We start from the raw sequence: 51,673 nt of genomic DNA, 5'->3' as shown, positions 1-51,673 counted from the left end.
TTTGCTGTCAAGTGGTTATTTTCAGAAGTTTTCGAAGATTTCTTCAACAACTTCAACCACTTGCGCTTGCGATCTCTCGTAAGCGGGAGGCGAATTCTACAGCGTTACACGCTGCTGTCAACACCTCCTTTTCAACTTCCTTTCGGCTTCGATGAACTGAAGCAACTTGCTGCCGAAAACTGCATAACTCATTGTTTACCAAGGAGTTTTCCGTTTCGACTGCGCCGGAAGTGGGGCGAATTATAGGCCTCCAGAATCTGCCGTCAAGGCTTAATTACGCTTTTGTTGCAGAAGGCGCTTTTTTAGCAATAAGGCGAGGGATTCGACGCATTACCGGCGGCACGCGGATCAACAGAAGTAGCGCACCTATAGAAGCGTAGATAGCCCACTCCTTCAGATCCGCCCGCACTATCCACAGCATGTGCAGCAAACCGAGCCCAAGAATCACATAGACCAGACGGTGCAGCTTCTTCCATCGACTCCCCAACCGACGCTGGCTATAGCGGTTCGACGTAACGGCCAACATAAGGAGAGCAACAAACCCCAGCGCCCCCACAATGATGTAGGGCCGCTTGCTCAACTCTACGCCGAGCTGCGACCAATCCAGCCCCAGGACAAACACACAATAGGCCGCCAGGTGCAGCACAACATAAGCAAAGCACCACAGCCCCAACTGTCGTCGCACTGCTATCCACCCCGCCCAACCGCTCAACTTCTGCACCGGCGTCATAGCAAGCGTGATCAGCAATAAAATGAGCGTCCCCAAACCCAGGCGATCAACGAGCACCTTGCCTGGATCAGGCCCCAGCGCAGAACTCCACGCTTCATACAACCAGAGCAATGGCCACACTGCTGCGGCTACAAACACGCCGATGCGCCAGATGGGATAGCGCATCAGTAGTTCTTCCGCAGATCGAGGCCTGTATATAAAGAAGCGACCTCATCCGAATAGCCATTGAACATCTGCGTCTCGCGCACATTCGGACTAAACAGGCCGCTCGGCAGACGGCGCTCCCGCGCCTGGGTCCAGCGCGGGTGATCGACCGTAGGATTCACATTCGCATAAAACCCATACTCATCAGCTGCAATACTCTGCCACGTCGTTTTCGGCTGCTCACTGACCAGACTGATACGCACGATGGACTTCACACTCTTGAAGCCATACTTCCACGGCACCACCAAGCGCAACGGTGCACCGTTCTGGTTAGGCAACTCCCGCCCGTACATGCCCACAGCGAGGATCGCCAACGGATTCATCGCCTCATCCAGGCGCAGCCCTTCCACATAAGGCCAATCGATCAAGCCGAAACTTGAGCGTTGCCCAGGCATGCTCTTGGGATCCTGAAGGGTTTCAAAACGGATGTACTTGGCTTTGGAGGTTGGCTCGACCTGCTTGAGCAACGCCGAGATGGGAAAGCCTATCCACGGAATCACCATGGACCATGCCTCGACGCAACGCAGGCGGTAGATGCGCTCTTCCAGCGCATAGGGTTTCATGAAGTCTTCCAGGGCATAGCGCCCAGGTTTTGCGACTTCACCATCAATCACCACACTCCAGGGCTGCGTCTTGAGCGAGCCCGCATTCGTTGCCGGGTCGCCCTTGCCTGTCCCGAACTCATAGAAGTTGTTGTAGTGAGTTGCATCCTTGAATGGCGTGATGGCCTCATCTTTGACCGTCACCGACTGCCACTTCGCATTCGGAAGTTTTTCCGTAAACCAGTTGGGCGCACTGCCCGGCTCGACGTCGGCATACCGCGAAGCATCGCCGGCACTGGCCCAACGCGGCAAGCTGCTGGCGGCAACACCGGCAAGCGCACCACCGAGCAGGCTGCGGCGAGAGAGATAGAAAGATTCAGGCGTGACATCCGATTCGTGACAATCGGACGCTTTGGGTAATTTGATTAACATGGTAACTCCGCAGCGTTGGAGAACTGATGCACCAATAGACTGCGGAGTATGGGGGAAATTACATTAAGACAATGTTTTGTCCCGACGCAGACGCAACAAGTACTGAATCGGGCCAGAAGCCGCATAGGCCAGGAACGCCAGCAGCAGGATACGCGGTGGATCACTGAACACGACCGCGAACACCAGCACCACCACAAGGATGGCCACGAAAGGCACGCGCCCCTTGAGGTCAAATTCCTTGAAGCTGTTGTACTTGATGTTGCTGACCATCAGCATGCCGGCCGCTGCCACCATCAGGGCAACCAGGAACGACATCTTCGATCCCTGAATCCCGTAGTCACTGAACGCCCATACAATCCCCGCGACAACACCCGCCGCTGCCGGGCTGGCAAGGCCGATGAAGTAGCGCTTGTCGGCAGTCCCTACCTGGGTGTTGAAGCGCGCCAGGCGCAAAGCGGCACCCGCGACATAGATGAAGGCAACCATCCAGCCGACCTTGCCCATGTCACCCAATGCCCAGGCAAACGCCAGCAGTGCGGGGGCAACACCAAAGGCAACCATGTCCGACAACGAGTCGTACTCGGCGCCAAAAGCACTTTGAGTATTGGTCATACGCGCCACGCGACCATCCAGGCCGTCGAGCACCATGGCCACGAAAATTGCGATAGCAGCAAAGCCAAAGTATTTGCTGGCACTCGCCGCATCACCCGCCGCCAGCGCGCTCTGGGCACTCATGGAGTTGATGATGGAGTAGAAGCCGGCGAACAGATTCGCCGTGGTGAACAGGTTGGGCAGCAGATAGATGCCACGATGCCGGACCTTGCGGCCTTCGGCGTCATGCCCTTCTTCGACATGTTCATCAATCGGCAGCATGCTTTCGGCGTCGGAAGCCTGGTTTGGCTCTTCGGGACGTTCGCTCATGGACTTTACCTTGCAACGGTGTGAAAAAATTCGACAGATACTTGCAGCGAGTGTTCGCCTGCAAACGATGCAGCTTTATACCAGAACCAACCCCTCAAACGAAAAAACGCGGCCTAAGCCGCGTTTTCCCTTGATGCGTACGACTTAGTTCTTGGCTTTGTCGACGATCTTGTTGGCACCGATCCACGGCATCATGGAGCGCAGTTGCTCGCCGATGACTTCGATACCGTGAGCGGCGTTATTACGACGCTTGGCGGTCATCGAAGGGTAGCCGGTAGCGCCTTCGCTGATGAACATTTTGGCGTATTCGCCGTCCTGAATACGTTTCAGGGCGTTGCGCATGGCCTGGCGGGACTCGGCGTTGATCACTTCAGGGCCGGTCACGTACTCGCCGTATTCGGCGTTGTTGGAGATCGAGTAGTTCATGTTGGCGATGCCGCCTTCGTACATGAGGTCAACGATCAGCTTCAGTTCGTGCAGGCATTCGAAGTAGGCCATTTCCGGCGCGTAGCCAGCTTCAACCAGGGTTTCGAAACCGGCTTTTACCAGCTCAACGGTACCGCCGCACAGAACGGCTTGTTCGCCGAACAGGTCGGTTTCGGTCTCGTCCTTGAACGTGGTTTCGATGATGCCGGTACGACCGCCACCCACGCCAGCAGCGTAGGACAGTGCAACGTTCTTGGCGTTGCCCGACGCATCCTGGTAGATCGCGATCAGGTCAGGGATACCGCCGCCTTTGATGAACTCGGAACGCACGGTGTGGCCCGGTGCTTTCGGCGCGATCATGATCACGTCGAGGTCAGCGCGCGGCACGACCTGGTTGTAGTGAATCGCGAAGCCGTGGGAGAAGGCCAGGGTAGCGCCCTTCTTGATGTTCGGCTCGATTTCGTTCTTGTACAGCGAGGACTGGAACTCGTCCGGGGTCAGGATCATGACCAGGTCGGCAGCCGCCACAGCAGAAGCAACGTCGGTCACTTTCAGGCCATGGGCTTCAGCCTTGGCTACGGTGGCCGAACCTTTGCGCAGGCCAACGGTGACGTCAACGCCGGAGTCTTTCAGGTTGCACGCTTGAGCGTGGCCCTGGGAACCGTAGCCGATGATGGCGACTTTCTTGCCCTGGATGATCGACAGGTCACAATCTTTATCGTAATAAACTTTCATGAGGTTCCTCTATATATCCAGGCCGTGAGGCCATTCGCTAATTTGGGTTAGATGCTGAGTACTTTGTCGCCACGGGCAATCCCGGTGACACCACTGCGTACGGTTTCCAGAATCGAGGCCGTCCCGATCGACTGGATGAAGCTGTCCAGCTTGTCGCTTGTACCGGTCAGTTGAACGGTATAAACGCTGGCACTCACATCGACGATCTGCCCGCGATAAATATCGGTAGTGCGCTTGATCTCGGCACGTTGGGCACCCGTGGCCTTGACCTTGACCAGCATCAGTTCGCGCTCGATGTGGGCGCTTTCCGACAGGTCGACCAGCTTGACCACTTCGATCAGCTTGTTGAGGTTCTTGGTGATCTGCTCGATCACCTCATCGTGGCCCACAGTAGTCAACGTCAGGCGCGACAGGGTCGGGTCTTCGGTCGGCGCCACGGTCAGGCTTTCAATGTTGTAGTTGCGTTGCGAAAACAGGCCGACAACACGGGACAAGGCGCCGGGTTCGTTCTCCAGAAGCAGGGAGATAATATGCCGCATGATTAAGTACGCTCCGTCTTGTTCAGCCACATGTCGCGCATAGAGCCGTCTTTGATCTGCATCGGGTAGACGTGCTCGCTGGTATCCACCTGAATATCGATGAACACCAGGCGGTCCTTCATGGCGAACGCTTCTTCCATCTTCGGCTTCAGATCTTTCAAATCAGTGATGCGAATGCCGACGTGGCCATAGGCTTCAACCAACTTGATGAAATCCGGCAACGATTCCATGTAGGAATGGGAGTGACGGCTACCGTAGCTCATGTCCTGCCATTGACGAACCATGCCGAGCACGCCGTTGTTCAAGCAGACGATCTTCACGGGAAGACCGTATTGCAGGCACGTCGACAGCTCCTGGATGTTCATCTGGATGCTGCCTTCGCCGGTGACGCAGGCAACGTCGGCATCCGGGAAGCTCAGTTTCACCCCCATGGCCGCAGGGAAACCAAAGCCCATCGTGCCGAGGCCACCGGAGTTGATCCAGCGGTTAGGCTTGTCGAACTTGTAGTACTGCGCCGCGAACATCTGGTGCTGGCCCACGTCGGAGGTCACAAAGGCGTCGCCCTTGGTCACTTCGCACAGGGTTTCGATCACGGTTTGTGGCTTGATGATGCTGCCGTCGCCCTTGTCATAAGGGAACAGGCCACGATCACCGCGCCATTCGTCGATCTGCTTCCACCAGCTGGCAACGGACTCCTTGTTCGGCGTTTCGCCGATGTCCTTGAGTGCAGCGACCATTTCGGTCAGTACACTTTCTACAGGCCCCACGATTGGCACATCGGCCTTGATGGTCTTGGAGATGGACGCCGGGTCGATGTCGATGTGGATGATCTTGGCATTCGGGCAGAATTTGCTCGCGCCGTTGATCACTCGGTCATCGAACCGCGCGCCCACGGCGAGGATCACATCGGCGTGGTGCATGGTGAGGTTGGCGGTGTAGCTGCCGTGCATGCCGAGCATGCCGACAAACTGACGGTCCGAACCCGGGAATGCGCCGAGGCCCATCAGGGTGTTGGTCACCGGCAGGTTGAGCAGCTTGGCCAGCTCGGTGAGTGGCGCGGAACCGCCGCCCAGAATCACGCCACCGCCGGAGTACAACACGGGGCGCTTGGCCGCCAGGAGCATTTCTGCCGCCTTGCGGATCTGCCCCGAGTGCCCACGGACGGCCGGACTGTAGGAACGCAGCTTGGCTTTCTTGGGAAAAACGTATTCGAATTTTTCGGCCGGGTTGGTCATGTCTTTCGGGATATCGACCACCACAGGGCCCGGGCGACCGGACTGTGCGAGGTAGAACGCCTTTTTCATGACTTCCGGGATTTCCGACGCGTGCTTGATCATGAAGCTGTGTTTCACGATCGGCCGGGAGATACCGATCATGTCGGTTTCCTGGAAAGCGTCGGTGCCGACCATGGTGCTAGGCACCTGGCCAGAGATGATCACCATCGGGATGGAGTCCATATACGCAGTCGCGATGCCGGTGATGGCATTGGTTGCGCCTGGGCCGGAGGTTACCAGTACCACGCCGGCTTTACCGGTGGCACGGGCGTAGCCGTCAGCCATATGGGTCGCGGCCTGTTCGTGGCGAACCAGGATGTGGGTAACAGCCGGTTCCTTGAACAGTGCGTCGTAGACATGCAGCAGAGCACCACCTGGGTACCCGTAGATATAGTCGACGCCTTCGTCACGCAAAAAGCGGACGAGCATCTCACCGCCAGATAAAAGCTCCACGTTGTTCACCTCTAAAACGCCAGAATACCGTCCGTTAAAAAACCGACGGGTCTTAATAGGTTTACTTCTCAACAGAGCATGAGCGACGGTGGTCGCCGACTACGTCAGCACTGACTGAGCAAGTATTGGGATCGTCCCAAGTGTTGCGGGCTTTTCCCACCCAGCGCGAGGTAACGCGTTGCGGGTGTTACAGGTCGGCGCGGATGTGCGCCTCATGATCTGCTGAGCGGGCCTGCTTCTGGCAGTCCCGATACAGCGGACTTTGGATTCTTCTGTTTCACGTCCTTCAAGTCAAGCAATAATTGCGCTTTTTTCCAACTAAGCGCATGAGAACGCAGAAGAAAGGGCTTTGAGGAGGGATAAAACTCGCCTGAATGTCGTCAAGCGGTAGAAATGTGCGCAAGACTGCCGGAAAAACCGGCAGTCAGGCAATTAACGAGCGTCGGCGATCAATTGATCGAACTTTTTCAGCGCGTTACGCAAGCCGAGGCTCTCCCGCGGCCGGTCGGCGTAGACCATCTCGGCCATTTCCAGGATCCCCGACGCATTCGGCAAGGGCAGGTCCTGTTCCAGGATCTGCTTCATACGCGCGAGGAAGATCCACTGCAGCCACTGGTGGAAGTCCAGAGTATCGACAGAAAAAGGTTCGACACTGCTGAGGGCTTCAACACTGGGGGATACTTCATCCCACCAGCCCTGAACGCGCAGTTCGCGCTCGATCAACAATAACTGCTCGGCAATCGCGGGAAAACGCGCATCCATCAGAGGCTGACCTTGGCTTTTTGCCGCGCCTGGGCGGCACCCGCTGCATCGCCCTGGGCGGCACGCGCATCCCCGATCAAGGCCCACAGGCTGGCTTGCAGGTCTGGGCGCCCATTGGCCAGGCTCAGGCCACGGCGAGCGAATTGCTCCGCCTGGGGCGCATCGCCCTGAGCCATGCGCACCTGGGCCAGGCGATAGAGCACTTGTGGCTCACGCGGCGCCACGCGCTGGGCACGTTCAAGGCTCGACGAGGCGCCATTCAAATCGCCACCCGCCTGCTGCTGCTGAGCGGTGGTGAGCAACGCCAGCACCGGGCCATCAAGTTGTTCGTCCGCCGACAACCCGCCCGCACTGGACGATGACGGAATACCGCTCGGCGTCGAAGGCATGTTGTAGGTGCCCTGATTGACCGGCGCGGTTTGAATCGGCGTGGAGTTCACCGGCCCGGAAGTGCTTGGGCCTGGGGTCCATGGCTCGGCACTGATAGGCGCCGAGGTTGCAGCCCCACTGCCGGGCACCATCACTACGACGCCGGAATCCTGGGGAATTGCCTGGGTTGCAGCTTGGGCAGGCCGTTTGACCACGGTCTGACGGAAGCCGCCATTGGCCGAAATGCGGTCGTTATTGGAAACGGACGTGCTTGAGTCCACCACAGGGATAGAGCCGCGCTGCACGCTGGAGCAACCGCCGAGCAAAGCCAGAGCCGTAATTGCTGGAATCCACAACTTGTTCACTTGAAACCCTCTTTGCTTAATTCATCCAGCCCTTGACCCAATCCATCACCGATTCCGCGTCAGCAGGTGTACTGCCACCGCACGCGGCGCCGGGTGGTGGTTCGCTGCCGCGAATATACGGCATCTGCACCGCGCCCGGACAGTTGGCGTCGGAGCCTTGACCCGTATGTGGATCAATCCAGGCCTGCACAATATTGTCCGGCTGCGGCATGTTGAGCGGTAACGGATCAGCCTTGCGCATGAAACTGGTCCATACCTGCAGCGCGCCGGTGGCACCGGTGAACGGCGTCTTGCCATTGTCGTCGCGCCCCAGCCATACCACGGCCAGTACATCTTGGCCGAAACCTGCGAACCAGCTGTCGCGGGAGTCGTTGCTGGTACCGGTCTTGCCCGCCAGGGTCAGGTTCGACGGCAGCACGCTGTAGACCGAACGCCCCGTACCCTCGCGCATCACGCGCTGCATGGCGTTCTGGATGAGGTAGATGGAGCCCGCGTCGAAGCGCTGCTGAATCTGGAACGGGTAACGCTTGAGCGGTTCGCCATCGGCGGTCAGCACACTGCGAATACCGCGCATCGGCGTATTGAAGCCACCATTGGCCAGGGTCTGGTACATGGTGGTCACTTCCATCGGCGTCATGGCCGCAGCGCCCAGGAGCATGGACGGGAACGCCGGGAATTCACGTTCGACTCCCAGTCGCGCCAGAGTCTTCAGCACGTTCGGCACACCCACTTCAAGCCCCAGACGCGAGGTCGAGATGTTGTAGGAATGCGCCAATCCTTGATACAGGAACACCGTGCCATGGGAACGGCGGTCGAAGTTCTTGGGCGTCCATACCTGGCCATCCGCGCCTTTGATCGACAGCGGGTCATCGGACAGCCAACTGGTCAGCGTGTACTTGCTGGGTTTTTCCAGTGCAGTGAGATAAACCGCAGGCTTGACCAGCGAGCCAATTGGCCGCACGGCATCCAGTGCGCGGTTGAAACCGGCGAAACTGGCCTGGCGGCTGCCGATCATGGCCTGGACCTCCCCGGTTTCCGGGTTGGTCACGACCATGGCGGCTTCGACTTCATCCGAGCCTTTACGGCCAGTCAGGCGCTTGAAGGTGTCGTTGACCGACGCTTCGGCCTTCATCTGCAGGATAGGGTCGAAGCTGGTGAAAATCCGCAGCCCCTCTTCGGTCAAGTCTTCGTCGCGGTAGTCTTCGCGCAGTTGGCGCTTGACCAGGTCGATAAAGCCCGGGAATGAGCTATCCGCCAGCTTGCCGCGGGTTGTCACACCCAGTGGCATTTTTTTCGCAGCGGCCACTTGCTCAGCGGTGGCGACACCCTGCTGCTCCAATACATCGAGCACCAGGTTGCGACGTTCAAGCGCACGCTCCGGGTTGCGGCGCGGGTTGTAATAGGACGGCCCCTTGACCATCCCCACCAGCAACGCAACCTGATGCAATTTCAACTCGGACAACGGCTGCCCGAAGAAGAACTGGCTGGCCAGGCCGAAACCGTGCACGGCGCGCTGGCCATCCTGACCGACGAATACCTCGTTGAGGTAAGCCTCGAGGATTTCCTGCTTGCTGTAATGCAGCTCCAGCAACATCGCCATCATGGCTTCGGTGAGTTTACGGGTCAGGCTGCGTTCGTTGGTCAGGTAGAAGTTCTTGACCAGTTGCTGGGTCAGCGTACTGCCGCCCTGGGTCATCTTGCCGCCGGACGTGTTGACCCAGATAGCACGGGCGATCGACTTCGGCGACACACCCCAGTGGCTATAGAAATCGCGGTCTTCGACAGCGACCAGGGTTTCGAGCAGATACGGCGGTACCTGATCGAGCTTGATCAGGATGCGATCTTCAAGATTTTTCGGGTAAATACCGCCGATCAGCAACGGTTCAAGACGCACCACCGGCAGCTTGGAGCCATTGAGCGACGACAGCTCAGCCACATAGTCGCCAGAGAAACGCACGCGCACCGGCTGGGCTTTTTCCAGGCCTTCGTAGAACTGGAAGCCACGGGTGTTCAGGTCGACGGTATTACCGCTGACCGCCGCAGCGCCAGGGCCATTGCTCACGGGTTCGCGGCGGTAGCCCAGCGCATCGAGCTCGGTAAGGAAGTCTTCCTTGCTCAGCTTCTGGCCAGAGAACAGCTCCAGCGGGCGTGCATACACCTTGGCCGGAATCGTCCAGCGCTTGCCGGAGAATTTTTCCTGCACCACGGCATCGAGGTACACCGCAAGGCCGGCGACCGCCACAAGGCCCACAAGGCCAAGCTTGATCACCCAGCCCAGCCAAGGGCGCGGGCCGCGGGAAGGAGGTTTTTTACGGGAACGGGGAGATCGGGTTCGAGTCATGGCGGCGGATTATACGCACTTTATTGATGATCAACATGAGCCGGACAGCGGTTTGCACGACTGGCATCAGCAGCCATAATGCCCCCCATGATTTTCCCCCGACTTTGAAGGATCGCCCGTGAGCCAGACCCTGATCGCTGCCCTGCAAAACCCGGCCTTGTACCCTCATCCGGTTGACGCGTTTCAAGTCATCGAGACCCATATTTCCTGGGTGATACTGACGGGCCCCTATGCATATAAGCTGAAGAAACCGATGAACTTCGGCTTCCTGGACTTCACCAATCTGGACGACCGCGGGCATTTCTGCCACGAGGAACTGCGCCTCAACCAGCGCCTGACCGAAGATTTGTATCTTGAAGTGTTGCCGATTACCGGCACTGCCGAGGCGCCGCAACTGGGTGGCGACGGCCCGGCCATCGAGTACGCGCTGAAAATGCGCCAGTTCCCGCAAAGCCAGATGCTCAGCACCCTGCAAGCCAACGGCGAACTGACCAGCGCGCACATCGATGAGATGGCCAAGCAGATCGCCCAGTTCCACCTCAACGCCCCCAAAGTCCCGCAAGATCACCCCGCCGGCACGCCGGAAGAGGTGATGGCTCCGGTACGCCAGAACTTTGACCAGATCCGCCCGTTCCTCAGCGACAAGGCCGACCTGACTCAGCTGGAGGCTCTGCAAGCCTGGGCTGAAAGCAGCTTCGAACGCCTCAAGCCTCTGCTTGCGCAGCGCAAGCTCGATGGCTATACCCGCGAATGCCACGGCGACATTCACCTGGGCAACGCCACGCTGATCGATGGCCGCGTGGTGATCTTCGACTGCATCGAGTTCAACGAGCCTTTTCGCTTTACCGACGTGTACGCCGACACCGCTTTTTTGGCGATGGACCTGGAAGATCGCGGCCTGAAATGCCTGGCACGGCGCTTCATAAGCCAGTACCTGGAATTGACCGGAGACTACCAAGGCCTGGAACTCCTGAACTTCTATAAAGCCTACCGTGCATTGGTGCGCGCCAAGGTTGCGCTGTTCAGCATGCCGAGCGAAGCCAACCCGGTGCAACGCGCTAACACCCTGCGCCAGTACCGCAACTACGCCAACCTGGCGGAAAGCTACAGCACCATCCCCTCGCGCTTCCTGGCAATCACCCATGGCGTTTCAGCGGTGGGCAAGAGCCACGTGGCCATGCGCCTGGTCGAAGCCCTGGGCGCGGTACGCCTGCGTTCGGATGTAGAGCGCAAGCGCCTGTTTGGCGAACAACAGGTAGAGAACACCCTGCAGGCCGGTATCTACAATCAGGACGCCAGCGCTGCCACCTACGCACGCCTGAACGAGATTGCCGACACCGTGCTGCGCGCCGGCTACCCGGTGGTGCTGGATGCCACTTTTCTGAAACGCGCACAGCGTGAGGCCGCCGCTCAGGTTGCCGAAGCCACTGGGGCGCCGTTCCTGATCCTCGACTGCAACGCCCCGCAAGCCGTTATCACCAGTTGGCTGGCACAACGCCAGGCGGATAAAAACGATCCGTCTGACGCCACACTGGCCGTTATCGAAGAACAACAAGCCAGTCGTGACCCGCTGACTGCCGAGGAGCTGCTGCTCAGCAAGCGTGTGGAGACCAATGAAAGCGGGACGCTCGACGCGTTGGTCGGGCATATCCGTCAACACCTGCCGGGCCTGTAAGAAATATTTCTTGGTCGCGTCGTCGTCTTCGGCGCGCGACCCAGCGATAGTGGCACTATAATGGCTCTATAACGCCAACCAGAGTCGCGATCATGAGTCAGCCAAAGCTTCTTGATACCCCGCTCTACGCCTTCCTGCACAAGGACGACATCCGCGGCTTCAACCAGGAGCGCCCTGAAAATGGCCCCATCGACATGCGCGGTGGCGACTTTCGAGGGCTGGACCTGCGCGACCTGAACGCCACCGGTATTGACTTCACCGACGCCTATTTTCGCTCTGCCGACCTGCGCGGCCTGGACTTGCGTGGCTGCTCACTGGAAGGCGCCAGCCTGGCCCATGCGCAGATTTCGGGTGCTTATTTCCCGCCCGAACTCACGGCTGACGAAATACTCATGTCGGTCAATTTCGGCACTCGCCTGCGCTACCGCACCAAGTAACCCCACACACCGAGTACCGGCCAGCCCCCCTGCCTGCCGGGCACTTTGCGCCTGCCTGCGAGCAAGCGCCGTCGCGCCATCCTTATAAGCTTTTCAGCCCTTTCTGACCAAAGAACCACGCTTTTCCTACTGAGCGCTACACTCATTTTCAGGCTGCCTGGTCACGACACCCACCGCACCATTCGGCCAACGCAAGGAGGCTTGATGAACGATGAGCTGCAACACCTGAAAAACCTTGGCAAGACGTCAGCGCAGTGGCTGCATGCGGTGGGCATCCACAGCGCGTCCGACTTGCGTCGGCTAGGGGCGGTCGATGCCTACCGAGCCGTGCGCACGCGCGGGTTTCGAGCTTCGAAGGTTCTGCTGTATGCCATTGAAGGGGCATTGATGGATGTGCACTGGAACGACATACCCACGGAGCGCAAGGAGGCCTTGAACCGTCAGTTGGAAGCGATTTCAGTACATCAGAAGAACTAGAGCGGCACTCAAACCCAGTGTTTATGGGCATTACAAACGAGCGTTTGAGAAAACTGGATGAAGCAGAAAAACAAATGTTGACTATCAAATGAGAATCGTTATGATTATCACAACTGGTCGCGAGATCAGCCGATAACTGAAAGACCATTGGTTCGGACTCTCAGATTATCTCCTCATCAGGCTAATCACGGTTATTTGACCCGGCTCTTGCCGGGTCTTTTTTTGCCTCCGAATTAACCTGCCTCAGCGCGCAATGATCAACGGATGCCCACGCTCCGGATGCGGCTGTACCAATACATCCAGACCGAATACAGCCTTCAGTGGCTCTGGCTGCAGGACTTTAGAGGGCGTATCCAACGCGTGGGGGCGGCCGTTTTCCAGCAACAGGATCCGGTCGCAGTAGCGCGCCGCCAGGTTCAAATCATGCAGGATGACCAGCACCGCAGCGCCTCTGTCGGCAAAATGTCGGATAGCTTGCAAGGTGGTGTGTCGGTGCAGAGGGTCGAGCATTGATGTGGGCTCATCCAGCAGCAACGTCTGCCCTGCCTCACCCGGCCATAACTGCGCCAATACCCGTGCCAGGTGCACACGCTGCCGCTCGCCACCCGACAAAGCCAGGTAACTGCGGCCACTCAGGTGGCCTACATCAGCAGCCTGCAGCGCGGCGTTGATGATTTCGTCGTCGCGCACTCGCCCGGTCTGATGAGGCAAGCGGCCCATGCCCACCACCTCTTCGACACGAAAGGCAAAGTCCAGGGTGGAGGATTGTGGCAGCACCGCCAGGCGCTGGGCACGCTGCACACCGGTCATGTGCTTGAGCGCCTGCTGATCCAGCCAGACCTTGCCCTGATCCGGCTGCAACTCCCCGCACAGCGCCCCAAGCAAGGTACTTTTGCCGGCGCCATTGGGGCCCAGCACGCCCAGCACTTCGCCCGGCAATAGGTCCAAGGTGACATCGGCCAGCACAGTCTTACCACCGCGCCGGATCTGCAATGCTTCTACCCGCAACATCAGGCGCGCCCTCGTAACAATAAATAGAGGAAAAACGGCGCACCGATAAACGCAGTGACAATACCGATCGGCAGTTCCGCCGGCGCCAACGCCAGGCGCGCCACCAGGTCCGCAAACAACAGCAGGCTCGCGCCCGCCAACACCGAGGCCGGTAACAACACCCGATGATCCGGCCCCGCCAGCAGCCGCACCAGATGCGGCACCACCAACCCGACAAAACCAATCATGCCCGCCGCTGCCACTGCGGCGCCAACGCCCAAGGCCGTGCAGAAGACCAACTCGCGCTTGAGCCCCTCGACATCAATACCCAAATGGTTGGCCTCGGACTCACCCAGCAACAGCGCGTTCAGCGCCTTGGCCCGGCGCGGCAACCACAGCGCCACCCCTGCACTCACCAGCAGCAAGGGCCACAACCGCGAATAACTTGCGCCATTGAGGCTACCCAGGTTCCAGAACGTCAGGGTGCGCAAGGTGGCATCGTCCGCCAGATAGGTAAACAGGCCCACGGTCGAACTGGCCAGGGCCGTCAGCGCGATACCGGCAAGCAACATCGTCGCGACATTGGTCTGGCCATTGCGACGCCCCAGGCGATAGACCAATGCCGTGACGCCCAGGCCACCGAGAAATGCGCACAGCGACAACAGATACGGCCCGAAAGCATCCGGCAGCCCGCCAAAGAGCGAGCCACCGACAATCGCCACCGCCGCTCCCAGCGCCGCCCCGCTGGACACGCCGACCAAGCCAGGGTCGGCCAGCGGGTTGCGGAACAACCCCTGCATCGCCACGCCCGACAACGCCAGCACACCGCCGACCGCCAGCCCCAACAGGGTCCGCGGCAGGCGAATCTGCCCCAGGATCAACTCGGCCTGCTCCAACCCCTGGGCCTCGATCGGTACGCCCATCAGCCTTAACGCAGCCCTGAGCGTGTCCACTAACGGCAGGCTGACCGGCCCCAGTGCCAATGAGAGCCAGATCGCCAATACACACAGCAGCGATAGCCCGATAAACAGCGTTTTTGGCTTAACCAGAGTGGTCATGGAGCAGGCTTAGGCTGGGACGGATAAAAACCGGCAGACAGTTTCTCCAGGCTTTGCGGCAATCGGGGCCCAAGGCCGCCTACCAGCAAGGTCGGATCCAACTCAAACACGCGGCGACTCTTGGCTGCCGGCGTAGAGGCAAGGATCGGGTTTTCTTTGAACAAGGCTGCCCGCGCCGCGTCACCGGTCAGGGCGCGATCAGCAAATACCAGCACCTCAGGGCTCAACCCTGCCAGCGATTCGACGGAAAACGGCTTGTATCCCACATGCGTGGCGAGATTACGCCCCCCAGCCTGCTGCAACATCCAATCAGCGGCGGTGTCCTTGCCCGCGATCAGCGGCTTGCCACCGGCATGGCCGAGCAGCAACAGCACGCCTGGAGCTTTTTGTGTGGCCTGGGCCTTGGCCACCCAATTTTTTTGCTGTGCCAGCGCCTGCTCATACACGGCAAACAAGGCATTAGCCTGGTCCTCACTGCCGAGTAGTTTCCCCAGGTGTGCAAGGTTGCCTTTGAGCGTGGGCAAATCCGGCTGGGCCGAGAACATATCCACCTGCACCCCGGCACTGCGAATCTGCGCCAGCACCGGCGGAGGCCCCATTTCCTCCGTGCCCACAAGGATTTGCGGACGCAGGCTGAGAATGCCTTCGGCCGACAACTGCCGCTGGTAACCAATGCTCGGCAAGGCCTTGAGCGAGGCGGGATGCTGACTGGTGGTATCCACTCCCACCAACTTCGATTCACCGCCCAGGGCCGTCACCCACTCCGACAGCGCCCCACCGGCACTCACCCAGCGTTGCGGCAGTTCAGAGGCGTGCGCCCCAGGGTTGACCAGCAGTGAGGCAACAAGCGCAATAGCGCTGGTACTCAGGCGCATAACAGGGTTTCCTTCCTAGGGCAGGGCCACTCAAGCACTCATTGATGTGACAGATAACCCCTGCCAGGCATCGTATTGAGCACCCAGTCAGCTGACGGGCGAAGCGGGCATTTGATAATTGTTTGCATTTGAACGTCAAGGCACTTAAGGATTGAAATGAAGTTTCTCTGCACCTCAGGCGACCTCGCCCCCAACAGCAGCCGCGGTTTTGATATCGATGGCCACAGGCTGTTGGCGGTGCGTCGGGACGGCATTGCGTACTTCTATCTCAACCACTGCCCCCATCGTGGTATCCCGCTGGAATGGCAACCTGATCGCTTCCTCGACGACAGCGCCAGCCTGATCCAATGCGCCACCCATGGCGCATTGTTTCTGATTGAAAGCGGCGAGTGCATCGCCGGGCCCTGCGCAGGCCAACACCTCACTGCCCTGCCCGGCCGTGAAGACGAACAAGGATTGTGGGTCGATCTCTAATCGCCCAGCAGCACTTTCAGCCGACGCTCGACGTAAATCTCCTGAGGCGTGACCCGTACGCCGTAGGCCAGCACCTCCACACCTGCGGCCTTGGCCTCACGTAGCGCCGCCGCATAACCGGCGTCGATTTCCACCGCCGGGCGCACCGCGTCGATCCCCGACAGGTTCACGCAATACAGCTGCACCGCCCGTATACCGTCGCGCGCCAGGTGGGCCAGCTCACGCAAGTGCTTGGCACCGCGCTGCGTCACCGCATCGGGGAAAGCCGCCACTGAGCTGCCATCAAAGCCCAGGGTGACGCTTTTGACCTCGACAAACGCAGCGCCCTGGGGGTAATCCAGGCGAAAGTCGATGCGGCTTTTCTCCTGGCCATAAGGCACCTCACGCTTCAACGCAGTAAAGCCGTTGAGCTCAGTGATCACACCGGCCAGCAAGGCTTCTTCCACCAACTGGTTGGCACGCGCGGTGTTGACGCACGCCAGCCGGCCCTGGGGCGTTTCGGCAATTTCCCACGTGCCAGGCAGCTTGCGCTTGGGATCCGTAGAACGGCTGAACCAGACCTGGCCACCTTCGACCATGCAGTTGAGCATCGAACCGGTGTTAGGGCAGTGAATGGTGAGTAACTCGCCGGTAACGGTTTCGATATCGGTGAGAAAGCGCTTGTAGCGGCGGATCAGCCGCCCTTCTTCAAGAGGAGGATTAAAACGCATCAGCCTTGCCAACTCCGCAAACCACGGGCAATCCGCTCCACCGCTTCTTGCAGCCGATCGAGGTTTTGCGTGTAGGCAAAACGCACATGGTGCCCCGCCTGGTAGCGACCGAAATCCAACCCGGGCGTAAAGGCCACATGCTCGGTTTCGAGGAAATGACGGCAAAACGCGAAGGCATCGCCGCCGAACGCGCTGATATCGGCATACAGATAAAAGGCTCCTTCGGGCTCCACGGCGATACCGAACCCCAGCTCACGCAGAGCCGGCAGCAGGAAGTCTCGGCGGCGACCAAATTCGGCACGGCGCTGCTCCAGAATCTCCAGGGTTTGCGGGGTGAAACAGGCCAAGGCGGCATGCTGGGCCATACTTGGCGCACTGATGTAGAGGTTCTGCGCCAACTTCTCCAACTCACCCACCGCTTCAGGGGGCGCCACCAGCCAACCGAGGCGCCAGCCGGTCATGCCGAAATACTTCGAAAAACTATTCAGGACAAAGGCGTCATCATCAACTTCCAGCACGCTGGCGGCGTCGGTGCCGTAGGTGAGGCCGTGATAAATCTCGTCGACCACCAAGTGACCGTTGCGCGCCTTGATGGCGCCCGACAGCCCAGCCAACTCGTCCCGGGTGAGGATCGTGCCGGTGGGGTTGGCGGGCGACGCCACCAGTGCGCCGACACTGTCCTGGTCCCAATGCCTGGCCACCAGATCGGCGGTCAACTGGTAGCGTACGTCTGGGCCGACCGGCACCAACTGCGCCGCGCCTTCCACAAGGCGCAGGAAGTGTCGGTTGCAGGGGTAGCCTGGGTCCGCCAGCAGCCAGTGCTTACCCGGATCCACCAGCAAGCTGCTGGCCAGCAATAACGCGCCGGAGCCACCGGGGGTGACCAGGATGCGCTGCGGGTCGATGCTCAAACCGTAGCGTTGCTGGTAGAAACCACTGATGGCTTCGCGCAACTCCGGCAAGCCACGGGCGGCGGTGTAGCGCGTCTTACCGTTTGCCAACGCGGCTTGGCCGGCCTGGATGATCGGTTCGGCGGTGGTGAAGTCAGGCTCGCCGATTTCCAGGTGGATCACGTCGTGACCGGCGGCCTGCAGCTCATTGGCACGCGCCAGTAACGCCATGACATGAAAAGGTTCGATGGCGCGACTACGCGCACTGTAGGGCTGAGCCATTAGCCTTCCTTAGACGGTGAGGACAAAATCTGGATTCTACCGAACCCTCACGGTAAAACATGCTCTATTGCCTGATTGGGGCTGCAAGTGCACCCTGCGCGCGCTCGTAAAACAGCTAAAATCAACATTCGAGGCGATACATACCCAGTCATGGCGGGCTGCTGCAGTTTGCAACCCCTTTGCCTTGGGCCTCGACAACCGGGAGTAGCGCACCCTGAATCTATCTGGTAAGTTCGCCCGCTTGCAGCCGCAGGGCCGGCAGGTGTCGGTGACGTTGCAATCCTGCGCAATGGATTAGAAGAGTGAGAGGCGGTCTATTCATGTCCACCCAAGCAAAGCAACAGCAGACTCAAGGCCTCGGCGGCTTCGAACCCTATGTCGAAAAAAAGGGCGAGGAGTACATGGGCGAGCCCATGCGCGAGCACTTCACCAAGATCCTCAACAAGTGGAAACAGGACTTGATGCAGGAAGTCGACCGTACGGTTGACCATATGAAGGATGAAGCGGCCAACTTCCCTGACCCGGCCGATCGCGCCAGCCAGGAAGAAGAGTTCGCCCTCGAACTGCGCGCCCGCGATCGCGAGCGCAAGTTGATCAAGAAGATCGACAAGACCCTGCAACTGATCAAAGACGAAGAATACGGCTGGTGTGAATCCTGCGGCGTCGAAATCGGTATTCGCCGACTGGAAGCCCGTCCAACCGCGGACCTGTGCGTAGACTGCAAGACCTTGGCTGAAATCAAGGAAAAACAGGTCGGCAAGTAACTTTGCCGAGTTGAACGAGTGGAGCGTGCGAACGCTCCATTTTTGTTTCTGGCGTTTACCGGTTATGCAGTAGTATCCGGGCCATGACAGCCTCTACCTATATTGGGCGTTTCGCCCCCACACCCAGCGGCCATTTGCACTTCGGTTCCCTGGTTGCCGCCCTCGCCTCCTACCTCGATGCACGCGCCCACCACGGCCGTTGGTTGATGCGCATGGAAGACCTTGACCCTCCCCGTGAAGAGCCCGGCGCTCAGGCGGCGATCCTGCATGCGCTGGAAAGCTACGGCTTTGAATGGGATGGCGAACTGGTTCGCCAGAGCGAGCGGCATGATGCCTACGCTAAAGTGCTCAACGACCTGTTCAACCACGGCCTGGCCTACGCCTGCACCTGCTCGCGCAAGCAATTGGAGCCCTACAACGGGATTTACCCTGGCTTGTGCCGCAATGCCGGCCACGAACAGCAGGATGCAGCGATCCGCCTGCGCGTGCCCGAGTTGGAATATCACTTTGTCGACCGCGTCCAGGGCGAGTTCCGGCAACATCTGGGGCGCGATGCCGGCGACTTCATCATTCGTCGGCGCGATGGCCTCTACGCCTACCAACTGGCGGTGGTGCTCGACGACGCCTGGCAAGGTGTAACCGATATCGTACGCGGCGCCGACCTGCTCGACTCCACGCCGCGCCAGCTTTACTTGCAAGAACTGCTCGGCCTGCGCCAACCCCGTTACTTGCACGTGCCGCTGATCGTGCAGCCAGACGGCAACAAACTGGGTAAGTCCTACCGCTCTCCACCGTTGACAGCCGACCAGGCCACGCCTTTGCTGCTCAGAGCGCTGCGTGCCCTTGGCCAACAGCCCGACGCGCAGTTGCAGTACGCCAGCCCACGAGAACTGCTGGATTGGGGCATTGCACACTGGGACGCCACCCGCATCCCGCGCACACTGACCCTGGCCGAAGCGCAATTGAGTTGAAGGCGCTTGCAGGTTGCCCATCATCCGTTAACATCGCGGCAGATTTTTAATCAGAGGCCAACATGTACATCTATCGTTTGGTCCTGCTGCTGGTCGTCGGGATCTACCTGTTCTCCCCCGCCATCATGGATTGGTGGATCGACGCCACGGGCGCCTGGTATCGCCCTTATCTGCTATGGCTGATCCTGATCGTCGTGACCTTCATCCTGCAGAGCCAAAAAGATGCCGATGAGCTTTAGTCTCACCCAGATGCTGCTGATCAGCGCCGCCTACCTGGCTGCGTTATTCGGCGTGGCCTGGATCAGTGAGCGCGGAATGATTCCGCGGGCGATCATTCGCCATCCGCTGACCTACACCTTGTCCCTGGGCGTCTACGCCAGTGCCTGGGCGTTCTACGGCACGGTGGGGCTGGCCTATCAGTACGGCTACGGCTTTCTCTCCAGTTACCTGGGGGTGTCCGGCGCGTTCCTGCTGGCGCCGGTGCTGCTGTATCCGATCCTGAAAATCACCCGGACCTACCAACTGTCCTCCCTGGCAGACCTGTTTGCCTTTCGCTTTCGCAGCACTTGGGCCGGCGCGCTGACCACCATCTTCATGTTGATCGGCGTGCTGCCGTTGCTGGCCCTGCAGATCCAGGCGGTGGCCGACTCCATCAGCATCCTGACCCGCGAGCCCGTGCAACATCGAGTTGCCCTGGCGTTCTGCGCGCTGATCACCTTGTTCACCATCTTCTTTGGTTCTCGCCATATCGCCACCCGTGAGAAACACCAGGGCCTGGTGTTTGCGATTGCCTTTGAGTCGGTCATCAAGCTGATCGCCATCGGCGGCGTCGGCCTTTACGCGCTTTACGGCGTGTTCGACGGGCCGCAACAGCTGGAACTGTGGCTGCTGCAAAACCAGACCGCCCTCGCCGCCTTGCATACGCCATTGCAGGAAGGCCCATGGCGAACGCTGCTGCTGGTGTTCTTCGCCTCGGCGATCGTGATGCCGCACATGTACCACATGACCTTCACCGAGAACCTCAACCCGCGCTCGCTGGTCAGCGCCAGCTGGGGCTTGCCGCTGTTCCTGTTGCTGATGAGCCTGGCGGTGCCGCTGATCCTGTGGGCCGGCCTGAAACTGGGGGCCACCACCAACCCTGAGTATTTCACCCTGGGCATCGGTATTGCCGCCAACAGCCCGGCTCTGGCGCTGCTGGCCTATGTCGGGGGGTTGTCGGCCGCAAGCGGGCTGATCATCGTTACCACCCTGGCACTCTCGGGCATGGCGCTCAATCACTTGGTACTGCCGCTGTACCAGCCGCCGGCCGAGGGCAATATCTACCGTTGGTTGAAATGGACCCGACGCGCGCTGATCGTCGCGATCATCATGGCAGGTTACGCGTTTTATCTGCTGCTGGGCGCCGGGCAAGACCTGGCCAACCTCGGCATCGTCGCGTTTGTCGCCACCTTGCAGTTCCTGCCCGGCGTGTTGTCGGTGCTGTACTGGCCGACCGCCAATCGCCGTGGCTTTATTGCCGGGCTGCTGGCCGGGATCCTGGTGTGGACCGTGACCATGCTGCTACCGCTGGTCGGCAACTTACAGGGCTTCTATATCCCGTTGCTGAACATGATTTACGTGCTGGACGACACCAGTTGGCACATGGCTGCCATCGCCTCGCTGGCCGCCAACGTACTGATGTTCACCCTGATCTCGCTGTTCACCAACGCCAGCGCCGAAGAAACCAGCGCCGCCGAAGCCTGCGCGGTGGATAACGTGCGCCGCCCGCAACGCCGCGAACTGCATGCGGCCTCGCCCCAGGAGTTCGCCACACAACTGGCCAAGCCCCTGGGTGCCAAGGCCGCACAAAAGGAAGTTGAACAGGCGCTGCGCGACCTCTACCTGCCATTTGACGAGCGCCGCCCCTATGCCCTGCGCCGCCTGCGTGACCGTATCGAAGCCAACCTGTCCGGGTTGATGGGGCCGAGCGTGTCCCAGGACATGGTGGAAACCTTCTTGCCCTACAAGGCCGGTGGCGAAAACTACGTCACCGAAGACATCCACTTCATCGAAAGCCGGCTTGAGGATTACCACTCGCGCCTCACGGGCCTGGCGGCCGAACTCGATGCCCTGCGCCGTTACCACCGCCAGACTCTGCAGGAACTGCCGATGGGCGTGTGTTCCCTGGCCAAGGACCAGGAAATCCTGATGTGGAACAAGGCCATGGAAGAACTCACCGGCATCGCCGCCCAGCGGGTGGTGGGTTCGCGCCTCAATACCCTGGGCGATCCCTGGAAAGAGCTGCTGCAGGGTTTCATCAACCTGCCAGACGAGCACTTGCACAAACAGCACTTGGCCCTCGACGGCCAGACCCGCTGGCTCAACTTGCACAAAGCGGCCATCGACGAACCTCTGGCGCCGGGTAACAGCGGCCTGGTGCTGCTGGTAGAAGATTTGACCGATACACAGATGCTCGAAGACAAGCTGGTGCACTCCGAACGCCTGGCCAGCATTGGGCGCCTGGCCGCCGGCGTGGCTCATGAAATCGGTAACCCGATCACCGGTATCGCCTGCCTGGCGCAAAACCTGCGGGAAGAGCGTGAAGAAGACGGGGAAATCACCGAAATCAGCGGGCAAATCCTTGAACAGACCAAGCGGGTTTCACGCATCGTCCAGTCGTTGATGAGCTTTGCCCACTCCGGCGCCCATCAGAATCAGGACGAAGCGGTGTGCCTGGCCGAAGTGGCCCAGGATGCCATTGGGCTGTTGGCCTTGAACCGGCGCAATTTCGAAGTACAGTTCTTTAACCTGTGCGATCCGGAGCATTGGGTCGATGGCGACTCACAACGCCTGGCCCAGGTGCTGATCAACCTGCTGTCCAACGCCCGCGACGCGTCGCCGGCCGGCAGTGCTGTACGCGTCAAGAGCGAGGCTTTCGAGCACACGGTCGACCTGATCGTGGAAGACGAAGGCAGCGGCATTCCACAGAACATCATGGACCGATTGTTCGAACCCTTCTTCACCACCAAGGACCCCGGTGAAGGTACCGGTCTGGGCCTTGCACTGGTCTATTCCATCGTTGAAGAGCATTATGGACAAATCACCATCGACAGCCCGGCTGACACACAAAGCCAACGCGGCACCCGTATCCGGGTGACCTTGCCGCGTCATGTCGAAGCGACGTCCGCTGTGAACTGAGACCGTCGAGAGAATTGAATCAATGCCGCACATTTTGATCGTCGAAGACGAAACCATTATCCGCTCTGCCTTGCGTCGCCTGCTTGAACGTAATCAGTACCAGGTCAGCGAAGCCGGCTCGGTGCAGGAAGCCCAAGAGCGATTCAGCATTCCCACGTTCGACCTGATTGTCAGTGACCTGCGCCTGCCAGGCGCCCCGGGCACCGAGCTGATCAAGCTGGGCCAGGGCACCCCGGTGCTGATCATGACCAGCTACGCCAGCCTGCGCTCGGCGGTGGACTCGATGAAGATGGGCGCGGTGGATTACATCGCCAAGCCCTTCGATCACGACGAGATGCTCCAGGCCGTGGCCCGCATCCTGCGTGACCGTGTGTCGGCCAGCATTGCGCCTGCCGAGCCACGCCCCACCGGCAAGACCAGCGGCGCCGAAAAACCAGGCGCCAACAACAGCAATGGCGAGATCGGCATCATCGGCTCCTGCCCTCCGATGCAGGACTTGTACAGCAAGATCCGCAAGGTGGCGCCGACCGACTCCAATGTATTGATCCAGGGCGAATCGGGCACCGGCAAAGAACTGGTGGCCCGCGCCCTGCACAACCTGTCCAAGCGCGCCAAGGCGCCGATGATCTCGGTGAACTGCGCGGCGATCCCCGAATCCCTGATCGAATCCGAGCTGTTCGGCCACGAGAAAGGTGCGTTCACCGGCGCCAGCGCCGGGCGTGCGGGCCTGGTGGAGGCCGCGGACGGCGGCACGTTGTTCCTCGATGAAATTGGCGAGTTGCCCCTGGAAGCCCAGGCGCGTTTGCTGCGCGTGCTGCAGGAAGGCGAAATTCGCCGGGTCGGCTCGGTGCAATCGCAGAAGGTCGATGTTCGATTGATCGCGGCGACACACCGTGACCTCAAGAGCCTGGCCAAGATCGGCCAGTTTCGTGAGGACTTGTATTACCGCCTGCATGTCATCGCGCTCAAACTGCCGGCCCTGCGCGAGCGTGGCGCCGACGTCAACGAAATCGCCAACGCGTTCCTGTTGCGTCAAGGCGCACGCATTGACCGCACCGACCTGAAGTTTGCCGCGGACGCCGAACAGGCGATCCGTCACTACTCGTGGCCAGGGAACGTGCGCGAGCTGGAGAACGCCGTCGAGCGCGCCGTGATTCTGTCGGAGAGCCCGGAGATTTCCGCCGAGTTGCTGGGCATCGACATTGAGCTCAGCGATCTGGATGACGACGACTTCATTGGCCTGTCCCCGCAGCAGGGCAGCGGTAGCAATACCAGCCATGAACCGACGGAAGATTTGTCACTGGAAGACTACTTCCAGCACTTCGTGCTCGAGCATCAGGACCATATGACCGAGACAGAGCTGGCACGCAAGCTGGGCGTGAGTCGCAAATGCCTGTGGGAACGGCGTCAGCGCCTGGGCATTCCGCGGCGCAAGACCGGGGTGGCCAGCGAAAGCTGAGGGTGCAGCCCCACAGGTAACACCTGCTGATGTGAAAAAACTGTTACCGCTGAATTTTCACGTAACAAAAGCCGGGGCTTACGGTAACGAAGCCCCGGCTTTTTTTTGGCCCTCAATCTGGCGAAACCAGCACAACCCCCCGGTTTTGCTGGACGGCGCAAAAGTTGGCACGCACCCTGCTATATGCTTAGTACAAAAACAATAACAAGCTTTGTACAAGACAATAAAAATAAGACGAATCGACTCACGCATAACAAAAACAACACGGCGGAGGCGCAGCTAACTGATTCTTTTGGAGAGGCGTTGCATTTGGGGCTTGCCCCGCAACCAGGCCGAGAACAACAAAAACTGCCCTAAGGCAGAGCCTGAACTGGTTGGATCGTAGATCAGCAACACAGCGACCAAAGCAATCCGTTTGCTCTTGGCTCCCGATTGGGAGTGTCATGAAGGAAGCTTCGTGGCGAGGGCGATCAACAAAAACAAGAAGCCCGACATCAATAATAAAAATAGAGCACGCAACTACTTCTGGGGGAGCTTCGGCTCCCCTTGTAGTTTCCGGGATTTGACCTTCAAACGCTTATGGCGCAATGCCTTTAGCTTGTTCCTACACCATCCCCTGACTAAATGCTAGAATCCCCGCCCATCATGCGGTCATTCTTCGTTATGGCCGAACATTCCTTCAAACAGTGCATCCCATGCTGAAGAAGTTGTTCCAGTCATTCCGTTCTCCCTTGCGTCGAACGCAACACAAACGCAGCACGCCTGAAGTGCTCAATAGCAGCCAGCATTCGCTGCAGCGCGCTCAATTCAGCCGTTATGCAGTGAACATCGTCGAACGTTTGCAGAACGCCGGCTACCAGGCCTACCTGGTGGGGGGTTGCGTACGCGACATGCTGCTCAACATCACGCCCAAGGATTTCGACGTCGCCACCAGTGCCACGCCTGAGCAAGTGCGCGCCGAGTTTCGTAATGCACGAATCATCGGCCGGCGCTTCAAGCTGGTGCATATCCACTTTGGTCGCGAAATCATCGAGGTCGCAACGTTCCGCGCCGGTCACCCGCAAAACGATGAAGAGGAGGACACTAACCAGTCTTCCCGAAACGAGAGCGGGCGCATCCTGCGCGATAACGTGTATGGCACCCTGGAAGAGGACGCGCAACGTCGCGACTTCACCATCAACGCCTTGTATTACGACCCGGTCAGCGAGCGCATCCTCGATTACGCCAACGGCGTACACGACATTCGCAACAACCTGATCCGGCTGATCGGCGATCCTACGCAGCGCTACCAGGAAGACCCGGTGCGCATGCTGCGTGCCGTGCGATTCGCCGCCAAGCTCAACTTCGGCATCGAAAAACACACCGCCGCGCCGATTCGCGAACTGGCGCCGATGCTGCGGGAAATCCCCTCGGCACGCCTGTTTGAGGAAGTGCTCAAGCTGTTCCTTTCGGGCTACGCCGCCGACACCTTTGAAATGCTGGTGGACTTGCAGTTGTTCGACCCCCTGTTCCCGGCCAGCGCCGAGGCCCTGGAGTACAACCCGACGTACACCCACACCTTGATCAGCGAAGCCTTGATCAACACCGACCTGCGCATCAAGCAGAACAAACCGGTGACCCCGGCATTCCTGTTTGCCGCCTTGTTGTGGCCGGCCCTGCCCAAACGCGTACTGCGCCTGCAGGACCGTGGCATGCCGCCGATCCCGGCCATGCAGGAAGCGGCTCACGAGTTGATCGCCGAACAGTGCCAACGCATCGCCATCCCTAAACGTTTCACCATGCCGATCCGCGAAATCTGGGACATGCAGGAGCGCCTGCCACGCCGCAGCGGCAAGCGCGCCGATCTGTTGCTGGACAACCCGCGTTTCCGTGCCGGCTACGACTTCCTGCTGCTACGTGAAAGCGCGGGCGAGCAGACCGATGGCCTGGGCGAATGGTGGACCGATTATCAGGACGCCAATGACAGCCAGCGCCGCGAAATGATTCGTGAGCTGGGCAGCAAAGGCGATAGCGCCGGCGAAGGGCCGAAAAAGCGTCGCCGTAGCGGCACCAAGCGTAAACGCAGCAGTGCCGATGCCTCGGGCGCTGCGGGCGAATAAACGTGGAACGTATCTACATCGGCATGGGCAGCAACCTGGCTGCCCCGCAACAACAATTGCGCAGCGCGATCGAGGCGCTGGCGCAACTGCCTGGCACCCACCTCGCCGGGGTGTCCGCCTTCTATCAAAGCGATTCACTGCTGCCAGGCCAACCGCGCTACACCAACGCCGTTGCGGCGCTGGACAGTCGCCTGGCGCCATTGGACCTGCTTGATGCGCTGCAAGCCATCGAGAACGATCAGGGCCGCGAACGCCTGGAACGCTGGGGCCCGCGCACCTTGGACCTGGATATCCTGCTGTTCGGTGATCGCCTGATCGACGAGCCGCGCCTCAAGGTGCCGCATTACCAGATGCATCTGCGCGCGTTTGTGCTGTATCCGTTGGCTGAGTTGGCGCCTGCCGACCTGCAGCTACCTGACGGCCAGCGTTTGAGCGACCTGCTCACCGCCTGCCCGTTCGTCGGCCTGGAACGCCTACCTCTGTAGGAGCGAGCTTGCTCGCGAAAATCACCAACGATAACGCGCTCAGCCTGATTAAACGCGGCGCCTATGGTTTCTTCGCGAGCAAGCTCGCTCCTACAATCGCGTCAGTAACAGCGGTAACACCTCCATCGTAACAATGCGGTAACACATCCAATTGACTTCCCGTGTCCTCCTCACGACTATAGGCGTCCCGCTGCCGCCAACCCGGCGCGACAGGGCGCAATCCAGGCCTTATAAGCACTGCTTTCAAGACAGTGCGCCTGTATAAACGAAGACTCACGCGCGTTACTCGCTGTTTCCAAGCGCCTGAACGAGGACCCTTTCATGCCAGACATTACCCTGACCACCTTGCAGAGCCTCAAGCTCAAAGGTGAAAAAATCACCATGCTGACCTGCTATGACGCCACCTTCGCCCACGCCAGCTGCCAGGCTGGCGTCGAAGTGCTGCTGGTGGGCGACTCCCTGGGCATGGTTCTTCAAGGGAATGACAGCACGCTGCCTGTGACCACCGATGAACTCGCCTACCACACCGCCAGCGTCAAGCGTGGCAACGATGGCGCCTTTATCATCGCGGACCTGCCGTTCATGGGTTACGCCACCCTTGAGCAAACCTTCCTGAACGCCGGAAAGCTGATGCAGGCCGGCGCGCACATGATCAAAGTCGAAGGAGCCGTGTGGCTGGCCGAGTCGATCCGGCTGCTGGCCGAGCGCGGCGTGCCAGTGTGCGCGCACATGGGCCTGACACCGCAGTCGGTGAATATCCTCGGTGGCTACAAGGTTCAGGGCCGCAATGAAGCCCAGGCCCGCCAGATGCGCGCCGATGCTATTGCACTGGAACAAGCCGGTGCTGCGATGATTCTGCTGGAGTGCGTGCCGAGCGAACTGGCCGCCGAAATCACCCAGGCCGTCAAAGTGCCCGTGATCGGGATTGGCGCAGGTTCCGCCACCGACGGCCAAGTGCTGGTATTGCACGACATGCTCGGCCTGTCGATCACTGGCCACGTACCGAAGTTCGTGAAGAACTTCATGGCCGGCCAGGACAGCATCCACGCGGCCCTGAGCGCCTACGTCAGCGAAGTCAAGAATGTAACTTTCCCAGGTATTGAACACGGGTTCTCGGCATGAACACCGTTAAAACCGTCCGCGAACTGCGGGCTGCCGTAACCCACGCCCGCAGCGCCGGCAAACGCATCGGCTTTGTGCCCACCATGGGTAACCTGCACAGCGGCCACGCCACTCTGGTGACCAAGGCCGCGCAGCAAGCGGATTTCGTAGTGGCGAGCATTTTCGTCAACCCGCTGCAATTCGGCGCGGGCGAAGACCTGGACAAATACCCGCGCACGTTGGCCGCCGACCAGGAAAAACTCCTGCAGGCGGGCTGCAACCTGCTGTTCGCGCCCACGGTCGAGGAAATGTACCCCGATGGCATGAACGGCCAGACCCGAGTCAGCGTGCCACAGCTGTCCGAAGGCTTGTGCGGCGCCAGCCGCCCAGGGCACTTCGAAGGCGTGGCCACGGTGGTCAGCAAGCTGTTCAACATGGTCCAGCCGGACATGGCCGTATTCGGCCAGAAGGACTACCAGCAGTTGGCGGTGATCCGCGCCATGGTCCGCGACCTGAACATGCCGATCCAGATCATCGGCGAGCCTACCGTGCGCGCCGAGGACGGCCTCGCGCTGTCATCACGCAACGGTTACCTCACCGAGGAGCAACGGGCGGTCGCGCCAGTGCTGTACCGCGCGCTCAGCCAGATCGTCACGGCCATCCAGGGCGGCGATCATGATTTTGCCAGGCTTCGCGCCGAGCACATTCAGCAGATTGAAGCCGCAGGGCTGCGCATGGACTACCTGGAAGTGCGCCAAGGCGTACATCTGCGCCCGGCCACGGCTGAAGATCGTGATGTGGTGATCCTGGTCGCCGCTTATCTGGGGGCAACACGCCTCATCGATAACCTGCACCTGAACCTCGCCTGACCCCCGCTTTACCCTCAACCTGTTGCCCCGACGGCTGTGCCGGTATAAAAAAGTACCGGCCACAGCGCAGACAAAGCCAAGACATATTCACACGCTAGGTTTAATGTAACTGCCCTGCGCTATGGTTAGCGCTGTCTGGAACCCAATCCTTGCGATAAGACTGGATGTTCCGGGCTTTGAAGTGTCCTAAAGGCAGTCCCCGTAATAAAAGGAAACCCGCAGCGATGGCGTACTACCGCACCCCTCATGACGTTACCGCGCTGCCCGCCTGGCAAGCGCTTGTTCAACATCGCCAAGCCATGCAGGATTTCAGCATGCGCGAGGCGTTCAATGCCGATCCTCAGCGTTTTTCCCAGTTCACCTTGAGCAGCTGCGGACTTTTCCTCGATTACTCGAAAAACCTGATCACCAGCGAAACCCGCGACCTGTTGGTGGGCCTGGCCAAGGAAGTCAATCTCAAGGCGGCGATCGACGCGCAGTACGCTGGCGAACCGGTCAACTCCTCCGAGGGCCGCCCTGCCCTGCACACCGCCCTGCGCCGCCCGGTGGGCGACAAGCTGTCGGTCAACGGCGTGAACATCATGCCGGACGTGCACAAGGTGCTGAACCAGATCACTGACCTGGTCGGCCGTATCCACGACGGCCTGTGGCGCGGCTACACCGAGAAGCCGATCACCGACGTGGTGAACATCGGTATCGGTGGCTCATTCCTCGGCCCGGAACTGGTCTCGGAGGCCTTGCTGTCCTACGCCCATAAAGGTGTGCGTTGCCACTACCTGGCGAACATCGACGGCAGCGAGTTCCACGAACTGACCATGAAGCTGCGCGCCGAGACCACGCTGTTTATCGTCTCGTCCAAATCCTTCAACACCCTGGAAACCCTGAAAAACGCCCAGGCCGCCCGCGCCTGGTACCTGGCCCAGGGGGGCTCGGAAGCCGAGCTGTATCGCCACTTCATCGCCGTCTCGAGCAACAATGCCGCGGCCGTGGCTTTCGGTATTCGCGAAGAAAACATCTTCCCAATGTGGGACTGGGTCGGTGGGCGCTACTCGCTGTGGTCTGCCATCGGCTTGCCAATTGCCCTGGCTATCGGCATGTCCAACTTCAAGGAACTGCTGTCGGGTGCCTACACCATGGACCAGCACTTCCTGAACGCGCCGTTCGAAGCCAACATGCCCGTGCTGCTGGGCTTGCTGGGGGTGTGGTACGGCAACTTCTGGGGTGCGCAGAGCCATGCGATCCTGCCGTACGACCATTACCTGCGTAACATCACCAAGCATTTGCAGCAGTTGGACATGGAATCCAATGGCAAGAGCGTGCGCCAGGACGGTACGCCAGTGTCCACCGATACCGGCCCGGTGATCTGGGGCGGCGTAGGCTGCAACGGCCAGCACGCTTACCACCAGTTGCTGCACCAAGGGACTCAATTGATCCCGGCCGACTTCATCGTGCCGATCGTCAGTTTCAACCCTGTGTCCGACCACCATCAGTGGCTGTACGCCAACTGCCTGTCCCAAAGCCAGGCGCTGATGCTCGGTAAGACCCGCAGCGAGGCCGAAACCGAGCTGCGTGAGAAGGGCCTGCCGGAAGCCGAAGTACAGAAGCTGGCACCGCACAAGGTGATCCCGGGTAACCGTCCGAGCAACACCCTGGTGGTCGAGCGCATCAGCCCGCGCCGCCTGGGCGCACTGGTGGCTATGTATGAACACAAGGTGTTCGTGCAGAGCGTGGTGTGGGGCATCAATGCCTTCGACCAATGGGGCGTTGAACTGGGCAAGGAGCTGGGCAAAGGTGTGTACAACCGCCTGACCGGCGCCGAAGAAACCTTGGCCGAAGATGCGTCGACCCAGGGCCTGATCAACTACTTCCGCGGTCGTCACCGCGGCTGAAGCCGTTCATTCAAGGTCAACGTCCGTTTGGACGCTGGCCTTGAACCCTCCCGTCCCAGGGTGCATCTTTATGACTTGTCGCAAAAACAAGAATAAGGAGCGCTCATGTTCGATATCAGCACCTTTCCCACCGCCGATGCCGTCCGCCGGGCTGCGCAGCTCAGTCAAGAGGACTACCAGCGCCTCTATCGCCAATCCATCGACCAGCCAGACACCTTCTGGGCCGAACAGGCCAAGGGCTTTCTCGACTGGATAAAACCTTGGCACAGCGTCCAGCAGTCAGACATCCACACCGGTGCCGCCCAATGGTTTGCCGGCGGTCAGTTGAACGTCAGCTACAACTGCATCGACCGCCACCTGGCGCAACGCGCCGATCAGCCGGCCTTCATCTGGGAAGGCGACGATCCCTCAAAATCCTGCACGATTACTTACCGTCAACTGCACCAAAACGTCAGCCGTCTGGCCAATGTGTTGAAAAGCCGTGGCGTGAACAAAGGTGATCGCGTTTGCATCTACATGCCGATGATCCCCGAGGCGGCCTACGCCATGCTGGCCTGCACGCGAATTGGCGCAGTGCACTCGGTGGTGTTTGGTGGTTTCTCTCCTGACGCCCTGCGCGACCGCATCCTCGACGCTGATTGCCGCACCGTGATCACCGCCGACGAGGGCGTACGCGGTGGCAAGCCCGTGGCGTTGAAACAGAATGTCGACAAAGCCCTGGCCAGTTGCCCGAATGTCAGCACGGTACTGGTGGTGGAGCGCACCGGGGCGAGCGTGAATTGGCACGAGGGCCGCGACCTCAAGTACCAAGCTGCCCTGGACGCCGCCAGCGACAACTGCCCACCCGAGCCGATGGACGCTGAAGACCCGCTGTTCATCCTCTATACCTCCGGCAGCACCGGCAAACCCAAAGGCGTGTTGCACACCACCGCTGGCTACCTGCTGCAAGCGGCGATGACCTTCAAGTACGTGCTCGATTACCAAGAAGGCGAAGTGTTCTGGTGCACCGCCGACGTGGGCTGGGTCACCGGCCACAGCTATATCGTCTACGGCCCGCTGGCCAATGGCGCCACCTCGCTGATGTTCGAAGGCGTGCCGAGTTATCCGGACAGTTCGCGCTTCTGGCAGGTCATCGATAAACATCAGGTGAATATTTTCTATACCGCGCCCACCGCCCTGCGCGCCCTGATGCGCGAAGGCCACGGCCCGCTGCAGAGTACATCCCGCGCCAGCCTGCGCCTGCTGGGCAGCGTAGGTGAGCCGATCAACCCGGAAGCCTGGGACTGGTATTTCAACGCCGTCGGCGAACAGCGCTGCCCGATTGTCGATACCTGGTGGCAGACCGAAACCGGCGGCATCATGCTCAGCCCGCTGGTCAGTGCCCAGCGCATCAAACCGGGCTGCGCGACACAGCCCATGTTCGGCGTACAACCAGTGTTGCTCGATGAACAGGGCAAGGAAATCAGTGGCGCCGGCAGTGGTGTACTCGCCATCAGATCAAGCTGGCCGGGGCAGATTCGCAGCGTCTACGGCGACCCGCAGCGCATGATCGACACCTACTTCAAGCCCTACCCCGGCTACTACTTCACCGGGGATGGCGCACGGCGCGATGAAGACGGCGACTACTGGATCACCGGGCGGATCGACGATGTGATCAACGTCTCGGGCCATCGCATCGGCACTGCTGAAGTGGAGAGCGCCCTGGTGCTGCATGATCAGGTCGCCGAAGCCGCCGTGGTGGGCTACCCCCACGACGTCAAGGGCCAGGGTATCTACGCTTTTGTCACCCCCATGAATGGCGTCGAACCCAGCGACGCGTTGAAAAAGCACCTGTTGGAATTGGTCAGCAAGGAGATTGGCAGCTTCGCCAAACCGGAATTGATCCAATGGGCCCCTGCCCTGCCGAAAACCCGCTCCGGCAAGATCATGCGGCGCATCTTGCGCAAAATCGCCTGTAACGAACTGGACAGCCTGGGCGACACCTCGACCCTGGCAGACCCCAGCGTGGTGGACGGTTTGATCGACAAACGCCTCAACCGATAGCGCCAGGATTATCCCCGGCCTGTGCAGGCCGGGGTTAGCTGTTAAACTTCGCGCCCCATTTTTCTTATTCATCAACCAGCAAGGCGCGCTCCATGACTCCCTTGAATCAGGCGCTGCGCGCCGCCCTCGATCACCGCCAAAACCTGATCAACACGCTGCACGCCCAGGGTACGGACTGCTATCGGCTGTTTCACGGCAGCCAGGAAGGCGCCGGCGGCTTGACCATCGACCGCTACGGCCCGCAATTGCTGGTACAAAGCTTCCACCAGTCCCTGGAAACTGCAGACCTGCTGGACCTGCACCAACTGATCAACCAATACATGGGCCTGGAATTGTTGCTGGTGTACAACGACCGTGCCCGCGGCAACTCGCGCATCGACCGCGAAGACACGGTGTACCGCGCGGAGCCTGGCGCATTGGAAGACCTGGTCGGCCACGAGTGGGGCCTCAATTACCGTGTGCGTGGGCGCCACGCCGGGCAAGACCCACTGCTGTTCCTCGACCTGCGCAACACCCGGGGCTGGGTCAAGGACCACAGCGCCGGCAAAAGCGTGCTGAACCTGTTCGCTTACACGTGCGGTGTGGGTTTGAGCGCGGCAGCCGGCGGCGCACACGAGGTGTGCAACCTGGACTTTGCCGAGGGCAACCTGGCAGTGGGGCGTGAAAACGGCCAGCTCAACCCGCAGTTGCCGAGCATGGAGTTTGTACAATCCGATTACTTCCCGGCCATTCGCCAACTGGCGGGCCTGCCCATCACCCAGCGGCGCGGGCAGAAGCTGCCGAGCTATCCGCGCCTGGTGCAACGCCAGTACGACCTGGTACTGCTCGATCCTCCCGCCTGGGCCAAGAGCGCCTTCGGCACGGTCGATTTGTTGCGCGACTATCAAAGCCTGCTCAAACCCGCACTGCTGGCCACCGCCGACAATGGCGTGCTGATTTGCTGCAACAACCTGGCAAAAGTCAGCATGGAGGACTGGCGTGAGCAGGTGCTGCGTTGTGCAGAAAAGGCCGGGCGCCCGGTGCGCGAATGGCAGGTTATGACACCTGGAGCCGACTTTCCCTCCAGAGACCAACAACCTCCGCTGAAGACGCTGATCCTGCATTTGTAGGAAGTTTCCCAGCGCCCACGGTTCTTCGGAACCGAATTCCCGTGCCATACTCCAAGGCACTCTCGTTCGACATAGATGGCGTTCACCCATGCCCAAAGGATTGATCCGCGCCGTAGGCGCCTTGTTGACCGCCCTTGCTTTGTACAGCTTGCTGGGCTTTCTGATATTACCCGGCATCGCCCTTCGCATTGCCAACCAACAGTTGGCCAATTACGCCACGGTGCCGTCGCGAATCGAGCGCATCGAACTCAACCCCTTCAGCCTGGAACTGACGCTGTGGGGCCTGAAGATCGGTGAGCCAGGCAAAGAGCAAGTAGGTTTCGAACGCCTCTACGCCAACCTGCAGATCGACAGCCTCTGGACCCGCGCCCTGCACCTGGCCGATGTGCAACTGGACAAGCCCAAGACCGAACTGCTGTTCGACAAGTCCGGCCAACTGAACCTGGCGCAGTTGTTCAAACTGCCACCGAGCGAGCCAACCCCGGACGATCCCGATGCCAAGCCGTTCCCACTGCGTATCGACAGCATCAAGCTGGCGGGCGGTAACCTGCACTTCCAGGACCTGCGCCCCAGCGAGCCCATCGAATTCCTCTACGACGAACTCGACTTCGAGCTGAAAAACCTCAGCACCTTGCCTGACGACAATGCCGACATGACGCTGGTCGCCGCCGGCCCCGAAGGTGGCCAGATCGACTGGAAAGGCAACTTCAGCCTGGTACCGATCACCTCCGAAGGCACCTTGAAGGTGACCGACGGCAAGATGAAAGCCTGGTGGCCGTATGTACGTGACGCCCTGCCACTGGTGCTGGAAGACGGGGTGCTCAACTTCAGCACTGACTACAAATTCAGCCTGGCCAAAGAAACCGAGCTGAACCTGACCAACACCGCCGCCAGCATCGCCCCCTTTGCTATAAAGGCCCCCGATGGCCGGCCACTGGCGCGCCTGGAGCGCCTGGACGTCAGCGAAACCACGGTAGACCTGGCCAAGCAGCAGGTCATTGTCGGCAAGATCCGCAGCAACAAGCTGGAAACCTGGGCCGCCCGTGAGGCCGATGGTCAATTGGACTGGCAGAAGCTGTTCGCCAGCCAACCGAGCAAACCGGCCAAGGCACCGGAACCAACCGCTGCCGACGCGCCGTCGGCGCAACCGGCGGTCCCGAGCAAGCCGTGGCAAGTGCTGCTCAAGGACGTGCAACTGCGTAACTATCAGGTGCACCTGGCCGACCGCCAGGCTAAACCTGCGGTCGCGCTGGAACTGGGCCCGTTGAATGTCGACGTACAGAACTTCGACAGCCTCAACCAGAGCCCCTTCGCCTTGAAGGTCGACACCGGCCTGGGCAAGCAAGGCAAGATCCAGGCAACCGGCGAAGTTAACCTCAACCCGGTCAGCGCCAAGCTGAAAGTGAACACCCAGGACATCGACCTGCGGGTCGCCCAGGCCTATATCAGCCCGTTTATTCGCCTGGAATTGCGCAGCGGCATGCTCGGCAGCAACCTGGACGTAAACCTCAAAAGCACCGAGCCACTGGCCCTTCAGGTCACCGGCCGCGCCCAGGTTGACCAGTTGCATACCCTGGACACCCTGAAGACCCGCGACTTCCTCAAGTGGCAGCGCCTGGTGTTGGAAGGCCTGAACTACCAGCACGGCCAAAGCCTGTCGATCGACAAGGTCAACCTGTTGCAGCCGTATGCGCGCTTCATGATCAACGAAGATCGCACCACTAACATCGACGACCTGCTGATTCCGCAGCCGGCCGACAGCGGCAGCAAGTCGAACGCCAAACCTGCCGCCAGTAACGAAAAGCCCTTGGGCATTCATATCGGGCAGATCGCGATCAACGACGGTTCGGCCAACTTTGCCGACTTCAGCCTCACCCCCAACTTTGCCACCGCGATTCAACAGCTCAACGGCCAGATTGGCACCATCGACAGTCGCCAGGCCAAACCGGCCAGCGTCGATATCAAGGGCAAGGTGGACCGTTACGCGCCAGTGACGATCAAAGGCAGCGTGAACCCGTTTGATCCGATGGCCGCGCTGGACATCGCCACCAGCTTCAAGCGTGTCGAGCTGACCAACCTGACGCCTTACTCAGGTAAATTCGCAGGCTTCCGCATCCGCAAGGGCCGCCTGAATCTCGATCTGCACTACGTGATCACCAAAGGCCAATTGAAGGCTGAAAACAAAGTGGTGGTCGAGCAACTACAGTTGGGTGAAAAAGTCGACAGCTCTGATGCCGTCGACTTACCGATTCGCCTGGCCGTCGCCCTGCTCAAGGACTCCGATGGCAAGATCTCCATCGAACTGCCGGTAAGCGGCGACCTGAACAACCCGCAATTCAGCGTGATGCCGATTGTGTGGCAAACCCTGCGCAACCTCGTGGTGCGCGCGGCAACCGCGCCCTTCAAGTTCATTGGCGGGCTGGTCACTGGTGGCGGCTCTGAAGACTTGGGCAATGTGTCGTTCGCCGCTGGCTCCAGTGAACTGAACAAAGACGCCGAAGGCGCTCTGAACACCCTGGCCAAGGCGCTGAAAGAGCGCCCAGCCCTGCGCCTGGAAATTGAAGGCACAGCCGCTGCCAGCAGCGACGGGCCGTTCCTGGCCGCACAGCGACTGGAGCGTGAATACCAATATAACTACTACAAGATTCTCCAGCGCCGTGGCGACAAGGTCCCGGCCCAAGCCTCTTTGCTTGAGGTGCCGGAGAAGGAAAAAGCACCATTGCTGGAAGGCATCTACCGCACCCGCCTCAAACAGCAACCCCCGGCCGAATGGAAAGACCTGGGCAGCGACGAGCGCTCGGCGAAACTCAAGGACGGTGTGATCAAGTTCTGGAGTAGCAGTGACGTGCTACTGCGCCAGTTGGGGCAGGACCGAGCCAGCACAATCAAGGATTACCTGGTGGACAAGGGCCAGCTGGAAGATGACCGCGTGTACTTCATCGATGCGCAGTTGGGGCAGGCCGAGAAGGATGGCCGGGTGATCACTCCAATGCATCTGGATGCTGAGTAACTTCTAAGCACCACCCATCCTAATGTGGGAGCTGGCTTGCCTGCGATAGCATCACCTCGGTGCAACTGAATGACCGAGGTGCCAGCATCGCAGGCAAGCCAGCTCCCACATTTTTTTGGCCTGATCATTCTGTTTCAGCCTGAAATAGAACAGGCCCCGACACAAGTGCCGGGGCCTGTAATGACCACATCCGTGTGGCCGGTCGCATGAACTCCAGAGGTGCGTCAGGTGGATATCTAACTCACCCTAAGCCGCCGCTATTCAGTTCAAACGAAACGTCAGCGTTACTCTGCTTTCAGGCCGTCGGCCGATACAGCTTTAACGCCTTTGATTTTCTTGGTGATCGCTACAGCCGTTTCTTTCTGCGAAGCGGTCACAGCGGTAGGCGACGACAGGGATACAACACCTTTGTTGGTTTCAACCTTGATGTCGGTGCCAGGAATGCCTTTTTCAGTTACCAAGTCAGCCTTCACTTTGGTAGTGATCCAGGTATCGCTGGTGGTCTCTTTAGCGTCGTGGGCAGCGCCTTTGGTTTTGTCGATGCCGTCAGCTTTGGTAGCGCCGCCAGCCAGCAGGCCGTCAGCAGAAACCGCGGTCACACCTTTGATTTTCTTGGTGATGGCTACAGCAGTAGCTTTCTGCGAATCCGAGACTGCTACGTCGGAGGACAGGGAAACCACACCTTTGTTGGTCTCAACCTTGATGTCCGAACCTGGAATGCCTTTTTCGGTCAGCAGGTCAGCTTTGACTTTAGTGGTGATCCAAGTATCCGAAACGCTTTCCTTAGCCTTGGTCGCTTCACCGGCCGCCAAAGTCATAGGGGCTTGGGAAGTCTGAGCAAAGGCTACGTTAGCACCCATGGCCAGGGTCAGAGCGGTAGCAGTAGCGAGAGCGAACTTCTTCATACGAGTAACTCCTGTTTTATTAAAAGTCTGCAGGCGTAAACCTTCATGCTGCAGCGCTACCAGGGATATTGCAGACAGTGTGCCAACTCGCTCAACAGATTAAATCCCTTATTAAACAATGACTTATGAAAAACTTAAATTTTCGAAATCGTGCAACTTGCATGAAGCCCGTCGTGCCTGCATGCAAGTTGCGGCTTTTGGGCGACGCTAAACAGCTGATTCTGCTTCATTTTCTCGCGCCCATAAAAAAAGGACTCCGAGGAGTCCTTTTTTCAGCGTGAAGCCTGCGGGTGATTAAACGCCCGAAGCCTTGGCTGCTGCTACGTCCTTGATGGACAGCTTGATACGGCCGCGGTTGTCCACGTCCAGTACCAGCACTTCCACTTCCTGGCCTTCTTTCAGAATGTCGGTCACTTTCTCAACACGAGCATCGCTCAGCATGGAGATGTGAACCAGACCGTCTTTGCCCGGGAGGATGTTGACGAACGCGCCGAAGTCGACGATGCGCTCAACCTTGCCAACGTAGATCTTGCCGATCTCGGCCTCAGCGGTGATACCCAGGACGCGCTGGCGTGCTGCTTCAGCCGCTTCCTTGGTTTCGCCGAAGATCTTGATCGAACCGTCGTCTTCGATGTCGATCGAAGCCTTGGTTTCTTCACAGATCGCACGGATGGTCGCGCCGCCTTTACCGATGACATCACGGATTTTGTCGGTGTCGATTTTCATCGCGATCATGGTCGGAGCATTTTCCGACAGTTCGGTGCGGGACTGACCAATGATCTGGTTCATCTGGCCGAGGATGTTCAGGCGCGCTTCCAGGGCTTGGCCCAGGGCGATTTCCATGATCTCTTCGGTGATGCCTTTGATCTTGATGTCCATCTGCAGCGCGGTCACACCTTTAGCGGTACCGGCTACTTTGAAGTCCATGTCGCCCAGGTGGTCTTCGTCACCCAGGATGTCGGTCAGGATGGCGAACTTCTCGCCTTCTTTAACCAGGCCCATGGCGATACCGGCAACCGGCGCCTTCATTGGCACACCGGCGTCCATCAGAGCCAGGGAAGCACCGCAGACCGAAGCCATGGAGCTGGAACCGTTGGACTCGGTGATTTCCGATACAACACGGATGGTGTACGGGAACACGTCAGCGGCAGGCAGCATGGCCTGAACCGAACGACGGGCCAGACGGCCGTGACCGATTTCACGACGACCCGCGCCGCCCATACGACCACACTCGCCCACCGAGAACGGAGGGAAGTTGTAGTGCAGCATGAAGGGGTCTTTTTTCTCGCCTTCCAGGGTGTCCAGCAGTTGTGCGTCACGGGCAGTACCCAGGGTCGCAACGACCAGGGCCTGGGTTTCGCCACGGGTGAACAGCGCCGAACCGTGAGTCTTCGGCAGAACGCCGACTTCGATGTTCAGCGGACGCACGGTGCGGGTGTCGCGACCGTCGATACGTGGCTTGCCGTTAACGATGTTTTCGCGAACGGTGCGGTATTCGATCTCACCGAAAGCAGCTTTGACTTCGCTGGAGGAAGGCTGGCCTTCTTCGCCGGACAGCTTGGCGACGACCTGGTCCTTCAGCTCACCCAGGCGAGCATAACGGTCGGCCTTGACGGTGATGGTGTAGGCGTCGGAGATGGCAGCGCCGAACTCGGAGCGGATAGCGCCCAGCAGTTCGGTGGCTTCCGGGGCAGCAGCCCAGGTCCAGGTTGGCTTGGCAGCTTCGGCAGCCAATTCTTTAACCGCGTTGATCACAACCTGGAACTCGTCGTGAGCAAACAGTACGGCACCCAGCATCTGGTCTTCGGTCAGCTCTTTGGCTTCCGACTCAACCATCAATACGGCTTCGGACGTACCGGCAACGACCATGTCCAGGCTCGATGCTTTCTGTTGCTCGTAAGTCGGGTTCAGCAGGTAGCCGGTGCTTTCGTGGAACGCAACGCGGGCAGCGCCGATCGGGCCATCGAAAGGAATACCGGAGATGGCCAGGGCAGCCGAGGTACCGATCATCGCAGCGATGTCCGGATCGGTCTTCTTGCTGGTGGAAACGACGGTGCAGACAACCTGCACTTCGTTCATGAAGCCTTCTGGGAACAGCGGACGGATCGGACGGTCGATCAGTCGGGAAGTCAGGGTTTCTTTCTCGGAAGGACGGCCTTCGCGCTTGAAGAAACCGCCAGGGATCTTACCGGCAGCGTAAGTCTTTTCCTGGTAGTGAACGGACAGAGGGAAGAAGCCCTTGCTCGGGTCAGCGGTCTTGGCGCCAACAACGGTCACCAATACGGTCACGTCGTCGTCAACGGTAACCAGCACTGCGCCGGAGGCTTGACGGGCGATACGGCCTGTCTCGAGGGTAACGGTCGACTGACCGAACTGGAATTTTTTGATAACCGGGTTCACGGTGTCCTACCTTCTTTGTGGCTCTTGGGGGAACTTGTCTTCTTGCGAAATTCTTGGGCAATGCCGGGAATCGGCCCGACGCTCGTCCAGGGTAAAACGTGTATCCAGATAAAACTTGAGGCTGGGAGCCTACCACGGGCCACCGGGAATCCCGATGACACGCGGCAGACAACCAACCTCTAGCGCAATCGCTTATTAGCGACGCAGACCCAGGCGACCGATCAGAGTCTGATAACGACCCAGATCCTTGCCTTTCAGGTAGTCCAGCAGCTTACGGCGCTGGTTTACCATGCGGATCAGACCACGACGGGAGTGGTGGTCTTTACCGTTGGCCTTGAAGTGACCTTGCAGTTTGTTGATGTTGTGGGTCAGCAGTGCAACTTGCACTTCTGGCGAACCAGTGTCACCAACAGCTTGCTGATAGTCAGCTACGATTTGTGCTTTTTCTTGAACGTCGAGAGCCATGAGGCAATCCTTTTTTCAGGAAACCACCCAAAGGGCAGTTTCAACAGGCCAGGGACAAATCCCTGTATCTAAAAATGAGTGTTGACCATGCCTGTTAACAGCCACACTCGTTCGGTCATTCTGACCGAATCAGCCGACGCGGCGCGATGCGCCCGTCTTCGCTCACTTCACCGATACCGATAAAGCGACCGTTATGATCCTGTACTCGCACCATGCCGAACTTCGGGGCATCCGGGGCGCGTACCGGCTGGCCGTTGAGCCAGTAGAACGCGCTGTGCTCCGAAAAGTGCAGCAATGGCCAATCGAGCAAACCGCTGTCCGATGGCATGAGGAAGCGATCAACCGCTTCATTGCCGCCCTCGGCGTGTACCGCTTCCAACTCTTCCAGCGTGACCGTCTGGGCCAAGGTGAAAGGTCCGGCCTGTGTGCGTCGCAGTTCTGCAACGTACGCGCCACAGCCAAGTTGCTCACCAATATCTTCCACCAGGGTACGGATATAGGTGCCTTTGCTGCAGTCCACGGCCAAACGGGCAGTGTCGCCTTCACAAGCGAGCAATTCCAAGCGCGCAATAGTAACAGAACGCGGTTCGCGCTCCACTACTTCACCCGCACGTGCCAGCTTGTAAAGTGGCTGGCCATCGCGCTTGAGTGCCGAGTACATCGGCGGTATCTGACTGATTTGCCCACGAAAAGCGGGTAAGGCAGCTTCGATATCCGCACGACCAACGGTCACGTCGCGAACCTGCAAAACATCACCTTCGGCATCCGCCGTGGTGGTGGTCTTGCCCAGTTGCATCAGGGTTTCATAACCCTTGTCGGAATCAAGCAGGTATTGCGAAAACTTGGTGGCCTCGCCAAAGCACAACGGCAATACACCGGTGGCCAATGGATCAAGGCTGCCGGTATGCCCGGCCTTCTCGGCATTGAGCAGCCAGCGAACCTTCTGCAACGCGGCATTGGAGGTAAAGCCAATGGGTTTGTCGAGCAGAATGATGCCACTGACGTTGCGACGGATACGTTTGACCTGAGCCACCGCTTACTCCTTGGCGTCTTCAGGTGTGGACGGATGCTGGCTGTCTTCAGCCACGGCGCGTTCGATCAGTGCCGACAGGTGCGCGCCACGCACGACGCTTTCGTCGTAGTGGAAGTGCAACTGCGGAACGCTGCGCAGCTTCATTTCACGGGCCAACTGCATCCGCAGGAAACCTGCGGCGGAGTTGAGCACCTTGATGCTTTGCGCGATTTCTTCGCTTTTGTCCTGCCCCATCACGGTGATGAAGATCTTGGCGTGACCCACGTCACGGCTCACTTCAACAGCGGTAATGGTGACCAGGCCAACGCGTGGGTCTTTGACTTCGCGGCGGATCAGTTGGGCCAGCTCACGCTGCATCTGATCGCCGATACGCTGGGTACGGCTGTATTCTTTTGCCATGTCTTGTTACCTGTTACTGCCACACGGTGAAACCCGTGGGGTCTGAAAGCGGCAAACGCCCGGCCTGACAAAAGCCAGACCGGGCGTTGCGTTTAGAGTCCTGACGCTACGCGGGGCATCTGCATGCCCACACGCTGCGCGGCTCCTGAAGTGCGCGAGTTAGAGGCTGCGAGCAACCTGAACCTTCTCGAAGACTTCGATCTTGTCGCCAACCTTGACGTCGTTGTAGCTCTTGACGCCGATACCGCATTCCATGCCGGCACGTACTTCGGCAGCGTCATCCTTGAAGCGGCGCAGGGATTCCAGCTCGCCTTCGAAGATAACGATGTCTTCACGCAGTACACGGATTGGACGGTTACGGTACACAGTGCCTTCAACCACCATGCAGCCGGCGATCGCACCGAATTTCGGCGAGCGGAACACGTCACGCACCTCGGCGATACCCAGGATGTTCTCCCGGACGTCGCTGCCAAGCATACCGGTAAGGGCTTTCTTGACGTCTTCGATGATGTCGTAGATGACGTTGTAGTAACGCATGTCCAGGCCTTCCTGCTCGACGATCTTGCGAGCGCCAGCATCGGCACGCACGTTGAAGCCGAACAGTACAGCGTTGGAAGCCAGTGCCAGGTTGGCGTCGGATTCGGTGATACCACCGACACCGCCACCGACAACGCGCACTTGCACTTCGTCGTTACCCAGGCCGTTCAAGGCGCCGTTCAACGCTTCGAGGGAACCACGAACGTCAGACTTGAGGACGATGTTAAGCGTCTTCTTCTCTTCCTGGCCCATGTTCTCGAAGATGTTTTCCAGCTTGCCGGCGTGAGCACGGGCCAGCTTGACTTCGCGGAACTTGCCTTGACGGAACAGAGCCACTTCACGGGCTTTCTTCTCGTCAGCCACTACGCTCATCTCGTCGCCAGCGTCCGGCGTGCCGTCCAGGCCGAGAATCTCGACTGGGATGGCAGGACCTGCTTCCTTGATTGGCTTGCCGTTCTCGTCGAGCATGGCACGTACACGGCCGTAGTTCGAACCGACCAGTACCATGTCGCCTTGGCGCAGGGTACCGTCTTGGACCAGCACGGTGGCAACCGGGCCACGGCCCTTGTCGAGACGGGACTCAACCACGACGCCACGGCCAGGAGCCGATGGAGTAGCGGTCAGTTCCAGGACTTCGGCTTGCAACAGCACCGCTTCGAGCAGTTCGTCAACGCCGGTCCCCATTTTCGCCGAGACCGATACGAATGGCGTCTCGCCACCCCATTCCTCGGACGTCACGCCGTGAACCGACAGTTCGCTACGGATGCGATCGAGATCGGCGCCCGGCTTGTCGATTTTGTTCACGGCAACGACCAGAGGAACACCGGCAGCCTTGGCGTGCTGGACAGCTTCAATGGTCTGCGGCATCACGCCGTCGTCCGCTGCAACCACCAGGATCACGATGTCGGTCGCCTTGGCACCACGGGCACGCATTGCGGTAAACGCGGCGTGACCAGGGGTGTCGAGGAAGGTGACCATGCCGCGCTCGGTTTCAACGTGGTATGCACCGATGTGCTGGGTAATACCACCGGCTTCGCCTGCGGCAACCTTGGCACGACGGATGTAGTCGAGCAGGGAAGTCTTACCGTGGTCAACGTGGCCCATTACGGTCACAACCGGCGCACGGGAAACCGCTTCACCTTCAAACTTCAGGGACTCGGCCAGGGAATCTTCCAGGGCGGTGTCGCTGACCAGGGTCACTTTGTGGCCCAGTTCTTCAGCAACCAACTGGGCAGTTTCCTGGTCCAGTACCTGGTTGATGGTGGCTGGGGTGCCCAGCTTGAACATGAACTTGATGATTTCAGCAGCCTTGACCGACATCTGCTGGGCCAGATCGCCCACAGTGATGGTCTCGCCGATCTTCACTTCACGCACGACAGGGCCGGTTGGGCTCTGGAAACCGTGGGCGTTGCGCTTCTTCAGCTTGGCCTTGCCGCGACCACCACGACGGAAGCCATCGCTTTCTTCGTCGGTGGTACGTGGGGCAACGCGTGGCGCAGGCGCTTTCTCTTTGACCGAGGCGCGGTGCGGAGCGTTTTTACGCTCGCCATCGCCACCACCACCGCGACGATTGTTATCGTCAGCACGTGGTTTGTCCGGACGACGAGGCTCGTCGCGCTTGCGGGCGTCTGCTGCAGGAGCAGGTGCGGCGGCAGCCGGGGCAGCCTCACGCACAGCTTCAACAGGGGCGGCGACCGCGTCAGTGGCAGCAGGTTGCGCAGCAGCAGGCTGGCGACGCGCTTCTTCTTCGGCGCGACGCTTGGCTTCTTCTTCAGCCTTCTGACGTGCAGCATTTTCTACTGCGCGACGTTCTTCCAGCTCGCGTTTGCGCTCGGCTTCGATTTCTTCCGGGCTGCGCTGTACGAAGACTTTCTTCTTGCGTACTTCAACGCTGATGCTCTTGCTACCTGCAACCCGCAGGGTGCTGGTGGTTTTGCGCTGCAATGTAATCTTGCGCGGTTCTTCCACTTTCGCCTTGTGGCTGCTCTTCAAGTGAGTCAGCAAAGACTGCTTCTCACTATCGCTCACACCTTCATCGGCGGCGGTGTGCGGCAGACCTGCCTCACGCATCTGCTGCAACAGGCGCTCTACCGGTGTTTTGACCTCATCGGCCAGTTGTTTCACCGTGACTTGCGTCATGCACTTCTCTCCTCAGGCCGCGCCTAATTACTCGAACCAATGGGCTCGGGCGGCCATGATCAACTTGCCGGCACGATCTTCGTCAATGCCGTCGATGTCGAGCAGATCGTCAATAGACTGCTCGGCCAGGTCTTCGCGGGTAATTACGCCGCGCACCGCCAGTTCCATCGCCAAATCCTTGTCCATACCCTCAAGCGAGAGCAGGTCTTCGGCCGGATGGGCGTCTGCCAGCTTTTCCTCAGTAGCGATGGCTTTAGTCAACAAACGATCCTTGGCCCGAGCGCGGAGCTCGTTGACGATATCCTCGTCAAAGCCGTCGATGTTGAGCATTTCTTCCAACGGTACGTAGGCAATCTCTTCCAGGCTGGTGAAGCCTTCATCTACCAGCACCTGTGCCAGTTCTTCATCGACTTCCAACTCTTCGATGAAGTTGCGCAGGATGTCACCGGTTTCAGCTTGCTGCTTAGCCTGGATGTCCGATTCGGTCATCACGTTCAGGGTCCAGCCGGTCAGTTGGCTGGCCAGACGCACGTTCTGACCACCACGACCAATGGCCTGAGCCAGATTGTCTGCGCCAACGGCGATGTCCATTGCATGGGCATCTTCGTCAACGATAATTGCCGCCACTTCAGCTGGCGACATGGCGTTGATCACGAACTGCGCCGGGTTATCGTCCCACAGGACGATGTCCACACGCTCACCGCCCAATTCGCCCGACACTGCCTGGACGCGCGAACCGCGCATCCCGATGCAAGCGCCTTGCGGGTCGATGCGTTTGTCCTTGGAGCGGACCGCGATCTTGGCACGCGAACCCGGGTCACGGGACGCAGCCATCACTTCGATCAGGCCTTCGGCGATTTCCGGCACTTCGATACGGAACAGCTCGATCAGCATTTCCGGCGCGGTACGCGACAGGATCAACTGCGGGCCGCGGTTCTCGGTGCGGATTTCCTTGAGCAGCGCACGCAGACGCACGCCAACACGGAAGGTTTCGCGAGAGATGATGTCTTCGCGGGCCAGCAACGCTTCGGCGTTGTTGCCCAGGTCGACGATCACGTTGTCGCGGGTAACTTTTTTCACGGTGCCAGAGATGATTTCACCCAGGCGTTCGCGATAGGCGTCAACGACTTGAGCGCGCTCGGCTTCGCGAACCTTCTGCACAATGACCTGCTTGGCGGTCTGTGCAGCAATACGGCCGAATTCGATCGACTCGATCTTTTCTTCGACAACATCGCCAACCTGAGCGCCCGGATGCGTTTGCGCAACCTTGCTTGGCCAGGTTTCGATGGCCGGATCATCAAGATCGTCCTCTTCGACCACCGTCCAGCGACGGAAAGTCTCATAGGCACCGGTGTGGCGGTTGATTTCCACACGCAGATCTACTTCGTCTTCAAAACGTTTCTTGGTAGCAGTGGCCAGGGCCAGCTCCAACGCTTCAAAAATCACGCTTGCCGGTACACCCTTTTCATTGGATACCGACTCAACAACCAGCAGTACTTCTTTGCTCATCGTACGCCTCGCCTTTCGCAAGCCATTGGATCCGCGGGATCCGCGTCTCAGTCAAAACTGGGAATAATGTTGGCCTTGTCGATCATATCGATCGGCAACAGGAACTCGTGGTCTTCTACCTGCACCACGACATCCTGCTCTTCTACACCGCGCAGAAGGCCCTGAAAGTTGCGTCGCCCTTCAAAGGGGGAGCGCAGCTTGATCTTCACTTGTTCACCGGCATATTTAGCAAACTGCTCGATAGTGAACAGTGGGCGTTCCATGCCTGGCGAGGAAACTTCAAGGGTGTATTCAACGGAGATTGGATCTTCAACATCCAGCACACCGCTGATCTGACGGCTGACAATGGCACAATCGTCCACCAGCACGCCGCCCTCTTTATCGATATAAACGCGCAACATTGAGTGGCGACCTTGAGCCGAAAACTCAATACCCCAGCATTCATAGCCTAGGGCCACGACCACCGGGGCCAACAAGGCCTGCAACTCTTCTAGCTTGCTCGACACCTGAACCCCCTCGTGCATGTATGTGCATGCTGTGCAAAATAAAAAAATGGGCGAAACGCCCATCCTTGAAACGCCGTCGAACAGCGGCGTTGAAAGTGTCCAGCTAACAAAAAGCCCCTTAAAAGGGGCTCCGCTAAAACTGGTTGCGGGGGCCGGATTTGAACCGACGACCTTCGGGTTATGAGCCCGACGAGCTACCAGACTGCTCCACCCCGCGACAAAGCTGGGGCGGAAGTATACGACCGATCCCTTACAGGGTCAATGTAACCTTCCACCTACAAGAAAGCCCGCAACAGCGGGCTCTCCTGATAATTGGTACCGAGAAGGGGACTCGAACCCCTACACCCTATGGGCACAACCACCTCAAGGTTGCGTGTCTACCAATTCCACCACCTCGGCAATACAGCGTTTACAACCCTTCTTACTTCTGCTCTTGAGCTGGAGGTACGTCAGTCGCTGGAGTAGCCGACTTTTGCTCTTGAAGCACCGGGACATCATCAGAAGCCGGTTTTGCTTTTGGAACTTCCAACACTGCTGGGTTTGGCAAACCTACTTGAGTCAGCACATGAGCTTTCTCTTTAGCAAAGTAACCTAACCCTAAGCTGGTTATGAAGAAACCTGCGGCAAGTATAGCAGTAAACTTACTAAGAAAGGTAGAGGAACCTTGGCTTCCGAACACAGTATTTGAAGCACCTGCACCGAAAGACGCACCAGCATCCGCACCTTTACCCTGTTGCAACAAAACCAGAGCAACTACGCTCAGGGCAGCCAACAGATGAAAAACGACTACGACTGTTTCCAGCATTTTTTCAGTTTCCCGCGGCGCGACAGATCGCACCGAACTCATCTGCATTCAGGGAAGCTCCACCAATGAGCCCCCCATCGATATCCGGCATGCCGAACAGTTCGACCGCATTGGCCGCCTTCACGCTGCCGCCGTATAGAAGCCGCACACCTTGTGCGACTTCAGAATTCTCTGCCGCCAACTGCGCGCGGATGGCTGCGTGCACATCCTGCGCCTGTTGCGGTGTAGCAGTCAGCCCGGTGCCAATGGCCCAGACCGGCTCGTAAGCAATAACTGCCTGTGCAAATGCACCAACACCCAGCTCCTCGATGATGCTGCCCAGCTGACGCGAGACAACTTCAAGAGTCTTGCCCGATTCGCGCTGCTCAAGGGTCTCCCCTATGCACAACACCGGAATCAAGCCACAAGCCTGTGCTGCGGCGAACTTGCGGTTGAGCATCCCATCCCGCTCGCCCATCATCTGGCGACGCTCGGAGTGCCCGACAAGCACATAGGAACAACCCGCATCAACCAGCTGACTCGGCGAAATCTCGCCGGTCAACGCACCTTGCATCGGCTCTACCGCAGAGTTCTGCGCGCCGACCTGAATCGACTTGCCCTTCAAGCCATCAACCACTTGGTTGATATGCAAGCAAGGCGGGAACACCGCGACGTCAACACCGCTAGGCAAGGCCAAGTGACGAAGGCCGTTGATCAGCTCAGCGACACTGGCGCGGGTACCGTGCATCTTCCAGTTACCAGCTACCATAGTGCGACGCATGCTGTACCCCGTCGGTCAAAGTGGGCGCAGATGTTACCCAACCACATCATCACTGGCAAGCCGAATTCAGGCGCAAACTTCAGTTACCAGTTTTGCCAGGTCTTCGGCATGGCCACGAACCTGTGTTTCGTCCTCACCTTCGACCATCACGCGCACCAGCGGCTCTGTGCCGGACTTGCGCAGCAATACCCGCCCGCGCCCCGCCATTGCCTGGGTCACGCGCTCGCAAGCCTCTTTGACAGCAGGATGCTCGATGGGGTTTTCGCCACCGGCAAAATGCACATTGAGCAGCACTTGCGGACACTTGCGCAGGGCTTGGCGCGCCTGGGCCAGGCTCTCTTCGCGGCGACGCAGGGCCAACAGCACCTGTAGCGCGGCGATGATAGCGTCACCCGTGGTGGTGTGCTGGAAGCAGACCACATGCCCGGAATTTTCACCGCCGACCAACCAGTTACGCTCCAGCAGCTCGGCGATCACGTAGCGGTCACCGACATTGGCGCGAATAAAGGGAATCCCCAGTTCTGCCAACGCCAATTCCAGCCCGAGATTACTCATCAGGGTGCCGACCACGCCACCTTGCAGCTTGTTACGCTCATGCAGGTCACGGGCAATGATGAACAACAGGTCATCACCATCCACGATCGTGCCAGTGTGATCCACCATCAGCACGCGGTCGCCATCGCCATCAAAAGCGATGCCCAGGTCCGCATGCTCAGCCAGCACAGCAGCCTGCAGTTGCTCCATGTGGGTGGAACCGCAGTTGTCGTTGATGTTCAAGCCGTTGGGCTGAGCCGACAGCACGGTAACCTGTGCGCCCAGTTCCTTGAAGACGCTCGGCGCCACCTTGTAGGTCGCCCCATGGGCGCAATCGACAACAATCTTCAAGCCTGCAAAATTGGTGCTGCTCGGGACGCTGCTTTTACAGAATTCGATATAGCGGCCTGACGCGTCGTTAATGCGCGACACCTTGCCCAGCTTGCTCGACTCGACCACCGTCATCGGCGCATCCAGCAGCTCTTCGATCATCAACTCGATCTCGTCAGGCAGCTTGGTGCCCTGCCCCGAGAAAAACTTGATGCCATTGTCATCATGAGGATTGTGGGAGGCGCTGATCACAATACCGGCTTCAGCGTGGAAGGTACGCGTCAGGTAAGCGATTGCCGGCGTGGGCATAGGCCCCAACAGCATCACATCGGCCCCGGCGGCGGACAATCCGGCCTCCAGCGCAGACTCAAACATGTAGCCCGAAATACGGGTGTCCTTGCCCACCAGGATGCGACACGCGCCCATGCTGCGGAACGCCATGCCTGCCGCCCAACCCAGCTTGAGCATGAAATCAGGGGTGATCGGGAATTCGCCGACCCGACCACGAATGCCGTCGGTGCCAAAATATTTTTTAGTCATAAGTACTCCATCATTCTTATTCGGCTGATTCTACAGCAGCGAGCATGCGCACCACATCGACCGTTTCGGCGACATCATGCACACGCAAAATACGTGCGCCCTTGGTCACGGCAAGCGCCGCAAGCGCCAGGCCGCCATACAGGCGTTCGCCGACGGGGCGATTCAAGGCGAGCCCTATCATGCTCTTGCGCGAAACGCCGACCAACAGCGGGCGACCAAGGGCGTGCAGCGCTTCCATGTGTTTGAACAGGCTTAGATTGTGCTGCAGGGTCTTGGCAAAGCCAAACCCCGGATCGAGGATGATCTGCTCAGGCGCAATACCCACAGCCACACACTTGGCAACCCTCTCAGCAAGAAACCCACCCACCTCGCCAACCAGGTCGTCGTAATGCGGATTGTCCTGCATGTTGCCGGGCTCACCCAACATATGCATCAGGCAGACGGGCAAGCCGGTCGCAGCGGCCGCATCAAGAGCACCGTCGCGCTGAAGCGAGCGCACGTCGTTGATCAACCCAGCCCCCAGACGCGCGGTTTCGCGCATCACTGCCGGGGTGGAGGTGTCTACCGAGATGATGACATCCAGCTCGCGGGCTATGCGCTCAACCACCGGTGCCACCCGCTCCAGCTCCTCCAATGGAGAAACAACGCGGGCGCCGGGGCGGGTCGATTCCCCACCCACATCAATCAGCGTCGCACCGGCAGCCACCATCGCCTCGGCATGGCGCAACGCGGCGTCCAACTGACTGAAGCGGCCACCATCGGAAAAGGAGTCAGGGGTTACATTGAGGATGCCCATGACATGCGTCCGGGCCAAATCAAGAACCCGGTTGCCGCAAGGCAACCGGGTAGAGGACAAAGCAGAAGTCATTTCAAACCTTAGTGATCAGCTGCCGGGCCGCCGATAGGCGTTTCAGGGCGCTCATTCTGCACCACAGGCGGAGTGCCCGAAGTACCCGAACCACCTTCCCAGTCGCGCGGCTCACGCGGCGTACGGCCCGACATGATGTCGTCGATCTGGTCGGCATCGATGGTTTCGTACTTCATCAACGCATCAGCCATGGCGTCCAGCTTGTCACGGTTGTCAGTGAGGATCTGCTTGGCAGTGCCGTAGCACTGATCAATGATGCTGCGAACCTCGGAGTCGATCAGCTTGGCTGTCTCACCCGAGAAGCTGGCGCTTTGCCCACCGCCGCCACGCCCCAGGAACACTTCGCCTTCTTCTTCGGCGTACATCAATGGGCCGAGTTTTTCCGACAAGCCCCACTTGGTCACCATGTTTCGTGCGATCTGGCTGGCACGCATGATGTCGTTTGAGGCGCCAGTGGTCACACCGTCGAAGCCAAGGGTCATTTCTTCGGCAATACGGCCACCATACAGCGAGCAGATCTGGCTGATCAGCGCACGCTTGGAGAGGCTGTAACGATCCTCTTCCGGCAAGAACATGGTCACGCCCAGTGCCCGACCACGGGGAATGATCGACACTTTGTAGACGGGGTCATGCTCTGGCACAACGCGACCTACAATGGCGTGGCCGGCCTCGTGATAAGCGGTGTTCTGCTTCTCTTTCTCGGACATGACCATGGATTTGCGCTCGGCGCCCATCATGATCTTGTCTTTCGCCAATTCGAACTCTTTCATCTCAACGATGCGCTTGCCAGTACGGGCAGCGAACAGCGACGCCTCGTTGACCAGGTTTGCCAGGTCAGCACCGGAGAAGCCGGGAGTACCACGGGCGATCACAGCCGGAGCTACGTCGTCACCCATTGGCACCTTGCGCATGTGCACTTTCAGGATCTGCTCACGACCGCGGATATCCGGCAGGCCGACCACAACCTGACGGTCGAAACGGCCCGGACGCAGCAAGGCAGGGTCCA

At 59.4% G+C, this 51,673-nt stretch carries 45 protein-coding genes and 2 tRNA genes (1 of these 47 cut by a window edge); 18 read left to right on the top strand and 29 right to left on the bottom strand.

Annotated features, from left to right (window positions below):
- Window positions 1-246: hypothetical protein (locus GIV26_RS11020; protein ID WP_236280475.1), on the top strand; the 246-nt coding region annotated here is incomplete at its 5' end.
- Between the two features lie 28 nt (window positions 247-274).
- Here GIV26_RS11020 and msrQ read toward each other — a convergent pair.
- From msrQ to mrcB, 9 genes are all read right to left on the bottom strand, one after another.
- The gene (gene msrQ, locus GIV26_RS11015; RefSeq protein ID WP_236280472.1) at window positions 275-895 is read right to left on the bottom strand and encodes a protein-methionine-sulfoxide reductase heme-binding subunit MsrQ; all 621 of its coding nucleotides are present in this window, start codon (window positions 893-895) and stop codon (window positions 275-277) included.
- Window positions 895-1,908 carry a protein-methionine-sulfoxide reductase catalytic subunit MsrP gene (gene msrP / locus GIV26_RS11010; protein ID WP_054898035.1) on the bottom strand — a complete coding sequence of 338 codons (1,014 nt, stop codon included), beginning with the start codon at window positions 1,906-1,908 and terminating at the stop codon, window positions 895-897. Before msrP ends, msrQ begins: the two co-directional genes overlap by 1 nt.
- A gap of 63 nt (window positions 1,909-1,971) precedes the next feature.
- Window positions 1,972-2,829, bottom strand: a complete 858-nt coding sequence (gene pssA / locus GIV26_RS11005; protein ID WP_014719927.1) for a CDP-diacylglycerol--serine O-phosphatidyltransferase — start codon at window positions 2,827-2,829, stop codon at window positions 1,972-1,974.
- Window positions 2,830-2,973: 144 nt separating this feature from the next.
- Entirely contained in the window at window positions 2,974-3,990 is a 1,017-nt protein-coding gene (gene ilvC / locus GIV26_RS11000; RefSeq protein WP_054917939.1) for a ketol-acid reductoisomerase, read from the bottom strand.
- Window positions 3,991-4,037: 47 nt separating this feature from the next.
- Complete coding sequence (gene ilvN / locus GIV26_RS10995; RefSeq protein ID WP_003176102.1) at window positions 4,038-4,529, bottom strand: acetolactate synthase small subunit; 492 nt, start codon at window positions 4,527-4,529, stop codon at window positions 4,038-4,040.
- A gap of 2 nt (window positions 4,530-4,531) precedes the next feature.
- Entirely contained in the window at window positions 4,532-6,256 is a 1,725-nt protein-coding gene (locus GIV26_RS10990) for an acetolactate synthase 3 large subunit (protein WP_014719928.1), read from the bottom strand.
- 432 nt (window positions 6,257-6,688) lie between these two features.
- Window positions 6,689-7,018 (bottom strand): YqcC family protein, encoded by a 330-nt coding sequence (locus GIV26_RS10985; protein ID WP_057975454.1) that lies wholly within the window; start codon window positions 7,016-7,018, stop codon window positions 6,689-6,691.
- Complete coding sequence (locus GIV26_RS10980) at window positions 7,018-7,752, bottom strand: tetratricopeptide repeat protein (protein WP_054917942.1); 735 nt, start codon at window positions 7,750-7,752, stop codon at window positions 7,018-7,020. The genes GIV26_RS10985 and GIV26_RS10980 overlap by 1 nt, the downstream gene beginning before the upstream one ends.
- A gap of 16 nt (window positions 7,753-7,768) precedes the next feature.
- Complete coding sequence (gene mrcB / locus GIV26_RS10975) at window positions 7,769-10,093, bottom strand: penicillin-binding protein 1B (protein WP_034127025.1); 2,325 nt, start codon at window positions 10,091-10,093, stop codon at window positions 7,769-7,771.
- Between the two features lie 118 nt (window positions 10,094-10,211).
- On the opposite strand from mrcB, the gene GIV26_RS10970 reads away from it, so the two are divergent.
- The 3 genes from GIV26_RS10970 (at window position 10,212) to GIV26_RS10960 (ending at window position 12,682) form a co-directional block, all read left to right on the top strand.
- Window positions 10,212-11,768: a bifunctional aminoglycoside phosphotransferase/ATP-binding protein gene (locus tag GIV26_RS10970; RefSeq protein WP_236280469.1), complete on the top strand. Its 1,557-nt coding sequence runs from the start codon at window positions 10,212-10,214 to the stop codon at window positions 11,766-11,768.
- Between the two features lie 92 nt (window positions 11,769-11,860).
- Window positions 11,861-12,205: a pentapeptide repeat-containing protein gene (locus GIV26_RS10965; RefSeq protein ID WP_034127023.1), complete on the top strand. Its 345-nt coding sequence runs from the start codon at window positions 11,861-11,863 to the stop codon at window positions 12,203-12,205.
- Between the two features lie 204 nt (window positions 12,206-12,409).
- The gene (locus GIV26_RS10960) at window positions 12,410-12,682 is read left to right on the top strand and encodes a TfoX/Sxy family protein (protein ID WP_003194139.1); all 273 of its coding nucleotides are present in this window, start codon (window positions 12,410-12,412) and stop codon (window positions 12,680-12,682) included.
- 243 nt (window positions 12,683-12,925) lie between these two features.
- Here GIV26_RS10960 and GIV26_RS10955 read toward each other — a convergent pair whose 3' ends face one another.
- From GIV26_RS10955 to GIV26_RS10945, 3 genes are read right to left on the bottom strand one after another with little or no spacing between them, the layout of a single operon-like run.
- Complete coding sequence (locus GIV26_RS10955; protein WP_236280466.1) at window positions 12,926-13,693, bottom strand: heme ABC transporter ATP-binding protein; 768 nt, start codon at window positions 13,691-13,693, stop codon at window positions 12,926-12,928.
- On the bottom strand, window positions 13,693-14,730 hold the full coding sequence (locus GIV26_RS10950; protein WP_057975459.1) for a FecCD family ABC transporter permease: 1,038 nt from the start codon (window positions 14,728-14,730) through the stop codon (window positions 13,693-13,695). Before GIV26_RS10950 ends, GIV26_RS10955 begins: the two co-directional genes overlap by 1 nt.
- Entirely contained in the window at window positions 14,727-15,605 is an 879-nt protein-coding gene (locus tag GIV26_RS10945; RefSeq protein ID WP_236280463.1) for a heme/hemin ABC transporter substrate-binding protein, read from the bottom strand. The genes GIV26_RS10950 and GIV26_RS10945 overlap by 4 nt, the downstream gene beginning before the upstream one ends.
- Before the next feature lie 156 nt (window positions 15,606-15,761).
- Between GIV26_RS10945 and GIV26_RS10940 the strand changes: the two genes are divergently transcribed.
- A complete protein-coding gene (locus tag GIV26_RS10940; RefSeq protein WP_198790947.1) occupies window positions 15,762-16,079 on the top strand; it encodes a Rieske (2Fe-2S) protein in 318 nt (105 codons plus the stop codon).
- On the opposite strand, the gene sfsA is transcribed toward GIV26_RS10940, so the two are convergent.
- Window positions 16,076-16,789, bottom strand: a complete 714-nt coding sequence (sfsA, locus tag GIV26_RS10935) for a DNA/RNA nuclease SfsA (RefSeq protein ID WP_014719939.1) — start codon at window positions 16,787-16,789, stop codon at window positions 16,076-16,078. The two genes, GIV26_RS10940 and sfsA, sit on opposite strands and share 4 nt — an antisense overlap.
- Complete coding sequence (locus GIV26_RS10930) at window positions 16,789-17,961, bottom strand: pyridoxal phosphate-dependent aminotransferase (protein WP_054898029.1); 1,173 nt, start codon at window positions 17,959-17,961, stop codon at window positions 16,789-16,791. The genes sfsA and GIV26_RS10930 overlap by 1 nt, the downstream gene beginning before the upstream one ends.
- A gap of 320 nt (window positions 17,962-18,281) precedes the next feature.
- On the opposite strand from GIV26_RS10930, the gene dksA reads away from it, so the two are divergent.
- From dksA to GIV26_RS10865, 13 genes are all read left to right on the top strand, one after another.
- Window positions 18,282-18,725, top strand: a complete 444-nt coding sequence (dksA, locus tag GIV26_RS10925; RefSeq protein WP_003194150.1) for an RNA polymerase-binding protein DksA — start codon at window positions 18,282-18,284, stop codon at window positions 18,723-18,725.
- An 83-nt stretch (window positions 18,726-18,808) separates the two neighbouring features.
- Window positions 18,809-19,696: a tRNA glutamyl-Q(34) synthetase GluQRS gene (gluQRS, locus tag GIV26_RS10920; RefSeq protein WP_034127016.1), complete on the top strand. Its 888-nt coding sequence runs from the start codon at window positions 18,809-18,811 to the stop codon at window positions 19,694-19,696.
- Window positions 19,697-19,758: 62 nt separating this feature from the next.
- Window positions 19,759-19,935, top strand: a complete 177-nt coding sequence (locus GIV26_RS10915; protein ID WP_003176118.1) for a hypothetical protein — start codon at window positions 19,759-19,761, stop codon at window positions 19,933-19,935.
- Window positions 19,919-22,873 (top strand): sensor histidine kinase, encoded by a 2,955-nt coding sequence (locus GIV26_RS10910; protein WP_161975095.1) that lies wholly within the window; start codon window positions 19,919-19,921, stop codon window positions 22,871-22,873. Before GIV26_RS10915 ends, GIV26_RS10910 begins: the two co-directional genes overlap by 17 nt.
- Before the next feature lie 22 nt (window positions 22,874-22,895).
- Window positions 22,896-24,332, top strand: a complete 1,437-nt coding sequence (locus GIV26_RS10905) for a sigma-54-dependent transcriptional regulator (RefSeq protein WP_236280461.1) — start codon at window positions 22,896-22,898, stop codon at window positions 24,330-24,332.
- Between the two features lie 695 nt (window positions 24,333-25,027).
- Window positions 25,028-26,431 carry a polynucleotide adenylyltransferase PcnB gene (locus GIV26_RS10900; RefSeq protein ID WP_003194157.1) on the top strand — a complete coding sequence of 468 codons (1,404 nt, stop codon included), beginning with the start codon at window positions 25,028-25,030 and terminating at the stop codon, window positions 26,429-26,431.
- 2 nt (window positions 26,432-26,433) lie between these two features.
- On the top strand, window positions 26,434-26,916 hold the full coding sequence (gene folK / locus GIV26_RS10895) for a 2-amino-4-hydroxy-6-hydroxymethyldihydropteridine diphosphokinase (RefSeq protein WP_057975464.1): 483 nt from the start codon (window positions 26,434-26,436) through the stop codon (window positions 26,914-26,916).
- A gap of 321 nt (window positions 26,917-27,237) precedes the next feature.
- On the top strand, window positions 27,238-28,038 hold the full coding sequence (panB, locus tag GIV26_RS10890; protein ID WP_044268578.1) for a 3-methyl-2-oxobutanoate hydroxymethyltransferase: 801 nt from the start codon (window positions 27,238-27,240) through the stop codon (window positions 28,036-28,038).
- Complete coding sequence (panC, locus tag GIV26_RS10885) at window positions 28,035-28,886, top strand: pantoate--beta-alanine ligase (RefSeq protein ID WP_236280459.1); 852 nt, start codon at window positions 28,035-28,037, stop codon at window positions 28,884-28,886. Before panB ends, panC begins: the two co-directional genes overlap by 4 nt.
- 224 nt (window positions 28,887-29,110) lie before the next feature.
- Window positions 29,111-30,775: a glucose-6-phosphate isomerase gene (gene pgi, locus GIV26_RS10880; RefSeq protein WP_034127010.1), complete on the top strand. Its 1,665-nt coding sequence runs from the start codon at window positions 29,111-29,113 to the stop codon at window positions 30,773-30,775.
- A gap of 105 nt (window positions 30,776-30,880) precedes the next feature.
- Window positions 30,881-32,818: an acetate--CoA ligase gene (acs, locus tag GIV26_RS10875; RefSeq protein WP_127881937.1), complete on the top strand. Its 1,938-nt coding sequence runs from the start codon at window positions 30,881-30,883 to the stop codon at window positions 32,816-32,818.
- Between the two features lie 92 nt (window positions 32,819-32,910).
- Window positions 32,911-33,927: a class I SAM-dependent rRNA methyltransferase gene (locus GIV26_RS10870; RefSeq protein ID WP_236280457.1), complete on the top strand. Its 1,017-nt coding sequence runs from the start codon at window positions 32,911-32,913 to the stop codon at window positions 33,925-33,927.
- 88 nt (window positions 33,928-34,015) lie between these two features.
- Complete coding sequence (locus GIV26_RS10865; protein WP_236280455.1) at window positions 34,016-36,937, top strand: DUF748 domain-containing protein; 2,922 nt, start codon at window positions 34,016-34,018, stop codon at window positions 36,935-36,937.
- 284 nt (window positions 36,938-37,221) lie between these two features.
- Here GIV26_RS10865 and GIV26_RS10860 read toward each other — a convergent pair whose 3' ends face one another.
- The 15 genes from GIV26_RS10860 to ftsH form a co-directional block, all read right to left on the bottom strand.
- Window positions 37,222-37,842, bottom strand: coding sequence for a BON domain-containing protein (locus GIV26_RS10860; RefSeq protein WP_014719949.1), 621 nt, complete (start codon window positions 37,840-37,842; stop codon window positions 37,222-37,224).
- Window positions 37,843-38,136: 294 nt separating this feature from the next.
- Window positions 38,137-40,242 (bottom strand): polyribonucleotide nucleotidyltransferase, encoded by a 2,106-nt coding sequence (gene pnp, locus GIV26_RS10855; protein ID WP_003194180.1) that lies wholly within the window; start codon window positions 40,240-40,242, stop codon window positions 38,137-38,139.
- Window positions 40,243-40,437: 195 nt separating this feature from the next.
- Window positions 40,438-40,707, bottom strand: a complete 270-nt coding sequence (rpsO, locus tag GIV26_RS10850; RefSeq protein ID WP_003177875.1) for a 30S ribosomal protein S15 — start codon at window positions 40,705-40,707, stop codon at window positions 40,438-40,440.
- A gap of 115 nt (window positions 40,708-40,822) precedes the next feature.
- The gene (gene truB, locus GIV26_RS10845) at window positions 40,823-41,740 is read right to left on the bottom strand and encodes a tRNA pseudouridine(55) synthase TruB (RefSeq protein ID WP_003176136.1); all 918 of its coding nucleotides are present in this window, start codon (window positions 41,738-41,740) and stop codon (window positions 40,823-40,825) included.
- A 3-nt stretch (window positions 41,741-41,743) separates the two neighbouring features.
- A complete protein-coding gene (gene rbfA / locus GIV26_RS10840; RefSeq protein ID WP_236280453.1) occupies window positions 41,744-42,139 on the bottom strand; it encodes a 30S ribosome-binding factor RbfA in 396 nt (131 codons plus the stop codon).
- Window positions 42,140-42,298: 159 nt separating this feature from the next.
- Window positions 42,299-44,815, bottom strand: a complete 2,517-nt coding sequence (gene infB / locus GIV26_RS10835; protein WP_003194185.1) for a translation initiation factor IF-2 — start codon at window positions 44,813-44,815, stop codon at window positions 42,299-42,301.
- 27 nt (window positions 44,816-44,842) lie between these two features.
- A complete protein-coding gene (nusA, locus tag GIV26_RS10830) occupies window positions 44,843-46,324 on the bottom strand; it encodes a transcription termination factor NusA (protein ID WP_003194187.1) in 1,482 nt (493 codons plus the stop codon).
- Window positions 46,325-46,371: 47 nt separating this feature from the next.
- Complete coding sequence (gene rimP, locus GIV26_RS10825) at window positions 46,372-46,830, bottom strand: ribosome maturation factor RimP (protein WP_032873230.1); 459 nt, start codon at window positions 46,828-46,830, stop codon at window positions 46,372-46,374.
- 140 nt (window positions 46,831-46,970) lie between these two features.
- Window positions 46,971-47,047: transfer RNA gene (locus tag GIV26_RS10820), tRNA-Met, on the bottom strand.
- Window positions 47,048-47,143: 96 nt separating this feature from the next.
- Window positions 47,144-47,229, bottom strand: a tRNA-Leu gene (locus GIV26_RS10815).
- 22 nt (window positions 47,230-47,251) lie between these two features.
- Window positions 47,252-47,635, bottom strand: a complete 384-nt coding sequence (secG, locus tag GIV26_RS10810) for a preprotein translocase subunit SecG (protein ID WP_003194191.1) — start codon at window positions 47,633-47,635, stop codon at window positions 47,252-47,254.
- A gap of 4 nt (window positions 47,636-47,639) precedes the next feature.
- Window positions 47,640-48,395 (bottom strand): triose-phosphate isomerase, encoded by a 756-nt coding sequence (tpiA, locus tag GIV26_RS10805; protein WP_236280452.1) that lies wholly within the window; start codon window positions 48,393-48,395, stop codon window positions 47,640-47,642.
- 66 nt (window positions 48,396-48,461) lie between these two features.
- Window positions 48,462-49,799 (bottom strand): phosphoglucosamine mutase, encoded by a 1,338-nt coding sequence (gene glmM / locus GIV26_RS10800; protein ID WP_236280450.1) that lies wholly within the window; start codon window positions 49,797-49,799, stop codon window positions 48,462-48,464.
- 16 nt (window positions 49,800-49,815) lie between these two features.
- Entirely contained in the window at window positions 49,816-50,667 is an 852-nt protein-coding gene (folP, locus tag GIV26_RS10795; protein WP_034127005.1) for a dihydropteroate synthase, read from the bottom strand.
- Between the two features lie 8 nt (window positions 50,668-50,675).
- A protein-coding gene (gene ftsH, locus GIV26_RS10790; RefSeq protein ID WP_034127004.1) for an ATP-dependent zinc metalloprotease FtsH crosses the window boundary here: on the bottom strand, window positions 50,676-51,673 show its 3' portion. It continues 913 nt past the right edge of the window; only the last 998 of its 1,911 coding nucleotides appear in the window; its start codon lies off the right edge, out of view; the stop codon is at window positions 50,676-50,678.

This window comes from Pseudomonas sp. PA-1-3F (genome assembly GCF_021609665.1).
Taxonomy (GTDB): domain Bacteria; phylum Pseudomonadota; class Gammaproteobacteria; order Pseudomonadales; family Pseudomonadaceae; genus Aquipseudomonas; species Aquipseudomonas paracarnis.
Note: the sequence above shows the minus strand (reverse complement) of the source record. Positions and strands in the feature narration are given on the sequence as shown.

Coding starts and splice junctions, on each gene's coding strand:
- sfsA (WP_014719939.1), bottom strand. CDS start 16,789: ATGCGTTTTAATCCTCCTCTTGAAGAAGGGCGGCTGATCCGCCGCTAC.
- glmM (WP_236280450.1), bottom strand. CDS start 49,799: ATGACTAAAAAATATTTTGGCACCGACGGCATTCGTGGTCGGGTCGGC.
- GIV26_RS10965 (WP_034127023.1), top strand. CDS start 11,861: ATGAGTCAGCCAAAGCTTCTTGATACCCCGCTCTACGCCTTCCTGCAC.
- GIV26_RS10960 (WP_003194139.1), top strand. CDS start 12,410: ATGAACGATGAGCTGCAACACCTGAAAAACCTTGGCAAGACGTCAGCG.
- pssA (WP_014719927.1), bottom strand. CDS start 2,829: ATGAGCGAACGTCCCGAAGAGCCAAACCAGGCTTCCGACGCCGAAAGC.
- infB (WP_003194185.1), bottom strand. CDS start 44,815: ATGACGCAAGTCACGGTGAAACAACTGGCCGATGAGGTCAAAACACCG.
- dksA (WP_003194150.1), top strand. CDS start 18,282: ATGTCCACCCAAGCAAAGCAACAGCAGACTCAAGGCCTCGGCGGCTTC.
- ilvN (WP_003176102.1), bottom strand. CDS start 4,529: ATGCGGCATATTATCTCCCTGCTTCTGGAGAACGAACCCGGCGCCTTG.
- panB (WP_044268578.1), top strand. CDS start 27,238: ATGCCAGACATTACCCTGACCACCTTGCAGAGCCTCAAGCTCAAAGGT.
- GIV26_RS10950 (WP_057975459.1), bottom strand. CDS start 14,730: ATGACCACTCTGGTTAAGCCAAAAACGCTGTTTATCGGGCTATCGCTG.
- gluQRS (WP_034127016.1), top strand. CDS start 18,809: ATGACAGCCTCTACCTATATTGGGCGTTTCGCCCCCACACCCAGCGGC.
- mrcB (WP_034127025.1), bottom strand. CDS start 10,093: ATGACTCGAACCCGATCTCCCCGTTCCCGTAAAAAACCTCCTTCCCGC.
- GIV26_RS10900 (WP_003194157.1), top strand. CDS start 25,028: ATGCTGAAGAAGTTGTTCCAGTCATTCCGTTCTCCCTTGCGTCGAACG.
- GIV26_RS10915 (WP_003176118.1), top strand. CDS start 19,759: ATGTACATCTATCGTTTGGTCCTGCTGCTGGTCGTCGGGATCTACCTG.
- GIV26_RS10945 (WP_236280463.1), bottom strand. CDS start 15,605: ATGCGCCTGAGTACCAGCGCTATTGCGCTTGTTGCCTCACTGCTGGTC.
- ilvC (WP_054917939.1), bottom strand. CDS start 3,990: ATGAAAGTTTATTACGATAAAGATTGTGACCTGTCGATCATCCAGGGC.
- panC (WP_236280459.1), top strand. CDS start 28,035: ATGAACACCGTTAAAACCGTCCGCGAACTGCGGGCTGCCGTAACCCAC.
- GIV26_RS10870 (WP_236280457.1), top strand. CDS start 32,911: ATGACTCCCTTGAATCAGGCGCTGCGCGCCGCCCTCGATCACCGCCAA.
- GIV26_RS10930 (WP_054898029.1), bottom strand. CDS start 17,961: ATGGCTCAGCCCTACAGTGCGCGTAGTCGCGCCATCGAACCTTTTCAT.
- nusA (WP_003194187.1), bottom strand. CDS start 46,324: ATGAGCAAAGAAGTACTGCTGGTTGTTGAGTCGGTATCCAATGAAAAG.
- rbfA (WP_236280453.1), bottom strand. CDS start 42,139: ATGGCAAAAGAATACAGCCGTACCCAGCGTATCGGCGATCAGATGCAG.
- msrP (WP_054898035.1), bottom strand. CDS start 1,908: ATGTTAATCAAATTACCCAAAGCGTCCGATTGTCACGAATCGGATGTC.
- rpsO (WP_003177875.1), bottom strand. CDS start 40,707: ATGGCTCTCGACGTTCAAGAAAAAGCACAAATCGTAGCTGACTATCAG.
- secG (WP_003194191.1), bottom strand. CDS start 47,635: ATGCTGGAAACAGTCGTAGTCGTTTTTCATCTGTTGGCTGCCCTGAGC.
- GIV26_RS10985 (WP_057975454.1), bottom strand. CDS start 7,018: ATGGATGCGCGTTTTCCCGCGATTGCCGAGCAGTTATTGTTGATCGAG.
- GIV26_RS10860 (WP_014719949.1), bottom strand. CDS start 37,842: ATGAAGAAGTTCGCTCTCGCTACTGCTACCGCTCTGACCCTGGCCATG.
- GIV26_RS10905 (WP_236280461.1), top strand. CDS start 22,896: ATGCCGCACATTTTGATCGTCGAAGACGAAACCATTATCCGCTCTGCC.
- folP (WP_034127005.1), bottom strand. CDS start 50,667: ATGACTTCTGCTTTGTCCTCTACCCGGTTGCCTTGCGGCAACCGGGTT.
- msrQ (WP_236280472.1), bottom strand. CDS start 895: ATGCGCTATCCCATCTGGCGCATCGGCGTGTTTGTAGCCGCAGCAGTG.
- GIV26_RS10910 (WP_161975095.1), top strand. CDS start 19,919: ATGCCGATGAGCTTTAGTCTCACCCAGATGCTGCTGATCAGCGCCGCC.
- GIV26_RS10865 (WP_236280455.1), top strand. CDS start 34,016: ATGCCCAAAGGATTGATCCGCGCCGTAGGCGCCTTGTTGACCGCCCTT.
- GIV26_RS10955 (WP_236280466.1), bottom strand. CDS start 13,693: ATGTTGCGGGTAGAAGCATTGCAGATCCGGCGCGGTGGTAAGACTGTG.
- tpiA (WP_236280452.1), bottom strand. CDS start 48,395: ATGCGTCGCACTATGGTAGCTGGTAACTGGAAGATGCACGGTACCCGC.
- pgi (WP_034127010.1), top strand. CDS start 29,111: ATGGCGTACTACCGCACCCCTCATGACGTTACCGCGCTGCCCGCCTGG.
- acs (WP_127881937.1), top strand. CDS start 30,881: ATGTTCGATATCAGCACCTTTCCCACCGCCGATGCCGTCCGCCGGGCT.
- GIV26_RS10940 (WP_198790947.1), top strand. CDS start 15,762: ATGAAGTTTCTCTGCACCTCAGGCGACCTCGCCCCCAACAGCAGCCGC.